The organism is Marispirochaeta aestuarii, from assembly GCF_002087085.1.
Lineage (GTDB): Bacteria > Spirochaetota > Spirochaetia > JC444 > Marispirochaetaceae > Marispirochaeta > Marispirochaeta aestuarii.
Window position 1 is genome coordinate 230,687 of sequence record NZ_MWQY01000002.1, and the last position, 57,671, is coordinate 288,357.

The window sequence follows — 57,671 nt, forward strand, 5'->3', positions numbered from 1 at the left end:
TCGAAAAGCAGGACTCGATAATCATAGCGCTGTCCGGATTCAACATTGGTGTCGACCCAGGTTCGTCCAAGGGCCAGGCGCAGACCATGGCTCAGAAGAGCATACGCCTGGGCCAGGTTCCGGTCCATCCTGAGCCTGCGCCAGACCACCTGGGGATCCATACTGTCCAGCTTCCGGGAAATCCAGCGGAAGTCGCTGCCCATCAGCTGCACCGCTTCATGAGCGTTCTCTGCAGCAGTCACCGGCTCCGGGGTCTGCAGCTCATAATCGCGGTCCCGGCGCCCCTTTCGATAGACCCTGAAAGCATGCACGGTGGGGGGAGTATCTCCCAATACCACCAGTATTCTGTCAGTGGCCGGGACCAGGTAGACCAAAGGAGCATCCTGCGCAAGGAGAACCGAAGCGCACAGAAGGAACAAGCCGGTGCAGACACGCACTTGTTTCATCGCACCCTCCTTACCCCCGGAATTCGACCGTCGGAGTCCTGCCGTTCATCCAGCTGTATCAGGTCACCCTCCTTGGGGCGGACCAGCTCGATTATCACGGGAGCAGCCCCCCACTGAAGTCCGGTACCGTTTTTCACCTCGAAATCGATCCGGTATTCCCGGCCGTACTCAAGCCCGGGAGCCGGAAAATTACGGATTCGTATGGGCAGCGACACCCCTCCCTCGGGGGTCGACTCCACCGCTATCCATTCGCTGCTTACCCACTGCTGCACCGGCCCGCCCAGCACGCGGAAGACACTGTAACGGTAGGCCTGAATCCCGGATTGACGGTCGGAGGCTTCCAGGCGGCAGGAGAGCTGGTCTGTACGGTATTGCTGAGAATTCGCCAGGAGCCTGACAGAATCCGGAGGACTCGAATCAAATATGATCGGGATCGAAGCAGCCACACTGCTCAGGCCTGCCCCGTTGGTCACGCGGACCACAGCGTACACCCGTCCCTGCAGGTTCAGACCGGTTCGGGTTATTGCATACTCCGTATCCAGCCCGGAATCGAAGACCAGGGGATCGCCTATCTGAATCATCCCGCTGGGGCCCATGGGCACCATGCCCCCTTCCGCGGCGGCGGCCTCGTCCTGCCCGGCATCTCCGGCCCCAGGGGGAGGCAGATCACCAAAACTGCCGCCGTGTCCTTTACCGAGATAGTAGGGGGGCTCGCTCACATCGATCTCGACCCAGTCCAGGATATCCGGGCGCCACTCATCTTCGTTTAAAGCCATGCTGCTGATCCCGTAGGCGTATTTGACGATGCCCGACTCTTCGTCAGAAACGCTGTTCCAGCCAATGGACAACTGTGATCCATCCGTGGAGTTCTGCTGGGGCGCGGTAATCACCATGGTAACCGGCGGCGGAGTCGAATCATTGAAACTGAACTCCAGCCCTTCGCTCACCGTGCTTTCGAGGCCGACGCTGTTCGCCGCTTTTATTGACAGGTAAAAGGTTTCTCCCTCAGCAAGGGGCAGGTTGGCAACCCGTCCGAAATCGAGGCCCATTTCGGTCCACGGAAACAGGTCATCCGCTGCCGGGGACCTGCCGAGAGCCATATAATGAGCGACTATCTCCGTTTCAGGCTCCTCTGCAAAGCTGTACTCGAAGCGGATGGAGTTGGGATACTCATCCACCGTTTCCTGCACCAGCTGGAGTATTGCCTGCCCCTCCGGCGGGGTAAGGTCTACCAGGACAGGATCGGAGGAGTGTACGTTCTGCAGCCCCACCCCGTTGGTCACCCGGACGCTTACCACGTACTCATGTCCATGCTGCAGATTGAGGTTCTTTATAAGTGCCGTCGTGCGTCCCCCGGCATCGGTCCAGGAAAGCACATCCGTCGGCACATCCGGCAGGGCGTCCCCTCCGCCGCCGAAATACCCCGGCTCTCCGGCCGGCTCCAGGGCGGAACCGAAACCAGGCAGATAGATCACGCCTTCACCGCCGTTATCCATAACTGAATCTTCATCCCCTTCAGGTGCAGAGACAGTGCCCACGGCATATTCGTACTTGCGAATGCCGGATTCGGGATCTATGGCGCTCCATTCGGCGTACAGCTCCTCCGGATTCGATGTGATCGATTCCGCCAGGGTCACCACCGGCCAGGAGGGGATGCTGTCGTCGCTGATGTCCAGAGAGCTGATAAAGGGCTCTGCGTCATCTTCGGGGTCGAAGAAATGCATCTCGATGTCCCCCCTCCGATGGGTACTCAGGCCCCCGGCCCCCCGCGCCCGCAGGTCGAACTGGTAGTCCCGCTGGATTCTGTACGCCTGGAAGATCACATCCGCGGTGCTTGTCTGCATACCCGTCGAACGCCAGGGTTCATCATAGCCGAAGGGGTGGATTTTTACCGCGTATTCCACAACCCCGACAGGATGCCCGGCTTCAAAATCCGTCCGGAAAAAGGCTGAGTACTGGTCTCCGCTGACAAGCTCACCGTCCATCAGCTCGATCTCCGGCAGCTCGAGATACGGAGCGATTTCGCCACGTCTGGATTCGAAATAATCGCTCACCGGCACACCATCCTGAAGTTCTCCGAAAGGCCTGGCCGTTTTTTCATCTCCGATTACACGGGGCCCCGGGGTTCTGCCTGCAAGGACAGCACCACCGTCCCGCATCTGCAGGATATCGCTGTTTCCATCCGACGGCATGGAACCCGTCCCGTAGACCGCCAGCTTGTCGTAGATCTCATAGAGCAGCGAGTAGAGATCTGCCTTGCGGTCAAAAACCGTATCCGAGATACCCGTTGCGGTCGCCCAGCTCTCACGAATAACAGTGCTGCTTTGATGAAAAGAGTCGATGGAGGAAGTAATCCGGTCCTCCGACATCTCGATGGTCAATTCCCAGCCCCGCTTCGGCAGGTACCACCACAGCTCCATGCCGGTATCGATAAAACCCCGAGGGGTGCCTATATTTGCTTCATCGATTGAATAATCCGCTTCCCCGCCCTGGGCCTCGATCAGCAGGTTGATCAGGGCTACGCGGCGAATATTCCACTCCCTGATTTCATTTGCACTCAAATTGGCGGCAGTCCAGCCCATCAACTCCCGGAGGACCTGCTCGGTGGGTGCACTTGTTATTCCCACAAAACTTCCGCTGCCGGCTATCTCGTCAGGAATCTCGGTATACTGCATCTCCTGCAGATTTTCGGTGGCCAGCTCGGCGTTTTCTAACTGGAAACGGATGTAGCGCTCAATGTAGTCAACCATGCTGTTGTGAATTTCACTGTAGCGCTCCATCAGAGCCGTAAAGGACTGCTCACTCTCAAAGAGAATCTCGTCAAGACGCTGCAGCTTTGAATCGAGCAGACCTGCCCGCTGGATAAAAGCGTCCTGGTACTCGGCAAAGCCCCCGCGCATACCCTCCATCTCCTGCTTCTGCTGCTCGAACTTTGCTTCATCGATATCAAATCCAACCTGTACAGTGCGGGTACCCGTGCCTACCGGCACAGTGGCGGTTTCCATCCCCTGGATCGGATTCCCTGTGGTGGAGAGGTCACGGATATTCGGCAGATCCTCCAGTACGATCTCTTCATACTCTTCGAGGCGGGCGAGGACCTCGTTCTGCAGCTCCTGAAGATCAGCCAGCTCCTCATTCAGATCCTGCCATATCTGTTCCAGCTCGGTCCGCAGATCGACAAAGGCCTGACCTTCATCTCCGAAGAGCATCTCCTGAATCTCCTGCAATTCATTCGGCAAGGCCCCGGGCCAGCTTTCCACCTCCGCGGCGGCAAAACTCCAGGCCAGTATATTTCCCACCCAGCCGGAGCGATCGACCAGCGCCAGTCCGGCGGCCTGACGTTGCTCCTCATTGAGCTGATACAGACTCATCATCGCTTCAGACAGGGCATCGACAAGCTCGGATTTGGCGCTTTCCATCTCTTCGGCCATATTGCGGGCGTCTTCTATCAGCTGATCGTAGGCGTCGTTGCGCCCCTTGCCCCCGTCGATATCATTACCGCGGATACTGACCCAGAGGCTGCCCTTGTACACGGTGACCCAGCACGCCTTGAAATGAACCCGCCCGACGGCATAAATGAGCACATCCGTACCCTGGCCGATAAGGGCACCCTCCACGCCGGCCTTGGCCGAGACAAGCCCCCAGAGCAGGGAGCCTCCGACCTCTACATCCGCCCAGGCACCCCAGGTATCAGGGTCAGGAACGACATAGAACCAGACCATCCCGCTGAACTGTACGTACCCGGAGACAAATTCAATATCCACGCCGGTCTTGACTGTAGTTTCCACCATGAATCCCGGCGGGCCGATAAAGAAACTGCCCGAAGCAATATCCGCCCCCAAAAGCGCGACGTTCACGCCGCCCATAATGCCCCAGGCATCATCATCGTAGGCGTAGAAGGCAAGATCCCCGTCAATGGTAAATATATCGAAGAGGTTCGCCTGGAGTACGTTATTGCCCTCCGCGTACCAGGGGTTCCAGCTGATCAGGAAGTAGGAGCGGCCGTGGAGCATCCCTTCCAGAGCGCTCACCTGGGCATCCAGACTGAAGTAGTTGGCAGTCAGGGTAATCAGGGCCTCTCCCTGCACCAGGGTCCGCTCGGCCACGTAGACCCCGGCTAAAAGCATGACGGCGAAGCCTCCGGGATCGCCGCCTCCGGCCGGCCGCATGTCGGCTATATCATCGTCCAGTTCCGGCCGGTTAAAGCCGGTCACCGCAAGGACTGTGCTGATGTCCTCATTGGTGGGATTTATGAACACCCCGCCGCCGACGCTATCCAGGAAGACCGAGGGGGCCACCATAATACCCAGGCCCTCGACCATTACAAACAGGCCCAGGGTCGGCTCACCGGCCCGCGGCTCGGGGGTCCCGTCGAGGGCGGTATCGGGAATTACCCCGATTTTACCCACCGCAGCGCCGGAAATTTGCTGCATGGTAATGCCGCCGGCAACCCGCAGATAGGTGCGGTCGTACTTTATGTCGGCGAACAACTCGCAGCCGGAGACCTCCATGCGGGCTTCCCGCAGCACGAAACTGACCTCATCTTCGATACTGTAAAAAAGAAACTGCTCGAACCCACCGCTCATAATCGAGGAGTCCCCGGAGCCAATGTTGATCGAGGCACCCAGAATCTCGAAATAGTTTTCCACCTTGATTACCGCCGGTTCATCGCCGATGGCCGGCTGGCGATTGGTTCCCTCGCCGGTGGTCTGGTCCTCGGTATAGCTGATCTCTCCGCTGCCCCAGTTCACTTCGTTCACCCGGACGGAGACAAAATCCATAATTTTCAGATCCGTGCCCTGTATATCCGGTGCGCCCATATCACCGTCCAGACCTATGCGCAGATTGACAAAGCTTATGCCGCCTTCGACGGCTTCAACCTTGAGTCGGAAGGATCCGCTGAACAGGAAGGCGAAGTTTCCATCGCCGTACTGCAGAGCCAGGTTATCGAGAGTAACTGCAACAGCGCCCAGATCGAGGCTTTTTCCGGAGACCAGGTTGATGGCCCCCTCCATGGAAGGCCAGACCACATCCCCGTCAAAGCTGATCTCCAGGCCCTTAGTCAGCGTAAGACCACCGGCAGCCCCGACAGTGATGGAACCGAAACTGATACGATTCCCTTCTCCGCTGAGCATAGTGAGATAAATATCCGCCCCCAGCACTACCTTGCTGTGGTCACGATTGAGGGTTCCCTGATTGATTATCAGGTCCAGACCAAGGTAGGTAAGATCCACCGTTGCAAAACCGAAGTCCCACTCCGTGGCATCATCTTCGCTTATCCCCTGTCCGCCGCCGCTCAGCTCGTCGATGGGGACCAGACCGCCCAGTACGTTTCCCGCAGTATCAAATCTCAGGGCGAAGGTGGTACTCATGCCCTCGGCATCGAAGGGGGCAGGAAGGTTCTTTATCTGGCCCCGAAGCTTGAAGGCCAGTTCATCGTCCTCCAGTTCAAGTCCGGCCTCGGTAATGGTGAGTATCCCGGGGATAAGATCGAAATCCTCCGAAACGGTAATTCCCCCCTCAAAACCACCGTCGGTATAAAAGGTGAGCCCTGAAAAGCTGACCAGCTCCTTCTCTTCGGTGTTCATCCCCTCCTTCTCGTTCCAGGCAATGCTGCCCGACAGGGCAAAGCCGTAACGACCAGCAGCTTGATCCTCGATAACCGCCAGCGCCCGGTTCTGATCCACATCGTGCAGCCTGAACCTGACCCCGAAGGCCTCGAAATTTTTCGAATTATTCTTGTCCCAGGAGGAACCTGCCAGCTCCAGCCCGTCCACGGTAATCGGCATCTCAGGGATAACGACGATCTCGGTATCCAGCCGGGGAATAAAGAGGGTGGAGCGGGCGATCAGTGGGCTGCCGTCTGTACCCCACTGCCAGGCGACCCGGCCAACCTTTATATAGCCTTGAGCAGCCTCGGCTATCATCTGGCCGGCACCCTCTTTTTCTACAAATCCGCCTGCAATCACCGGTACATTCGGTGCATTGTTCATGTACTGCACCACCAGGCCGCTTACATCAGCCTGGGGCAGGACCAGGTCATCCATGGAAAGAACTTTGAGAGAGGCGCTTCCGTTGAAGGTGTACTGCACCCCGCCGTTGATATTCTGTGCCTCTGCGGTACCGGAAAACTCGCTCAGCTCGGCGACGCCAGGGACCAGTGTCAATATATCCGGCGGGAAGGGCGGCTCCCCGGCAGACACCATGTAGATACTCTCGGTGCTGTACCCGTCGAAATTGATCAACTCCACCCGCACCGTGTGCAAACCAGGTTCGTCGGTGGGAAGTTCCGCTTCGATTTCTATAACCGTGCTGCCATTTACAGATGCCGCAAAGGCCGGCTGCCCGGTCCATCCCAGCGAATCGTCCACATAGACCTGCCCCAGCACCGATCCGGAACCAATTGCATCTATGGTAATACGCGAGTTGATGACCGACTCTCCACGAAAATAGGGTGATTCCGGCAACTCCAGAGAGAGATCCCGTACCTCCAGGCTGACAGGGGGCGCACCGCTGACAACCGCTGGAACATTCAGAGTCGCGCTGAGCGGATTCCCCCAGGCATCCTGACCGCTTACCACATATCGCAGGGTAAAGGAGCCCTCCGTACCGGAGCCCAGGGCCTTGGCTCGATCAAGAGCATCCATTTCGACTGTACGGTTCAGGGATTCGGTAAAACCGGAAGAGACCTGGAGGTCGATGTTTTCGGTGAAGCCGCGGTCCTCTCCCCACTCCGGATAGATGCGGTCCTCCCGAATCGATGTTATATCGCAGGTCCCCGTACCAAAGGCGCGTATGTCAATCTCGAGACTCTTGCTGGACTCACCGGCGCTGAAAACCAGTGAGGAGGGACTCGCCGACAGGCTTATCCGGCCGGCCGTGCCGTCATCCTCCGGTTCTTCCGGCGGTTCTTCGCCGCCGAGAATCAGAACGCCGTCGGACTGCCCGGTGGCCACTTCCGAAGCATAATTTACCACAATTGCTACAACCTCAAGATAATAAGTCTCTCCAGGCTCCAGCTGCGAATACAATCCGCCGGTATTCTCATCAATTTGCTCATCAGTGATTTCTACAATAAAAGGCAGCTCCGGAGGATTTGCATCAGGGATCTCCGGGTAATTGCCTCCGTATAGAGGGGTTGCAAGCCCTTCCTGATAGAGCCTGTAATTGTAGATCTTCAGTTCTTCGGTATATCCATCCCAAATCGACGGAGGCGCGAAAAAGACCCCCTCGTACAGAGTCGTGCTTTCTTGAGTATCGATATCCGACCCTGAATCCGATCCGTCAACAACTGTGATCTGGGCGAAAAGAACGGCGGGAAAGAGTAATAAAACAGAAAGGAATGCTCTCTTCATTAAATCGTCACTTCTAATCTGCGCTGGTTCGCTGAAACAAATTCAGCAGCAACTGCAGTGACAATAAAAAAGCATTCCTTCGGTGAGCCAGTGCGGTTCTTATAACCTGACTCTAATTATAAACCCGGCGTATCCTTCTGTAAAGTGCTTAATGAGAACATTATTCAATAGATATGCTTCTGTTTCTCCCCGTTCGTTTGGCCTCGTAGAGGGCGGCATCGGCACGCCGGAGCAGGGTCTCCTCCGTATCTTCTTCCCTGCAGACGGTGACACCGAGGCTCATGGTCACATTCTGTTCGATCTCGAAATCCGCTTCCTCTATAATATTCCTGATCCGTTCTGCAAAGCTTAGGGCATCCTCCAGACCGGTATGGGGACAGAGCAGGGCAAACTCCTCTCCCCCCCAGCGAAAGAGCTGGTCCGTATCCCGCAGGCTTTCATGGATGATATGGACAAACTTTTTCAGCACCACATCACCCCGGTAATGTCCGTAGGTATCGTTTATCTGTTTGAAATGATCGATATCGCAGAGAATAAAGGCCAGGGGCAGTCGATACCGCTGAGAACGATTCAACTCTTTTTTGTACTCCTCTTCAAATTTCAGCCTGTTGGCGGCACCGGTCAGGGGATCGGTGTTCGAAATCTTACGGATCTTCCGTTCCATTTCAACCCGCTCCTGAACATCCCGTCCGCTGGCATAGAAGAGCTTTTTTACCGGATCATAGAGTATCCGCCAGGAGACCCAGTTATATTCGCCGTCGGCTTTCCGTATCCTCAAATCCACCTGGGGCAGGATCTTTTCCCGTATCAGTTTTTCCTGGGTTTCAAAGAAACTGTCCGTGTCATCCTCATGGATCTGCTCCTGGATCAAACGTCCTTCCAGGTTTTCGGGATTAATGCCGAGAAGATTCTGCCAGGCGCTGTTCGCCTGTCTGATGACTCCGGACTCAGTTATGATGCAGAATAGATCGATATTTACATTGAAGAATATCTCCTTCTCGTTCTGAAGCTCCTTCTCCCGGGTCACGTCGTACTGTACTGCCGCAAAGTAGAGTATTCTGTCTTTGGCATCGCAGATGGGCGTAATAAACTGAAGGGCTGTATATTCGGAACCGTCCTTCCGTCGGTTAATTATCTCTTCCTTCCAGGAGACCTTTGCAAGCAGCCTGCTCCACAGCCGCTCGTAGTAGTCTCCGGACATCCTGCCGGATTTGAGGATGGAACTCTTTTTTCCCAGGGCCTCTTTTTCTGAATAACCGCTCACCTCGGTAAAGGCTTCATTTACATAGAGAATCACACCCTCGGGATCAGTCACATAAAGTGGAGAATCCAGCTGATGAACAATCTGCTTAAAAAAACTTTTCTTCATTTGTACCTCTAAGGATATCATACTCCAGGCAATCGGGAAATCTCAAATATTGATTCCCGGACCTGATTTCGAAGGCGCTGCCGGCCTCAGAATATCGATTTTTCCGTCTTTACCCCGCGCCGTTTTCACAGTAGCATAGCCGGATGAAGGATCAGATTGAACGCAAACGCCTTGCCATACTCCATGTCCTGATCGAAAACAAGCGTCCCGTTTCGAGCAAGGAGATCGCCGCCGAGCTGGCGGAACAGGGTTATACTATAACCGAGAGGACCGTACGTTTCCACCTGCAGGCCATGGACGATGAGGGCTTAACCCACTATATAGGAAAAAAAGGACGGGTTCTGACGGACCTGGGCAGGGAGGAGCTTTCCCGGGCTCGGGCTCATGAAAAGGTGGGCTTTCTTTCCTCCAGAATCTCCCAGATGACCTATTCCATGAACTTCGATTACCACAGCTGCACCGGGAAGGTGGTTGTCAACGTGAGTTACATCTCCCGGGATTACGCGGCAAGAAGCGCGGAACTCATGAGCAGGGTCTTTCAGGCAGGCTACGCCATGGGCACAAAGCTCTGCCTTTTCGACGAGGGAGAAGAACCGGGAGAACTCAGGATTCCCCGGGGCTACGTAGGCATAGGAACCATCTGCTCCATCAGCCTTAACGGCGTTCTCCTCAGGGAAGGGATTCCTGTCACCTCCCTCTTCGGAGGACTCCTGGAACTTCGCAATCATCGGCCCAGCCGTTTTGTGGAGATTATCAATTACGACGGAACAACCATCGATCCCCTGGAGATATTCATTAAGAGCGGCATGACAGATTACCTGGGTGCCACCTCATCAGGTACCGGTCTTATCGGCGCCAGTTTCCGGGAGATACCGGCGGAGGCCCGGGAAAAAACCCTGGAGATCGATGCCGCTCTGGATGCCCTGGGCATGAGGGGTTTCTACATGGTGGGACAACCGGGACAGACGCTGCTGGATATTCCCGTGGGCTACGGCAATGTAGGGGCGGTAATAATCGGCGGACTGAATCCCGTGGCAATCCTTGAAGAAAGCGGAATTCCCGTCCAGTCCAAGGCCCTGTCGTCCCTGGTGGATTATGACGTCCTTTTCGACTACCGGGAACTGCCTGAACGGATGAAGAAAACAGTAAAATTTTGACGGCAACGCGTTGCCATCATCTTGATGCACTCCACAATATTCTCTATACTTTTTTCAAGGTCCTGGTCTTTTTTTTCACACCTCATTTGCATAAGCAGAAGATCATGGGACCCAATCAAATTCTGAAGATATAATAAGGAGTCATGCATGGCAAATGCGTATATTCAGGATGTTCTGGCCCAGGTAAAGGCCAGGAACAGTCATGAGCCTGAATTCCTCCAGGCCGTCGAAGAGGTTCTGGAAACCCTTGAACCGGTTATCAACGAAATGCCCGAACTGCAGGAGAACGCTATTCTGGAACGAATGGTGGAACCGGAGCGGGTTATACTGTTCCGCATTCCCTGGGTAAACGATGCCGGCAAGGTCGTCGTAAACCGGGGCTATCGGGTCCAGTTCAACAGCGCCCTGGGACCCTACAAGGGGGGGATGCGTTTTCACCCCTCGGTAAACCTCTCCATTCTGAAATTCCTCGGCTTCGAACAGGTCCTGAAAAACTGCCTTACAACCCTTCCCATGGGAGGCGGCAAGGGGGGCTCCGATTTTGATCCCCACGGAAAGTCCGACGGCGAGGTAATGCGCTTCTGCCAGAGTCTGATGACCGAGCTCTATCGTCATATCGGTACCGCTACCGACGTTCCCGCCGGAGACATCGGCGTCGGTGCCAGGGAAATCGGCTTCATGTACGGCCAGTACAAGAGGATCGCCAACGAGTCTTCGGGAATCCTGACCGGAAAGGGCCTTTCCTACGGAGGATCCCTGATTCGCCCCGAGGCAACCGGTTACGGAGCGGTCTATTTCGCCGAGAACATGCTGGCCACCAGGGACGAAGATTTCCGAGGCAAGGTCTGTGCGGTATCCGGATCCGGAAACGTTGCCCAGTACTGTACAGAAAAACTGAATGAGCTGGGAGCCAGGGTCGTTACCCTCTCGGACTCCAACGGTTTTATCTATGACGCGGACGGTATCGATGCGGAAAAACTGGCCTACGTCATGGAACTCAAGAACGTGAAACGCGGAAGAATCAGCGAATACGTCAAAAAGTATCCCAAGGCGACCTATACCGCGGATCAGCGCCCCTGGAGCGTCAAGGTCGACTGCGCCTTCCCCTGTGCGACCCAGAACGAGATCTCCGGCAAGGAGGCCCAGACCCTGGTGAATAACGGCTGCCGTGTGGTTTCCGAAGGCGCCAACATGCCCTCCACCCCTGAAGCCATCGAGGTGTTCGTAAGCAACAAGGTGCTCTACGCCCCCGGAAAGGCCGCCAACGCCGGCGGTGTTGCCGTCTCGGGCCTGGAAATGACCCAGAACGCCATGCGCCTCAGCTGGTCACGGGAAGAGGTCGATGCACGGCTGAAGGAGATCATGAAGAACATTCACGACAACTCCTGGAACGCCGCAAAACAGTTCGGCAATGAAGGCAACTACGTAATGGGTGCCAACATCGCCGCCTTTCTGAAGGTGGCCAATGCCATGGTCGCCCACGGGGTTGTATAAGTATAATGACTGACTCTCTCACGACCCGCTCTTCGGAGCGGGTTTTTTGTTTCTTCCCTTGCGGGAAGCCCAGGGAATTCCCTACAATGGTTCCGGTATGTCCATAGATCATGCAAACCTCTCCACCGGCATCGGGGGACTGGACAAGATAATCCGGGGCCTCCTGCCGGGGGACAACATCGTTTTTCAGGTGCCCAGCATCGGCGACTATCTGCGTTTTGTCAGACCCTATGCCGAATTTGCCTCCGACCGGGACCAGAAGCTGGTATATTTTCGCTTTGCCTCCCACGCACCCCTGCTGGATGCCGGAGAATACCCGGGGATTCAGATCAATACCCCGGACCCGGCGGAGGGCTTCGAGCCCTTTATTTCCAGCATTCATTCCGCCATAAAGAAAAACGGACGAGGGGGCTATTATGTTTTCGATTCCCTCTCGGAGCTGACGGATAAGTGGTACTCCGACCGCATGCTGGGGAACTTTTTCATGCTTACCTGCCCCTACCTGCTGGACATGGAGGCCCTGGCCTATTTCGGAATTCTCCGCCAGGAACACTCCCACAACGCCCTGCATCCCATCCACAATACGGCCCAGGTTATCCTGGACGTCTACAACAGCGAGGGACAGCTCTACATTCACCCCTTGAAGGTACAGCAGCGCTACTCTTCAACCATGCATATGCTGCACCGTGAAGAAGAAGGGAACTACCTGCCGGTAACCAACAGCGCGCTGAACTCGCGGATACTCTCCTTTTCTCCCTTCCAGAGCGAGTCCGGCTCCTACGAAGACAAGGACATGTGGAACCGCAACTTCACCCAGGCCCATCAGGCCCTGCTCCATCCCACCCCGGATGCCCGCCGGCAGGAAGCTTTTCACACCGATCGTCTTCTAAAAATGGCGGTAACCCGGGATGAACGCTTTTTACCCCTGGCCCGGCAATACTTCTCCCTGAAGGACCTGCTTACCATCGGAAGAAGGATTATCGGCACCGGCCTTATCGGCGGAAAGTCCACGGGCATGCTCCTTGCCCGGGCCATGCTGCAGAAGAAAGACCCTGCCTTGAGCCGCTGCCTGGAGGTCCATGACTCATTCTACGTGGGATCCGATGTATTCTATACCTACATGGTGATCAACGGCTGCTGGTGGATACGGCACCAGCAGAAGGAGATCGACACCTTCCTTTCGGTGGCGGAATACGCCCGGAGGGTTATCCTGACCGGCCAGTTTCCCGAGGATATAATCCGCAAATTCTCGGACATGCTGGACTACTTCGGGCAGTCTCCCATCATTGTAAGATCCTCCAGCCTGCTGGAAGACAATTTCGGCAACGCCTTCTCGGGCAAATACGAAAGCATCTTCTGTCCGAACCAGGGCTCCCGGGAAAAACGGCTGGAAAACCTGCTCACCGCCATAAAGACAATCTATGCAAGTACTTTAAGCGAAAAGGCCCTGCAGTACCGGGCACACCTGGGAATTCTGGACAAGGATGAACAGATGCCCCTGCTTATCCAGCGGGTATCCGGGGACCTTCATAAAAACTTCTTTTTCCCCGCCGTGGCCGGAGTGGGATACTCCTATAATCCCTACGTCTGGGACAGGGAGATCGATCCTGAGTCCGGGGTCATCCGGATTGTCTACGGCATGGGTACCCGGGCCGTAGACCGTTCCGACGAGGACTACACCCGGGTGGTTGCCCTGAATGCGCCGGAAAAACGGCCGGAAACCGGAATGGATGAAATCCGACGCTATTCCCAGAGACGGGTTGACCTGCTGGACCTGGAGGCCAACCAGCTGGTGGCGGCGGAGTATCAGGATATGGAGGAAGCCGTCTCCCCCAACGAGAAGAGCCTTCTTACCAGTCTTGAACGGGAGACCCAATCCCGATATATCTCCTTTACCGGACTTTTCCGGAATACCCCCTTTATTAATGACATGCGGAAGATCCTCAAAACCCTGGAGGAGGCCTATACTTACCCTGTGGATGTGGAGTTTACCCTGAACTTTACCGCCCCCGGAGAATACCGCATCAATATTGTCCAGTGCCGTCCCTTCGAGGTCCGGCGCAACATCGAAGTGGACCTGGATTTTTCCCGGGCAGAGGCGGAGAAGGTACTTATGGCCTCTCCCTCCGGGACAGTAATCGGGCGCAACCGGGAGATCCGTCCCCAGCGAATCATTTATGTTTCCGGAGAAAAATACGGCCCCCTGACGGTATCCAAGAAACACTCCACCGCCCGGACAATCGGCAGGGTAATGAAGAACTCCGACCCCTCCATAAAAACCATTCTCATCGGCCCCGGCCGCTGGGGAACCACCACGGTCTTTCTGGGGATTCCGGTCTCCTTCTCCGAAATAAGCCGGGCAGCCTGCATATGCGAGGTCGTGGACATGGGGGAAAACCTGATTCCGGATGTCTCCCTGGGGACCCACTTCTTTAACGACCTTGTGGAGCTGGACATACTCTACCTTGCCCTGTATCCACGTAAGGAGGGAACCATCTTTCAGCCGGAACTCCTCCTTGAACGCCCGAATCAGCTGCTCTCCATTATCGATGACGAGGAGTCCAGGGATCTTGAGGATGTGGTACACGTGGTGGATACGGACCCCGAAAAGAGCCTTTTGGCGGCGGACCTTATAAATCAGCACTATCTGCTTTCCCTGGAATAGCTTTCAAAGCCCGGGAGAATGATCTATACTTTTTTCCATGAGCAAGCAGGAATCAAAAACACGCTGTATCGGTATCCTTACCTCCGGCGGGGACTGCCCGGGTCTTAATGCGGCCATCCGCGGAGTGGCCAAGGCTGCCATTAACCGCTACGGAATGAAGGTAATCGGGTTCCAGGACGGCTTCCGGGGCCTTGTGGAAAACCGAAGCATTATTCTTGACGACCGCAACGTCTCCGGGCTCCTGACCATGGGCGGAACGATTCTCGGCACCAGCCGGGACAAACCCCACAAGATGCCCATCGGGGGTAAAAAGCAGGATATGACCGCCGCGGCGGTGGAGAACATCAAGCGTCACCAGATTGACTGCCTCGTATGCCTGGGGGGCGGGGGCACCCAGAAGAACGCCTATCACCTCCACAAAAAGGGGGGAATTAATGTACTGACCCTGCCCAAGACCATCGACAACGATGTAGCCCGGACGGACACCACCTTCGGTTTCGATACCGCCATGTCCATTGCAACCGAAGCCATCGACCGCCTTCATACCACCGCAACCAGCCATCACCGCATCATTGTCTGCGAGATCATGGGTAACAACGCCGGCTGGCTGGCCCTGGGATCGGGAATCGCCGGCGGAGCGGACGTAATTCTTATTCCCGAAATTCCCTACAACCTGCATGCCGTAGCCGAGCACCTGATGGAACGCCGCCGCACGGGCAAGCGTTTCTCCATCATCGCCATTGCCGAAGGGGCCAAATCCGTGGAGGAAGCGCAGGCCATCGCTGAAGGAAAGACCAGGAAGACCTCTCCCAGACGAGAGGAGGTTAAATTCGACGAGCACGGTTTTGCCTATCATCCGGTAAAAGAGCCCAAGGCCTCCCAGCTGACCCGGCAGATCCAGGAACTGACGGGGATCGAGGCCCGGGTGACCTTTCTTGGTCACGTTCAGCGGGGCGGAATTCCATCCCCCACGGACAGGCTCTACAGCACCCTCCTGGGAACCAAGGCCGCGGAACTGCTGGCCCGGGGGGAATACAACGTTATGGTTGCCATAAAGGGAAGAAGCTGCCAGGCGGTTCCGCTGAAAAGTGTGGCGGGAAAAAAGAAGCTCGTGCCCCTGGACCACCCCTGGATCCAGAGCGCCATGCTCGTGGGCACCTGCCTTGGGGACCGCAGCATAATCGCGGAACCGCAGAGGGAAGAGGAAGAATAAAGAGGAATAAGAGTTGAGTTATCTGTGCGGATCCGCCAGTATCCGCAGCTCCCCCTCCCCCGGAGGCAGATCGATCAGATACCTGTCCACTACTTTCCCCTCCGCCTGACGGGTAAAGGCCAGAGGCCTCCCCGTCTCCGTCTCATCCACCCGTTTTATCCGGAAGTTTTGTCCGATTTCCACCACCAGGGTCAGCCTCTGGTTGTAAATTCCGGGATCCAGGGCCGAGGAATAGTCGACGGAAATCACCCGCCCTGCCCTGGCTGTTTCCAGGACCAGGGCATCCCGCTGCATAACATAGCGGGCCGCCTCGCCGAAGGGGGCGAACCAGATATCCTGCTCTTTAAGGCTGTCCAGAATCCGGCGGAAGACCTCCAGGCTGAGGGCCTCCCATCCCAGGGCGGAGGAATCGATGGTGCCGTCGTCAACGCCGTGGAAATTCGGTATCAGCCATCCTCCCCTGGAATAGACCTCTTCCAGAATGGGACGCAGCTCCGCCTCACCGTCGGAGGAGAGAATCCCCCTGGCCCCGATCCGGTAAATGTTCTCCGGGCTCCCCCCGTTGACTCCGCCGTAAAACCAGTCCTCCGGTCCCGCTTTGACTCCCCCGGCTCTGGCGGCGATGTACAGTTTTTCTGCCAGGGCAACCGCTTCCTCGGAACTGCGCCAGTAGGGCCAGCCGAGACTGACGGCGGGAACCCAGGGCAGCTCATCCATCAGTCTCTCCCGGGACCGGGACAGTTCCTCTGCCGCCTCTGCGGGATTTGCGGCAAGATCGATGTGGTGAACCGTGTGGCTCGCGACTTCGTGCCCCCGCCATGCCAGGTCCCGGGCCTGTTCCCAGCTGAATAGCCGCCGCAGGAAGGGGCCGTCCTGCCAGGCTCCCCGGTCCACAAAACCCGTTACAACGAAAAAGGTTCCCCGGATGCCCCGTTTATCCAGTTCCGGTGCCGCCACGGCATACTGGTCCAGGGTACCGTCGTCAAAGGTAAGGGAACAGGCGGCGGCATGATCCTTGTACCATCTTGCGGGATAGATTCGAAGAGGTGTCGGCTCCTCCTCTGCCCTGGTGCCGGCTCCGGAAATCCCGGCACAGGAGAACAGGAGGATGCAGCAGATCAGTGCAAGGATTCCTTTAAGGCAGGAAATAATCCTCCGGAGCCTGATCCAGGTCCCAGAATTTAATCTGATAATACTCATGGTCGTATTCCTCTATCATTTGAACAGCAAACAGCGAAGCGTCTGCCTGGGTAGCATGGGATTCCAGGGCCTGTCGCTGAATATCGGTGACCCCGGCCCGGGGAAAGGCTGCTGCATCGGGATAGAACTCTTTCTGCCGCGGGTCGACACTCACAAGATGGGCCAGCGGAAACGCAAGCTTTTCCTGCCGCAGTCTGGAGACTGCCTCCGCCACTACCAGTCCCACTGCTTCATGCTCAAAGTGCTCCCGGGCCGGGGAAGGTCCATCCGGCGATACCACAACAGCAGGTTCGAATCTGCGGATAAGCGTCTCGATCTGACTGACCAGGCTCTCCTCTCCCCCCCAGATCATCATTACCTCCCGGGGACTCATCTCCTGGCTGATACTGTTGTAGGGATGGTTCTTCAACCCCAGGCGCAGATACCAGTCGTTTCCGAGAAGGCCGAGAGCCCGCTGTACCTCCGCGAGCCGCAGGGTGGAAAGATCCCCCCGGGGTCCGGCGTATCCTTCCTGAAAAATCCCGGATTCCCCGTCGGTAAAGAGAACAAGGGCCGTATCAAGGTCCTTAAGGTCACAGTGGGCCATGAGGGCGCCAAAGTCGATGGACTCATCGTCCGGATGGGCATGGATAAAGAGTATATCCGCCCTTTCTCCCGGCTCCTTACCGGACAAGGAACTGAGGTCGTCAGTTTCCGGCAGCAGAGCGGCGGTTTCCACACCGGGCTGCGTCCCTGTTTCCCGGGGAACATGAAAATTGGCAAAAAATGCAGAAAGCCCGACGCTTATTCCAAGAACGAGAACGACAACTGCGGCAGCGGGCTTCCAGGGGAATCCCGGCCCCGACAGGACCTCCTGATGCTCTTCGAAAAAGCCCGTAAAGCTGATCTTCAGCTTTCCATAGCGGAGAAAGGAGCCCTGACTCAGTCTGCCTGAACGTCCTTCGACACCGGCAATCAGAATCCTCCTGCGGGAACTGACCCGGAGGCTTCCGCCTTCGGGGGCGAAGCAGAGTTCATCGGAGTACCGGGGACCTTTCCCCGGAACAGCGATAAAATGGCGCAGATCAATGTCGCTTTCATGGGAAAAACCGCAGCAGAATCTCTCGACAGGCAGATCGACTACATGCCAGACGCCATCGGGAGCATCCAGCCGTATACGAAGGTACCGACGCATTATGGCTGAGGATCTCGTTGTGAACAGTTTCGGCAGCTGCATATACGAAAAATGCCGGGACCTTACGACCCCGGCACTGTAACTATTCTTGGGAACAGTACAGAATTACATGCCGAAACTGGCAGCCATTCCGTTGGTTCGAAGGGCTATCCATTCGCCCTTCATGGGTTTGCCGTCTCCGATGTCAAAATAGACATAGTATCCGGGATACAGGTCACTGTAGATTCTCACCCGGCCGGTTAAACCGTTTACAACGATCCGCACAGGTACCTCGGTATCAAGGTTTTCCGCATTCAGCAGATAGGCGTATTTATTCAGATCGATGCTCTTGACCAGGTCCATTCTGGTATGGCTGACACTGTGATACACCTGAGCGCTTAAACCTTTGGGTATATTGTCAGAAACAGGATCCGCATCATAGTTCAGCCATAACAGATAGGATTTTCCGCTTCCCCAGGATTTGCGGGGATGAACAGAATCGGCAAAAACGTGTATGCCGAATCCACCGTGCAGGTCCTCTCCGCCTCCCTCGTAACGAACATTGAAAGCGTAAACCATCGGCCCGGCCTGGGGGATTCTGATGTTTGCCTTCGCCAGTGGTTCATCCTCATCCATCTGGTAAAGACGGTCCCCCAAAAGCTTCCAATCTCCCTGGGCAAACTGATGTTCCGGCATGGGAAAATCCAGACCGAACATCGGGATCAGCAGTCCCAGGATTGCGAAAAGGGTTATAACCTTCTTCATAATGCTTCACCTTCCTCTCTATGTATTGAAGTATATTAATCAGACTTCTTCTATGGTAGGTCACTCCCCGGATGTCGTCAAGTTTTTTTTCCGCAAGTTCTTTCCATAAGAGGCGGAGATTCCCGCACAACTTGCCTCGAGGTACTCCCCTCCACTACTTTATACGTATAGAGAAAGATACTACACGCAAGGAGCGCGCTGATGAAACAGACAATTTCCTGTGAGTGGAAGGGAGAGATGGCCTTTGAAAGCAGATTGGGAAATCACACGGTCCGTATGGACGCCGATGCCGAATCGGGAGGCAGCGACAGCGGGGTACGTCCCAAACCGCTTCTCCTGACAGCCCTGGCAGGCTGTTCCGGTATGGATGTGGCCGCCATGCTGTCGAAGATGAGACAGCCTTTAAGCTTCTTTAACATGCAAGTCGATGCTGAGACCAGTGAAGAACATCCCAAAACCTATACCCGTATTGAGCTGGTCTATCAATTCAAAAAATCCGACGGGCTGGACGAGAGCAAGGTGGAAAAGGCGGTAAAACTGTCCCAGGAAAAATACTGCGGTGTTTCGGCGATGCTGAAGGAAGCATCCGACCTGTCCTTCAGGATTGAGTACCTGGACTAAACCCGGGTAAAAAACGTACAGCCGTCCCCGATCAGGGGGACGGCTGCTTACGATACCGCTGAGCTTCTTTCAGGCGCCTGCCATCATGGCTTCCACATCGGCGGAAACCTCTCCAACGGGTTTTATGTCGAAGTTCTCCACCAGTACTTTGGCAACTCCGGGCGAAAGAAAGGCCGGGAGGGTCGGTCCGAGACGGATTCCCTTGACTCCGAGATGAAGCAGGGCCAGCAGAACCGCCACCGCCTTCTGTTCATACCAGGCCAGGTCGAAGGAGATGGGCAGCTTGTTGATATCGTCGAGGCCGAAGACCTCCTTCAGTTTCAGGGCTATTACGGCCAGGCTGTAGGAATCGTTGCACTGTCCGGCATCCAGCACCCGGGGAATACCGCCGATATCGCCAAGGTTCAGCTTGTTGTAGCGGTACTTGGCGCATCCGGCGGTCAGTATAACCGCGTCCTGGGGCAGGGCTTCAGCCACTTCGGTAAAGTAGCTCCGTTTCGGCTGACGGCCGTCACACCCAGCCATTACCACGAACCTCTTGATGGCGCCGCTCTTGACGGCTTCCACAACCTTATCCGCCAGGGCGATAACCTGCTTATGGGCAAAACCGCCGACGATTTCGCCTGTCTCGATCTCCGTGGGGGGATCACATTTCTTTGCAAGGGCTATGACCTCGCTGAAATCCTTCCGGGCTCTCCCTTCGGGTTCGGGCAGATGCTTTACTCCGGGGTACCCGGTTACACCGGTGGTAAAGATTCTATCCCTGTAGGCCTCCTTTACCGGTGTAATACAGTTGGTGGTCATGACGATGGGTCCGTTGAAGCTGGCGAACTCCTTGTCCTGCTTCCACCAGGAGCCTCCGTAGTTCCCCACAAAATGGGAATACTTCTTGAAGGCAGGATAATAGTTGGCCGGGAGCATTTCGGAATGGGTATAGACATCCACACCGGTGCCCTCGGTCTGCTTTAAAAGATCATCCATGTCCCTGAGGTCGTGTCCGGAGATAAGGATTCCAGGATTTTCCCCCACCCCGATGTTTACCTTTGTAATCTCCGGGGAACCGTAGGTTTCGGTGTTGGCCTTGTCCAGCAGGGCCATGGCGCTTACAGCGGTTTCTCCGGTCTTGAGGACGAGCTGGACCAGGTCATCGGCGCTCTTCTCTTCGAGACAGGCGTCCAGGGCTTCAAGTAAAAACCTGTAAATAGACGGATCCTCGAAGCCCAGACGTCCGGCGTGTTCGGTATAGGCGGCAATTCCCTTGCAGCCGTAGATGGTCAGCTCCTTGAGGGAGCGCACATCCTCGTTCTCCTCCGCGAGCACTCCCACCTGGGCGGCCTTGGCGGTCCACTGGTTTTCCGGAAGCGACCAGGTCGCTGCGTCTCCTTTAGAGGTCCCGCCGTTCTTTTTGACCAGCCGGTCCCGGAGGGAGAGGGTGTTTCTGATAGAACCCTTTAGTTTTTCATCGTCAAAGTTGGCATTGGTGATGGTTGAAAAAAGCCCCAGGACGACCTGCCAGCCGGCACTCCTTATGCTCTCTTCATCTCCGGCCTCCATGGCGACCGCGGAAAGCCCTTTCAGGCTGTAGATCAGAAGATCCTGAACACCCGCGGTGTGGTCCTCCTTGCCGCAGACCCCTTTTACCGTGCATCCGGTATTCTTTGCTGCTTCCTGACACTGAAAACAGAACATTCCCATAGCTTTCTCCTTAATCAAATAATCTCTTCCCGGGGGACTGCAATCCCCCGGTTTTCTAATTCCTTTGCCAGTATGCGCTTGATGCAGGAGAGTTTCTGTAATATATGTTACCGTATGGCTGAAATTCCCGAAAGAGCATATCAGGACCTGGCGGCGTCATCCCTGTTTACCGGCTTCAGCGTAAAGGAGATCCGCAGTCTCTGCCTGGATGCCCGCTGTATTTTTACCGCCTATCACAAGGACGCCCTGGTTGCCTTCCGCGGCGACAGCTACGAGCGGCTCCTTCTTCTTACCCGGGGCACCCTTATTGCGGAAATTATCGATGAGAAAGGAACCAGTCTGAAAATGGAGAACCTCGTGGGACCGACCCCCGTTGCCACGGCGGTCCTGTTCTCCAGCGAGGCGGTCCTGCCGGTGCAGCTCCGGGCGGAAACAGACGCCGAGGTCGTAACAGTCTCCCGCCAGGGGGTGCTGGATATCTGCCGTCGGGATGAGCGCTTTCTGCGTAACTACCTGAAGGATGCGGGGGACAAGATCAGTTTTCTCGCGGAAAAGATACGGCTGCTGCGTTTTACGACCATACGGCAGAAGATAGCAGGTTACTTCCTCGACCTCTCCAACCGGCAGGGATCGGACCATCTGCAGCTGCCCTACAGCCTGGAGAGCCTGGCGGACGTATTCGGAGTCACAAGGCCGGCCCTTTCACGCTGTCTGTCACAGATGGTGGACCAGAACATCCTTAGCCGGGACGGACGGGATTACAGTATCGTCTCCCCTAGAGACCTGAAGGAGCTGCTGGAGGAGTGATCAGTCGGATTTCTCTTCCCTCATACGGTATCCGATCCCCCTGACGGTCTCGATAAAGGCCCCGGACTCCTTCAGCTTTTTCCGGATATTCAGGATCTGAACATCCACGGAACGCTCGGTCACCGGATAATCATCACCCTTTATATTCGATATTATCTGGTTCCGGGAGTATACCCAGCCGGGATTTCCCGCCAGAAAGAGCAGAATCTGGTATTCCGTCAGGCTCAGGTCAACAACTTCTCCGCCCCGTTCCACAAGATGGCGCCGGGGATCGATGCTTATATCATGGATTGTAACTTTCCCGCCTGCTGCAGTCCCGGTATCACTGCCTGTGCGCCTGCGCAGGAGGGTCCGCACCCGGGCCACCAGCACCCTGGGACTGAAGGGTTTTGTCAGGTAGTCGTCGGCGCCGATTTCCAGGCCCAGAACGACATCGGAATCCTCATTCCTGGCCGTGACCATCAGAACAGGCAGGTCCCGTGTGGCCTCCTGCATACGCAGGTGCCTGCAAATATCGATACCGTTGGCTCCGGGAAGCATAAGATCCAGGATCAGCAGGTCGGGTATCCATCGTGCGACCTCTTTGATTACCTCGTTTCCCCGAAAAACACCATGAACCTGGAATCCTTCCTTTTCCAGATTAAACCGGATAAGTTCGAAAATCGGCTGTTCATCCTCGACAACAAGGATTTTAGCTTTTTCCATCCATTCCCCCCTGGCCCTTCAGGGATGGTACCACAGTTCCGGGGCCGGGAAAAGCTGCCAAAAACCCTGCCGGGGATTGATTTCTGCCTCAACGGGGCGTACACTGAAGATAGTAAAGACTATTGTTAAGAGAGGACTCCATGACAGAAACCGCTCAGAATTACAGAAAACGTATAGAGGCGCTCCCCGCTCATGACCGGAATGCCATAGATATAGCCGCAAAGCAGCTGGAAATGCTGCATGCCTCATTTTATACCGGAACAATGGACCTCGACCTGAAACGAATGACAAAGGATGATGTGCTGAAAACCATAGACAGCCTGGAATCCATGGATGTGGATGCGATGCGTTCTTCCTGGATGTTCGAGCCTCCCTTTGACAGCCAGGACCCCGAAGGATGGCTCAAGCAGGCTAAACTGATCAGGATTACCTACCTCGTTGAGCAGTTCGAGCTGGTCTCCCGTCTCAGGGACGACGATCCCGAAGCCTGGGACGAGATCAATGAACTCTACTTTGACGATTGACAGGGTATATCCCGGAAAAGCCTCTTTTTAAAAACCCATGAATGGCTCATACTGCCCTTGAGAATGAAAAACCCGATCATTCTGCTTTTCCCGCTTTTTCTACCGCTGTTTCTTCTGCCCTTGAAACTCCGGGCTGATGAACCGTCGTGGAAAGTCGGGCTGATCGGAGAATACGGTTTCGGCGAAAGCTCCTATGAGCTCCGGGTGGACGACGGGACCGAGTCGGTGCGGAGCCTCCTGGTTTTTCCCCTGGATACCCTCTACCTTGGACTGGAGGCGGAGCATGAGAATACATCCGGATCACGGCGGTATGCAGTAAAACTCCTTACCAACGTCGCAGCTCCGGGAGACAGAATGACCGATGAGGACTGGCTTGATTTACTCGATCCTGCTGAACCTGAATTCATCTTCACCGAGTCCAATCTGGATTACCGCTCCCTGGACCTGGCTCTTGAGGGGATCTGGGAAATCGGGGATTACCGGTTTTTCCGGCTCTTTTTCGGGGCCGGCTACCGTTTTCTGTGGATACATCAGCTGATTACCGATTATCAGGGATTTCGTCTGCATGATGACGATGAAAACGGCAGCATAGACAGGAAAGAGATAATCCCCTACACCGACAAAGATGCCATCGACTACAGCATTATTTACCACATAATCGATGCAGGGCTCCACGGAGAGACGGATCTCGGCAGACACTCCCGCGTCGCGATCTCCGCAGCCCCGTCCCTGGGAATGGCCTTCGACCGGGACGATCATCTTCTCAGGAGCAAGCTCTCCACAGGCCGGGGATTCGGCTACGGCTTCGTGCTCCGCGGGAATATTGAGTTCCGCAGGCCCGGGACGGGACGGACCGTTACTCCCTATCTGAGGATCTACGGCTCCTACAGGTGGTTCTTCTCTCCCGGGGTACAGCGGCAGTACTGGTACGACGATGCGGACAAACCCGAAGGAACGGAATACGACGGTCTGGTGCATGATATGGAGCTCATCGATCCCCGCATGGGAATCAGCGCGGGACTGCGTTTTTAAGCCTTCTGTTCAGGCATGATCCTGTTGCGCCCCGCCTCTTTGGCACGGTAGAGGTTATCGTCTGCAACCTGCACCAGCTGTGAGGTGCTCTCCCCGTTCTGCAGAGAGTTCAACCCGCCGCTGATGGTAACTTTTACACCCTGCTTACCCCAGGTATGGGACTCAATCTTTGAACGGATACGCTCGGCAATCACGAGCCCGCCCTCGAGGGACGTATTGGGGAGAATAAGAATAAACTCCTCCCCGCCGTAGCGGCCCGGTACATCCCCTTCGCGGATACCGGAACGAATAATCTCCGCCACATCCACCAGAACCGTGTCTCCAAAGGGATGGCCATGGGTGTCATTCAGCTCTTTAAAATAGTCAAGGTCCAGCATGGCCACGGTAAGGGGATTATCGTAACGCCTGGCATTGGCCGCTTCGTGCTGGAGCCGATCCATGCAGTGGGAATGGTTATACAGGCCAGTCAGCCCGTCGGTTATGGCAAGCTGCTGCAGCAGGGCATTCTGCTTGCCGAGTTCATCCATATAATGGATTATCAAACGCCGGTTACGAACCAGTTCAATATGGTTACGCACCCGCACCAGGAGCTCTTCCGCGTTGAAGGGTTTCTGGATGTAGTCAGCAGCTCCCAGCTTGAAACCCTTGATAACATCTTCGGTTTCTGTCCGGGCGGAGAGGAATATAACCGGGATGTCCTTCATTTCAACGGATTCCTTCATAAGCCTGCAGGCTTCAAATCCGTCCATTTCCGGCATCATGACATCCATCAGGACAAGATCCGGCTTGACCCTGGGAATCATCTCCAGAGCCTTTTTTCCATTGGAGGCGGGGGCAATCTTGAAACCTTCTTCCTTGAGGAGCTTGCCCAGGAACTGGATATTAGCCGGGACATCATCCACAATCATGATGGCCATCTCTTCCTGTTCCTGAATGGGCGTGAGGGTTTCAATCACAGTGATTCCTCTGATTCGTTATTGTCGACGTCCAGAATACGCGGAAAATCCGCCATTGCCTTCTCTATCCCCTCGATATCAACCGCGGAAGCTGCCAGATGCAGCCCTATACCCCAGCGGCGAAGATCCTCGGCACCGCGTTCTCCCGCAGTTGCGGCAACTCGCATCGCGAAATCCTCCAGATCTTCAGTATAATATGAATCGGTCAGATTTCGCCACTCCTCAAGGAATAGTTCACGAAATTCCGCGTAAACTCCAGGCTCAGCGTGCAATTCTGCGGAAAGAGCTTCTTTTTTATAGGATCCTGCCCCTTTATCGTCTACAACAGGGCTCTGCTGCAGATCCAGAGGCAGATAGCGTTTCAGCAGGTCCATAAACACCCTGTGCCGCAGGGGTTTAACCAGGACCTCCCGTATGCCGGCTTCCACGGCACGGGCCCGGGTTTCGGGAATAATGGATGCGGTGAGTCCGATAATGGGCACCTCGTCTCCCAGCACCTCCTTTAGATCCTCCGCGATTTTCATACCGCTTTTTCCCGTCAGCCCCAGAGAGACGATAAGCAAATCCGGTCTCTCTTCTCTGGCAAGATCGACTGCAGTACTGCTGTCGGTGGCACTGATGAGCCGAAGGTTCCTGGCCGCATCCAGGTACTTTTTCAGCAGCAGCAGATTATCCTCCACATCGTCAACCGCCAGGATCGTGGCATCCCTGAAGTACATATCCCGATGCTCTTCCCGGTACTGATCGTCCCCATCCGCGGCTTTTCCGTAAACCGGAACTTTCCGGAGTACAAGAGAGAACTCGCTCCCCGAACCTGTTTCACTCTTAAGAGAGATCCCCCCCCCCATTATCCGTGCAAGACGCTGGGAGATCGTGAGCCCCAGTCCGGTTCCTCCGTACTTGTTGGTATCCTGACTTCGGACCTGATGAAAGGCCTGGAAGATGGCCTCCTGCTCCTCCGCCGGAATTCCGGTGCCCGTATCCCTGACGGCGAACACGATGTCCGCAGTTTTCTTCCCGCTCTTCAGGAGGCGGGCATCCAGTTCCACCCTGCCTTTTTCGGTGAACTTTACGGAATTACCGACAAGATTAAACAGGATTTGACGGAGACGGATTCCGTCCAGGATAAGCCTGGGGGGAAAATCATCTTCAATGCTGAAACTGATGTCGAGCCCCTTCTTTTCGCTGCTGACGGAGAAGATATCCATAACCTCCCGCCCCAGTTCATGGATACTCACCGGGCCGGGATTGAGCTCCAGTTTTCCGGCATCGATCTTCGAAAGATCGAGGATGTCATTGATCAGGCCCAGCAACGCGGCACCGCTCTTTTGAATAATGGACAGATAGGAACGATGGTCCGGATCGCCGATCTCCCTGAGAAGGACCTCGGTAAAGCCGAGGATAGCGTTCATGGGGGTTCTGATTTCGTGACTCATGTTGGCGATAAAATGGCTTTTTGCCTGGTTCGCCTCCTCGGCCTGGTGCTTTGCATCCTTCAGACGAGCCTCGGCGAGCTTTCGCTGGGAGATATCCCTGATAATGATCTGCACAATCCCTGCCCGGGGATCCAGCAGGGAGGCGGATATCTCAGTGTCGATCTCCTCGCCCTGCTTGTTGAACAGTACCTGCTCCTTTCGCAGCTGAACCCCCTGCTGCAGCTTGCGGATCATCTGGTCGATGCTGCTCTTCCTGCGATAGAGAGCCAGGACATTGAGACTCTCCAGTTCCTCCTTCTGATACGCAAAGAGAGCCGCTGCGCTCTCGTTAACCTCCAGGATGTCTCCGGAGGCGTCGTGAATTACAATGGCGTCGTTGGAGTTCTGAAAAAGGGCCCGGTATTTTCGTTCACTGTTCTCGAGCCGGATATTCCGCTCCCGCTCTTCGGTAATGTCCTCGTAGAGACCCAGGACCGCGACAGCCTTTCCCGAAGCGTCGATAATCGGGATTTTGCTGGAACGTACATAATGGACAAGTCCCCCCGACCTGGGCATCGGTTCCTGGATATTCATCTTGGGGGTACGGGAACGAAGGATCTTCTCGTCATCCCGGTAGAAGAACTGGGCTACCTCCGCGGGAGAAAGCTGATCGTCAGTCTTTCCGATAATATCCTGCGGCGACTCATACCCGGTATCCTCGGCAAAGCGTTTGTTGCAGCCGAGATAGACCCCGGAGGAGTCTTTCCAGAAAACGCTCATGGGTATATTGTCCAAAATAAGGGAGAGCATCTGCCGGGACTGCTGCAGCTCCCGTGTCCGGGAATCGACCAGAGATTCCACCTCCGCCTCGCGGTTGATGCTGTTGAGTAGGTAAGAAAATGCCAGGAGGATAAAGATTATTCCAAAGGAAAGTACTATCTCCGGTAAATATAGACCGGCCCCGATAAGAATCCACCCGGCAGGCCCCTGATACCAGCTGTTCGCAGTTGCGGAAAGAACCTCGAATGCCACTGCAGTGAAGATTATTCCAAGAACCGTCAAAATAAAGACGGAACGATACCGTCCCCTCAGAACCCGGGTCAGGCGCCGTTCCCGCATATAATTGAGGGCCATAACAAAGCCGTACACAACAACTGCGACGGAAGACAGGAACAATACAATCGGGACCAGAGTTCTGACAATACCGCCCCTGTTGAAAATGCCTCCTTCGTTCAGCGAGCCCAGTAAAACGACCAGGACAGCACTGTTCAGCAGCATTCCCTGCTGACGCATACTGAAAAACAGGGGGCCGAGGAGAACCAGAAATATGGGCATATAAAGAAGAAAGGGATCAAGAAAATAACGGTGTAAGACACCGAAAGTCAGAACGGATACAAGAAAAAGAAGAAAGATAATCCGCTGGGTGACGGAATCAAGCTTTCCCGCAGACCGGGGATCAAAAAAAGAAAGCAGCCACGGGGTCATAACAAGGGCCGCACCAAAAATACTGATAAACCAGAGAATGAAATATCCGCCGGGATTGGCTCTGTTTCCAATTATGTAATATAAAACCATTTCCCCGGCTGACGCGGCAACCAGGGCAGCAACTGCAGATGCTGTTATTAATGGGAGAATATCCCTGCTTCTTCTGAGAGTGCTTCCATCGCCCAAAGACGGCCGCAACAGAAACCCGAAAACCCAGCTGGCTGCAGAGTAACCGATGGACATAATTACTGAAACCAGGAAAAAGGATATTGATGGAACACTGCGAGACCCTGCGGTATTGATTAAAAAAGGCAGAAATACCCCCAGGGTAATTCCCAGGTAACCATAGGTCCCGAACAGATATCCGGCAGCCAGGGCGACTCCTGCAGCGGGCCAATAGGTCGAAACCATGGCATCGCCGAGCTCGAAAAACCGGCCAATTACCATAAACAGGTAGTACGCAGCAGCTGTACCCAGGACCTGAAGCAGTTTTTTACCCTTCATACCTTACCATTTTAGATATATTTGAATCATTTTTCCAGCAGAAAACTCCGGAAATCCTCCACCCGGGTAAAGTATTTCCGACAGCGCCTCTGCATCTCTTTTCTGATGGATGAAACCTGATGACCCCAGCCGGCCCCCAGGGTATCTATACCCAGCTGGCTGGCCATCTCTATTCCGGGGGAAAGGTCATCGAGCACCGCTGCCTCCCCTGGAGCTATACCCAAACGCTTCAGAGCCTCCCGGGCGGGCCAGGGATGGGGTTTGCGTCGCTCAGGATCATCGTTCCAGCCGAAGACCAGATCCGGGACAAAGCCTTCCGCTCCGTGGGAGTAGTCCCGGAGAATATGCTCCTCCTCCGAATGGGACACCACGACCACCAGACCTCCGGCGTCGCGAAAACTTTTAAGAGTATCGACAATGCCGGGAAAGAAACCGGGGATACGGGTTGTGGTATAGCTCCGCCAGATGGAGAACTCTTCCTTCATCTCTTCGGGGCTGAAGTTCAGTTCCCCCGTGTAGTAGTGAAACACGCCGGGATGGAAATTCTTTTCGAACCATACATCCAGGGATTCCGGCTCCAGTCCGGGCCGCATCTGCCGAATGATCTCGCAATGGGCCGGATAATGGATGTGCCGGGTACTGTCGACGCAGGTATCATCATGGTCGACAAGAAGACAACGATACATAACAACTCCCCTGGGATACTGATTTCTTGCGTTTCCCGACGTTTACTGGTACATTATTACAGCATGCTTGTACGCAATAAAATTACAACGGAACATTTGGATTTCGCAATAGCCAACGGCGAGTTTCCCCGGGAAGTCCTGGAGGCCGCTCCTCTGGTGGCCTGTATTATGACCCAGAGCTGGTGTCCCCAGTGGGTGTTCATGCGCAGCTGGCTGAAACAGCTGGAAAAATCCACCGACACTACTGAAGGTCTCAATATTCACACCTTCGAAGCAGAATACGATAAAATGTCGAATCTTCCCGAATTCCGCACTTTCAAGGAACAGGTCTGGAATAACTGGGAAGTCCCGTACATCCGCTACTACTCCGGCGGCAATCTTATTCACGAATCAAATTTCGTCTCCGCCATGATGTTCCTGGATAATCTGAAAAATCAGTAAAGGGATGCTCCAAAAACGTGGTATTTTGGGGAGGTGCCCTGAAGCAGCTCAAACAGGCATTTCACCTCCGGGAATATAGAAAAAGCGCAGCATGCTCACAATATAGACGATATACAGGAATATCAGCACGAATCCCTTCCATCGGTGGAGGGTATGCCGGTGACGGGCAAGCAGAAGCATGGTAACGACCATAATGATCATGGATGGAAAGGCAAAGTAGATTACATTTGTCCCCACCTGTATGGTGTTCGCCGCCGCCGCGGCACCGACAATCCAGAGAATGTTCAGAATATCCGCCCCGATAATATCTCCGAAGGCAAGATCGCCGTGCCCCTTGCGGGCGGCGGTAATGCAGGTGGCGATCTCCGGCAGGGATGTACCGATGGCGATAATCGTCAAACCGATTATGACCTCCGGGACCTGGAAAAACCGGGCGATATTCAGGGATGAACTGACGAGAAACTCACTGGCGATAATGACCCCTGCAACGCCGATAAAAAAGAGGAGCAGCTGTTTACCCAGGGAACCGGGTTTTATGTGTTCTTCAATTTCCTCTTCCGGAGGCGGAGCAAGACCCGCATTCTTTTTGCTGCTGTGAACCATGACGATCAGATATCCCGCCAGGATTGCGAGAAGCATGAATCCCTCAAGGCGACTGATTATGCCGTTGACCGCCAGTCCGAAGGCAAAGAGGTCTATAACAACAAGGAAAAGACCCACCCGCTTGAGGACTCCCGGATTTATAGTGATGGCCTTCGGAGCGACAAGTATTGCCAGGGCCAGTGCCACACCGTCATCGACTATTACCGAACCGATGGCGTTGCCCAGGGCGATCTCCGGAAAACCCCGTATCGCCGACATAAGAGAAACCGTGAACTCCGGTGCGGTTGTAGCGAAGCCGACCAGAACAATACCGATTATCACCTTGTCGATCCGGGCCTTCACCGCGACACCGACGGCTCCATCCACCAGGAAATCCGCACTCTTCGCGAGGACATAAAAACTGGCAGACAATACGAGAAAGTTAAGCACCATGTTTTCAGCGGGTAAATGCATGAAACGCCTCTCATTTTCGATGGAAAAATCAGGATTGAGTGTAACCGTTGTGCCGTTTCCGTTGCAAGTGAAGAATACTCGCTGCCAGCTGCAGGGGGCTTTAAAATAATTTTCTGGCCTTCCCGGACTTTATCCGGCATAATGGGATTATGGCAAATGATATCGAAATAGCCCGGAGTTACACCCTCAGGCCCATCGAAGAGATTGCGGCGGGCATTGGAATCGGAAAAGAAGATTTACGGAATTACGGACCCTACATTGCAAAAATCAGACAGCCGGCCCTTTCGAGACTCCTGGAAAAACCCCAGCGGGGAAAACTGATTCTTGTCAGTGCCATAACCCCCACCCCGGCGGGGGAAGGAAAAACGACTACAAGCATAGCCCTTGCTCAGGGTCTGGCCAGAACAGGGAAAAACCCCATTGTAGCCCTCAGGGAACCGTCCCTGGGTCCGGTTTTTGGAATAAAAGGAGGCGCAACCGGGGGAGGCCACTCCCAGGTTCTTCCCATGGAGGACATCAACCTTCATTTTACCGGAGACCTCCACGCTGTAACCAGCGCCCATAATCTTATTGCCGCTGCCCTGGATAACCGCCTGCATTACCGCCAGGGACTTCGCGTCTCACCGAGGAACGTCCTGTGGCCCCGGGTAATGGACATGAACGACCGCGCCCTGCGCAGCATGGTCATCGGCCTGGGGGGCAGCAGCCACGGTGTACCCCGGGAGTGCGGATTCGATATAACCGCTGCCTCCGAGATAATGGCGATCCTGTGCCTCTCCACGGGCTATGAAGACCTCAAGAACAGAATCGCCCGTATTCTGCTGGCCTTTACCGAGGATGGTGATCCTGTCCGGGTGGCGGATCTGAAGGTCCAGGGTGCTGCAGCCGCTCTTTTACGGGAGGCCCTGCTGCCGAACCTGGTGCAGACCGGGGAAGGCGTTCCGGCCCTGATTCACGGCGGCCCCTTTGCCAACATAGCCCAGGGAGCCAATTCGGTAATGGCCACAAACCTGGCTCTGCGCTGCTCCGACTACACCGTCACGGAGGCCGGCTTCGGCTTCGACCTGGGAGCTGAGAAATTCTTCGATATCGTGGCTCCCTCCGGAGGATTTTCCCCGGATGCCGTTGTACTCGTGGCCACCGTTCGGGCCCTTAAGATGCACGGAGAAGTCCCGAAGAGTGAACTTGACAGGCCGGACCCGGCGGCTGTGGCGAAAGGGGGAGAGAATCTGGAGAAGCACCTGGAGAACATCGCCAAATTCCGGGTTCCCGCGATTGTTGCCATCAACCGCTTTCCAGGCGATACGGATGAGGAAATCGAGGCGGTCAGGAAAATCTGCGAATCAAAAAATGCTGCCTACGCGGTCTCAACGGGCTGGGCCGACGGCGGTAAAGGTGCGGTCGCACTGGCAGAGGAGGTCAGCAGGGTCTGCGAAACCGGAGAAAAGGGCAAGGCAGCCCGTCTGTATGACTGGAAGCTCCCGGTGGAAGAAAAGATCGCCATAGTCGCCCACGAGATATACGGTGCCGAGGCGGTTGACTATACCACGGAGGCAAAAAAGGACCTGCGGCGAATTCAGAAGCTCGGCTACGGAGAGCTTCCGGTGTGCATAGCAAAGACCCAGAGTTCCCTCTCGGACAATCCCAGACTCCTTGGACGACCCAAGGATTTCCTGGTTACCGTGAGACGTATTCTGATCTCCGCAGGGGCCGGATTCCTGGTTCCCCTTACAGGAGACATTCTCCGAATGCCGGGGCTGCCCCGTGTACCGGCGGCGGAAAATATTGATATCGACGCAGAGGGCAACATCAGCGGTCTTTTCTGAACAATCGTATCATATATTACTGCTCTTCCGGGATTATGTGAGTAATTTTATCATATAAGACAAAATCCAGCCCGGGAGGCAGTATGAAGAAAATTGCTTTCTTTGACACAAAACCCTATGACCGCCGCTACTTCGAGGCACAGCTTGACGGCAGGGAATTTGAAATCAGCTTCTTCGAGACCCGCCTGTCCCGGAAAACCGCGGACCTGGTGAAGGGCTTTGACGGGGTATGTGCCTTTGTCAACGATACCATCGATGACAAAGTTATTGAAATTCTGAAGCGGGAAAATATCGGTGTCGTGGCGATGCGCTGCGCCGGCTACAACAACGTGGACCTGAAAGCCGCCTATAAGAGCGTGCATGTTCTCCGGGTCCCGGCCTATTCCCCCTATGCTGTTGCGGAGCATGCAATGGCGCTCATTCTTACCCTCAATCGCAGGACCCATAAGTCCTACTTACGGACACGAGAGAGCAACTTTGCCCTGGCAGGTCTCGAAGGCTTCGATCTTAACAGGAAAACCGCCGGGGTAATCGGTACGGGTAAAATCGGCAGGGTCATGATCAGTATACTCAAGGGTTTCGGAATGAATATCCTGGCCTATGATCCCTATCCCGACCAGGATTTTGCCGGACGGGAAGGCTTTTCCTATGTGGATCCCGGCACCCTGTACTCCCGGTCCGACATACTATCCCTCCATTGTCCCCTTACCAGGGAAACCCATCATCTGATAAACGAGGAGGCCCTGGAGGCGATGAAACCCGGGGTCATGATTATCAACACCAGCCGGGGCGGTTTAATAGATACAAAAGCCCTGGTGGAAGGACTCAAGGGAGGAAAAATCGGTTACGCCGGCCTTGATGTATATGAAGAAGAGGGGGACTACTTTTTCGAAGACCTCTCGGGAGAAATTATCTCCGATGATATTCTGGCCCGGCTTCTGACCTTTCCCAACGTACTTATCACAGCTCACCAGGGCTTCTTTACCCGGGAAGCCCTGGCGAACATTGCGGAAACAAGCTTGGAAAACTTCCGTGCCTACTTTAACGGCGGTCCTCTGGAAAACGAAGTCTGCTACCGCTGCGACCGTCCGGAATGCCGCAAGGAAACCGCAGGACGCTGCTTCTAGCGGAAGAGTTTGTCGATTTCCTCCTCGTAGAGCTCGGCGATAACATGGCGTTTAACCTCCTGTTTTGCCGAGAGCTCTCTGCCGATTTCAAAACTTCGGGGGATAAGGGCAAAACGATAAATACGCTCAAAATGCTTGAAGCCGTTCTTTCCGCTGATAAGTTCCTGTATTTCGCTGTTGAAGAGTTCCCATACATCCGGCAGCTCCAGCATATCTTCGCGGGTAATATAGGGCACGTGGTTTGCTTTAATGTAATGCTCCACCTCTTTGGCATCGGGAACAATCAGAACCCCAAGGAACTTCCTGTCCTGCCCGACCACCATAGCCTGCTCAATGTATATGGACTCCCTCAGTTTGGCCTCGATAGGTCCGGGTTCGATGTTTTCACCGCCGAAAAGGACTATGGTGTCCTTGGCCCGGCCGCGGATATCGAACTCCCCATCCCTGGTCCAGACGCCGAGGTCCCCTGTGTTTAACCATCCCTCTTCATCGACAATCCGGCGGGTAAGGTCTTCCCGTTTGTAATACCCCTTCATATTCTGGGGTCCCCGGGCCAGAACCACTCCCCGGGTATTCGGCGGAACATCCCTGCCTTCGTCGTCCACGATACGTATTTCCGTCTCAGGAAACACATCCAGGGTCAGAGGCACAGGGCGAAAATAATTCCGGACTGCCACAACCGGACCGGTCTCCGTCAATCCGTAACCGTTTAAAAGGCAGACCCCGGCGGCCTGAAAAAAGGAATCCACCGCCGCGGGAAGAGATCCGCCCCCCGATACACCTGCCCTGAAACGTCCGCCCAGTTTCTTCTTGATGGCGGAGAAGACGAGGACGTTCCCCAGCTGTTTAAAGGGGAAAAGCAGGATCAGCGGTACCAGACTGATAAGCTTGTCCAGCAGTCTGTTGCGGTATTCAAAGCGGGGCATCCGTCCGAGAAACATGTTCCGCATGGTGGCATAGACGCCGCCGACCCAGACAAAGAAGTGAAAAAGGACTCTGCTTACCACTGGCTTGGATGCAACATTTCGATAGATGCCGGTTTTTACAGCCTCCCATATTCTGGGGACTGAACCCATCCACTGGGGCTGGACAGCCTGAAAATCCTGGAGCATGATCTTTCCAATGGGTTTTGAATAGGCAAGAGCGCTTACCGTTCCGATGGCGACATACTGTATAACCCGCTCAAAGGAGTGCCATACCGGAAGCACCGAAAGCCATATATCCCCGGGCTGTATGTCCACTATTTTCTTGACCCCTTTCACCTGGTGCAGGTAGGAACGGTTTGTCAGCATTACCCCCTTGGGTTCCCCGGTGGTGCCGGAGGTAAATATTATGGTTACCACATCATCGATATCACCCTTATCTATTTCCTGTTCAAGAAACTCAGGGTCCTTTTTTATTGCTTTGGCCCCCCGTTCCATTACATCTCCATAGGTATGGAGTTTAAGGCCCCGGGGGATCTTTTCCAGCTCCGAAGGATCGAACTCCTGATCCAGTACAACCATGATTTTCATGGACGGCAGTTCGTGAACAACGCTCAGTACCTTTTCCGCCATTTCCCTGTTTTCCACAAAGACAAGGCGGCACTCCGCGTAATTCAGAATAAACGCGATCTCCTGAGGCATGGAATCGCGTCCCCGGGGCACATCCATGGCGCCGAGACTGATGCTTGCCAGATCAGCCACAAGCCACTCTTTTCTGTTGTCCGCGATCAAACCCAGATGATCACTGCGGCGAACACCCAGATCGTGCAGGCCGGAGGCGAATACGGATACCTCCCGATACAACTCAGAAAAGCTGACGGGAACAAAAGCCCCTCTGGAGTTCTTGGAATACTGGGCGGCATGGTCGGGATAATCCCGTACAATAGATCGAAAAAGTTGAGGTATAGTTGCAGTCATGGCTTAAATATACAATGACAATGTCCGGGACACAAGCAAATATTCGGCCGGTGGCCGACAAAAATAGAAGGGGATATTTATTCCCGGCTCCTGAACGGAAAAATAGGTTTATGGATATATTGCCTAGAGCTGATTCATCGTCTATTCTTTTATAAGAGGGCGATAGTAAAGGCTTTTACTATGGCTTCGAATTCACGCGGAACGTTGGAAGAACAGGTAAAGGAGCACACATGCAGATCCGCACAACAGGAAACAGCAAATATCTATTTCGAATACTGATCCCGGTATTCATTGTTCTACTGCTAATGGGAAGCTGCTCGACAATTGAAGGTGTCCTGAATCTGACCAGGCCCACTGCCGAGTTTGAAAAAGTGGAAATTACAGGACTGAGTTTTGACCGGGCAGACCTGCTCTTTTATGTTACCGTCCGCAACCCGAACTCCATCGGTTTAAAGCTTGCCGGTCTGGAGTACGATCTCGCAATGGAAAACCAATCACTGATCCGGGGTAATCTGGACAAAGGGGTGGATCTGAGGGCCGGTGAGTCGGCCCTTCTGGAAGTACCTGTTTCCCTGGGCTATGCAAATATCTTCAATACCGTACAGACGGCCCGGGAGAAGGATGAGCTTGACTACAAGGTTGATCTGGGTTTTACCTTCACCATTCCCGGCTACAGCAGCCTGAAGGTACCCCTCTCTTTTACCGGGACCGTCCCGGTACCGAAGCTTCCTTCCCTGAACCTGGCATCCCTGCAGGTGAGAAACGTCAGTCTTACACGAATCGATCTTGAGCTGCAGCTCGAGGTATTCAATCCAAACAAATTCACCATCGATCTGAATAATTTCAACTATGATCTGACCGTAGCCGGCCGGCCATGGGTCCGGGGAAGCAAGGTTCGACCCTTGAGTTTTCGCGGAAAAAGTACGAGTACCGCGGCGATTCCCCTCTCCCTCAACATTGTGGAAGTAGGCCGCTCGGTTGTGGATCTGCTGTCGGGGAACCGCAGGCTGGATTATCAGCTCAGGGGCGACACCCGGATTGATACCGGGCTGCCTTTACTGCAGGACTATCTTTTCAGTTTTTCAAAAGACGGACAGGCGGAGGTTTTCCGCTGAAAACTAGTAATCCCTTCGGGAATATCGTCCTCCCCTTCGTTCAGACCGGGAGGACTTTCCGCTTACAAGCCTGACGATGAGAAGAAAAACAATCAGTCCCGCGGCTGCCCAGAGGAGGGTCCACAGAACGGGGGTTCCAAAAAGATACCCGGCCATACGGGTGGCATCGGAAATATGACCTGAAGGATTAATCAGATCTCCCCGGATATCAAATAGAACATAAAAAATTCCCAGCATCCCGAAGAGTTTCAGTACAAGATCGTTCAGAATTCCCGGAAGAAGAAACCCGATTAAAAAGAGCGCGATACCAAAGATAACCGCGTACACCATTGTAAGTCCCACGGAGGCAAAAACAAGGGAGAGAATAACGAGTCCAACCCCCAGCAGCATGGTCACAAGCTTGTCAAAACGGAAAACTGTGGAAGTCAAAAGAAGGAGAAAACCGAGAACCATGGCTCCGGCATAACCTGCGATAACAGTCAATCCTTCCGCTCCTCCGCTCACAGCTATGGTGAACCCGGATTCCAGTCCCGCACTGACGGAGTCTATTCTGCCGCCACTGATCACCACGGACAGGGCTCTCCCGCTGTCATACAGAAGGTCTGCAATAATCCTTATCGGGAGCAAAGCAGGAAACTCCCAGAACAGCCAGATTGCGCCGGTTAAAAGAATCAGCAACAGAAAATGAATCAAAGTAAAGCCGCTTCGCCTCATAGGTTCCCTCACTCATCTGCTTTAATGATTTTTTTGTTATCGGATATGTACTGCATTCCCTGAAACACCACCCTGGATGACTCACCGTGTATTTTGCAGAATGCTGACGATGGTATCTTTAATCGAGAGAAAAACATCTACAAGCTCAGGATCAAACTGTTTGCCCGCCTTGGTCTTTATATATAAAAATGCCGACTCTTCATCCCAGGGATCCTTGTAGGTGCGGGGAGAAACCAGGGCATCAAAAACATCTGCTATGGCCACAATTCTGCCGGAGAGGGGAATCTCCTTACCGGTTTTTCCCGGTCCCGGTTTGAGGGTGTCGGAAAATATATTCTCGACATGGCCGGGATACCCGTTCCCGTCCCAGCGTTCATGGTGGGAGAGGGTTACCTCAAACGCGACCCTGTCCCATACGGAACTGCGCCTGGAAAAGAGACGGGCGCCGTAAATGGTATGCCAGACCATTGTCTCCTTGTCATCCTCGGAAAACTCATCTCCCTTTGAAAGAAGCTCGGAATCGAGTCCGACCTTGCCGATATCGTGCAGCAGAGCTGCCAGCCGCAGGGCCTCCTTACCTCTGTTACGCTGAACCAGGGGCGTACCCATCCGGGCGCCGAAGGCGTCAAACAGAGCGGCGGAGTACTCCCCCACTCTCTGGGCGTGCAGACGCGATTCGTGGGGATCCCGCAGCTGGGATATCTCCACAAGACGCAGGATCATCTCTTTTGCAAACTCGGCCTTCTCGAGGGCCATTGCAGCGTGCTGGGCAAAGTAGGAAATAAAAAGCCTGTCCTGCTGAGAAAAGGGCACAGGGTTTCCTGTTTTATCCAGGGCATTGATCAGCTGAATAACCCCCAGGATTTTCCCTTCAGTATCTTTCAGAGGAACCGCAAGGATGGACCGGGTACGATAGTTGCTTTTCCTGTCAAACTCCGGATTGAACTCAAAAGAGACATCCCCCGGAATGGAATACACATCATCGATCAACAGGGACTGACCTGTCTCGGCAACGAACCCGGCAATGGATTTTGTGTTGGCCGGGATACTGCGCGTCGTATACAGGTACTTGTTGTTTTCCCGTTCCCCCCGGTGGAAGAGGGTATCGTTTTCTATAAAGGCAAAATAGAGTTGATTATCCCTGAGCTGGTACAGAGTCCCGGCATCGGCTCTGACAAAAGTTCTTGCTTCATGAAGAATGTTTTCCAGGATAATATCAACATCTTTGAGGGAATGCAGTCTTTCAATAACCTTAAGCAAAGCTCCGGCGTCACGTACAGCAGGCATATGCATAAGTATACCCGTCTTTGGAAAAAACTCAAACACAGTTTCTATTTTTTCCGATAAAGGATATGCCGATTATACTCAGAGATTCCGGCCGGACATCTCAATCCTCGCAAGATAGTCCTTGAGTCGCTTAAGCTCCGATTCGATTTCCTGCAGACAGGCCGGAGCATTCTGCATCGTACCGGCTTTTGCTTCAGCCTCCAGGAGCTTAGCCGCGGCGCCGACACTTTCAGCCCGGAGATTATAGGCCGCCCCTTTTACAGCATGGCTTTCCCGATGGACGACCAGATCGTCCATCGAACTGACTCCCTGACGTATCCGCGCGATACGATCCTCCGCGTCGATAATAAAACCGGAAATGAGATCCCGGACGAAGCTTTTATTGTTGTTGAAATCAGAAAGGAGTCGTGAGAGATCTATGATTTCCCGGTGCGACGGCTCATTTCCATCCTCCCGGAAAAAATCCTCTGAAGCAGAATCTCCGCCGGAACTGCTCCAGCGCGCCGCCATATCGATCAGTTCATTCCGGCGGAAGGGTTTTACCAGTATATCGTTCATACCGGCCTCCATATATGCAGCGAAGTCCCTGGAATAGGCATTGGCCGTAAGGGCGATTACCGGAACAGAAATACCGGAGGAACGGATCCTTCTGACAACCTCGCATCCGTCCATATCCGGCATTGAAATATCCATAAAAACACAATCGTATTCCCTGGTAAGAAGCAGATCCAGTGCTTCGGCCCCACCCCGGGCACATGCCACCCGGCAGCCTGCTTCAGCTAAATGGTGCTGTGCAATCGTGAGATTGCTTGGATAGTCATCCACGACCAGGATTCGGCAGTCAGGGGGAGGCAGCATACGGACAAGGGAATCCGGTCTCACCAGGGGATCGAAGATCCCGTCAGACTCGACACAACGCATCGGAACCTGTACATCAAAAACTGTCCCTTCCCCGTATACGCTGGAGACCCCGATGGTCCCGCCCATTTTATCAATAATCAGCTTGGAAATAGCTGTGCCCAGGCCAAAGCCCCGGGCACTCCGGGTGCGCCCCGCCTCCACCTGATAAAATTTGTCGAAAAGCCGTTTCAGATCGGCCTCTTTAATCCCGATGCCGGTGTCGGAGACGGTAAAATGCAGAAATACGATCTCCTCTGATTCATATTCACCGTCGGCGATCAGCGAAACCCTGCCCCGGGAGGTGAACTTGATACCGTTATCCAGAAGATTAATCAGTACCTGACGAAGTCTCAGTCCATCACCCAGAACCTGACGGGGCAGACCCGGACTGAGTTCCACAGAAAATCCTATGCCGCGGGCCTCCGCCTTGGGACGCAGGATCTCCTCAATTGACCGCAGAAGCTCGGGCACATCAAAGGGTTCCTCAATAAGGTCGAGTTTACCCGCCTCTATCTTGGATATATCGAGGAGCTGATCGATGAGTTCTGAAAGCCGTTGTGACTCTTCGACTATCAGTTCCGCGTACTGACGGGATCCTGCATCCTGCCCCAGAGAGCCGGAAAGGGCCTCTCCGAATCCCATTATCGCATTCAAGGGGGTTCGCATCTCATGGCTGACATTGGCGAGAAAATCACTCTTCGCCCTGTTTGCTGTTTCTGCCCTCTCCGTTGCAGCATCGAGTTCAGCGGTTCGTTGAGCTACAAGGTCCTCGACCCTGGAGGTATAGTTTTCCAGCTCCGTTCTGGCCCGCATGGTCCTGAGAGCAAGGGAGGTAAAAATAGAGAGGTTGAAAATAAACAACCCCACCCCCTGAAGCCACATGAAGGGAGCTGCATACAGTCTGTTTCCGGAATCCGTCACCTTCAGTATGGCATAAACCATGTCATGCAGCCCGAAAAGAACGGCAATTACGATTCCGGCGAATATAAAGCGGGCGTCAGGATTACCGGTGAGCATGGCTTTGACGGTAATATGAAAGATATAAATCAGAACCGGAACCAGGGGAATGAGGGTTATGCTGAAAACGTCGTAGGCTTCGGACTCATTTCCCGGAATAACAAGAATTATGGCGCTGAGAACCAGACTGTTGAGAAGAATCAGATACCGCAGCCACTTTCGTTCGTATATGGAAAAGTATTCCATAAAGGAGACGGCACAAAAGCCGATCGCCAGGGGAAGCGCGGCCTTTGATATGACAAAACTGAGCAGGGGGGGAAGAAAAAACGGTTCATAGGCCATTCGATAGAAGTAAAAGGCAAAGAACAGATTGGCCGCTCCTATGTAGAGATGAAAAATCTCGTTACGGCGCACCCGGAAATAGATAAGCGTATAGTAGACCATGAAGATACAGAAAAAGGTATAAAGCTGGGCGTTAAAAAAATTAATACGCCGGGGGTTTATGAAATTGGAGAGTCCGTTCTTGCGGGCAATCTGGACATCATGAACAAAGGCTTCCTGTTCCTGAATATCGAAATCCACAAAAACTTCGTTCACTCCGTTAAAATTGATCCTGTCCCGGGGCAGATCTATTAACGCAATCCTCCTCTGTTTTACGCTTCCGGTGGAAATCGGGCTGTCCTGCTCATCGAGGAGAGAACCATTCAGAAAAACCCGCAAAGAACCCAACACCTCCGTTTTCAGCAGAAATCCGCCGACGTTTCGGAACTGCGGGTTCACTGTGAACAGCGCGCGCTGCCGTATCTGTTTCGGCATACTTCCCTGGGGAAAATGCAGTATATCCCCGGGCTCGAGGAGTTGTCGGTGCTCACTGCCGTTATTCCAGATGATCTCCCATTGATACGCGACAGAACTCGGATCTTCTATTTTGTGAATATGTTTAGCCGCCGGATCTTCTCCCGAGAGGGGAAAAAGAAAGAGTACAAGAGCAGAGACAAACCAGACCCGCCAGACCGAAACGGAAGAACGATAATTCGCCATTTAAATCCTGTTATTGCTGATATCCGGCTAAAATCCTATCCCAGAATTTGAAAGGGGTCAAACATCTTGATACACTGGGATCGAAAAATGGAGACACGCATGCTGATTGAGGAGTTGAAAAAGAATCCCGCGCCCGGGCTCGGAAGCGCCGCCTTCGGAGTGATCCACCAGGGACATCAGGACGACAGGGATTCCCTCTCTGCCCTTATGACAGCCCTGGATGCCGGGGTACGTCATATAGACACCGCCGCCGCCTATGGTTCCGGGCACAGCGAAACAGTTATCGGCAGGCTTATCCGCCGTCGTCCGTCAGTACGGGACGGACTTGTTCTGGCAAGCAAGGGCGGTATCAAGGGCAGCAAAAAAAACTTTTTAAAAGAGATAGACAACAGTCGCCGTCGGCTGGGATGCGAGGTGGTCGACATATATTACATCCACTGGCCCATGGAAGGGGTTGATCCCAGGCCCTCCCTGGAGGCGCTGGCTGAAGCCAGGGAGAAAAGGATCATCCGGTACGCAGGGGTCTCGAACTTCAGCCCCCGACAGCTGCGGTCGGCCCATGCATTCATTCCCCTTGATGCCTGCCAGTTCCCGTACAACCTGATCTGGAGGAACCCTGAAACCGGACTCATCCCCCTCTGCGGAGAGCTTGGTATTGCCCGCGTCGCCTACGCCGCTCTTGCCCAGGGTTTTCTTACGGGCAAATATCCGCCGGGGAGCCGGTTTCCCCACGGCGATCACCGGGAGAGAACAGCATTCTTTGCAGAAGAAAATGCCCGGGCTCTGGGGGAGGGACTCAAAAAACTCAAGGGCCTGTGTGATGCCTATAATACGGCACTCCCGGTCGCGGCATTGCAGTGGATTGTCAGCAGGGAGCACATCGAAAGCGGTTTAGTCGGCGCCCGTACTGCCAGCCAGGCGAAGGAGAATTTTATTCTGCCTGCAGCCGATCCAGCACTGCTTCGGGAAATTGACAATGAGGGTAAAGAGATTGCTGCCTGCTTTGGGAATGCAGATACCTTTTTTACCTTTCCCTGATCAGGGTCTATTCCTTGTCGGCGTACTTCTCGGCGATGGTCTGGATGGAAGGCAATACCTCGAAGAAAATATCCACAAGCTCGGGATCGAACTTGGTTCCCCTCATGCTGCGCATCTCACTGAGAACGTCATCCTCCGACCAGGCCTCTTTATATACCCTTTTGGACCGAAGGGCGTCATAGACATCGGCAATTGCCACAATACGGCCGAAGAGGGGGATTTCCGTGCCTTTTCTGCCGACGACCTTTTTTCTTCGTCCTAATGGTTTATTGGTCATGATATCCACATATCCCGGATACCCGGAACCGTCCCAGTTTTCATGATGGGTGAGGACGATTTCCCTTGCGATATCATCCAGTTCCGAGTGATTATCCACAAAGAGTTTTGCCCCGCTCAGGGTATGGGTCTTCATGATTTCGTACTCTTCATCGTTGAAGCGGGCGGGTTTTTTCAGAATGAGATCACTGATCGCGACTTTACCCACATCGTGGAGCATGGCAGCCATACGCAGGTTATCCCGGTTCCGCTGTATCTCGTCCTCCGAGACACCATGATTCAGGGCCCACTTCTCATAGATTTCCACCGAAAATCCGGCGACCCGGTTAACATGGGGTCCGGTCTCCTTGGGGTCCCGCAGCTCCGCCATACTGATCATGCGCAGCAGAATGGCCCTGGTCATCTGGGCCCTCTGCAGCGCCACCGTAACATTGGCTGCGAAATGGGTAACCAGGATCTCGTCCTCCCGGGTAAAGGGACAAATAACCCCGTCACATCCGATCTTGTTTATGAACTGGATAACCCCCAGTAAATCGTTATTGTTCGTTTTCAAAGGGATAGTGAGCATGGAACAGGAACGGTACCCCGAAAGCTGGTCGTACTTTTTGTTATACCCATAGGGTGCCCCTTCGGGGAGCTCATAGACATCGCTGATATTCAGCAGTTCTCCGGTGGCAGCGACATACCCGGATATGGATTTTTTGTCGATGGGAACCTCAAAAAACTTGTAAATAAGCTTGTTCCCCTTGGGCAGTTTGCGCTGCAGGCTGGCATTCTGTGCATAGGATATGGCAAGCTTATCCGCCTTCTTTATATAAATAGAGCCGGCATCGGCCTGCACAACCCGACGGGCTTCCGTGAGGATCCGCTCCAGGAGGATATCGACATCCTTGATCTTGTTCAGTTCGGAATCAAGGGTTATTACATCCAATAGTTTTTCTGCATCAGCGCGGTAATCCCCGCTCATCAAATTCTCACCCCAGGTCTGGTATAATAATTAAAGGTCATTACCTTAAAATATAAACTGACGGTCCAGGAATGCAAACAGAGCCGTCCCGATTCTTTAAAAGATTTATTGCGTCACGCACTGAGTTTCTGGAATGCCGGCTCATCCGCTGACAGGGATTCATCTTCAACCAGGTATCCGGTTTCGATACACATCTGAAAAAGCTCGCGGCTGATCCGGTCCTCATGGATACGTTCATCTTCACCGTTCAGTTTTGTTACAATAAGCAGGATCTCGTCTTCATGTTCTTCAGAAACCTGCACGTAGGTGACTGCCGGATTGTCTCCCTTAACACGATAGGTCTTCATATCTATCCTCCCGATTTTCCATTTCCTCTTGTATCTTGTGTCTCCTCCATATTTTCGACACTTTGCTTCGCGGCCTTTACGTAATGTGGTATCAGCCGGAAAACCGGGTATGGAAGAAGATTATCCGGCGGAAGGGACTTCCGGTCCATCCTGAACCGGCAGGTAGTCGAGATTGACCCTGCTCATTGATTCAAACATTTTATCCTTTACATACTCACCCCGGGAGGCAAGAAGCTCCAGGGCTTTTCTGGCTTCCAGACGTTTCGAGGTCTGCCCGTAGGGGCAGCTTGTCGCATAGGTGGAGAAACCCATGAGTTCCGCGAACTCTACAATCTCCCGCTCCTTTATATAGCACAGGGGACGGATTACCCGCTGGGGATACCTGTCGTATTTCATGACCGGCATCATGGTGGAGATTTCGCCTTTATAGGCCATATTCATAAGCAGGGTCTCCAGGACGTCGTCCTGATGATGCCCCAGGGCTATAACGCCGAAATCATGGGCCTCGGCGTAGCGCAGCAGTTCCATCCTCCGCTGGGTGGAACACCAGTAGCAGTTCAGGCTTCGTCCCGGTTTCAAGCGTCCCCTTATGGGTACATCCAGAATTTCGTAATCAACACCCCAGGAATCAATGATCTCCTCCATTCGTTCATCCGCCGAACAGCCGCTGAAATCGCTCCGGATATGAAGGGCTTTTATATAAAACGGTGTTTTCCAGGATTTCTGCAGTCTGGTCAAAAGATAGAGCATGCTGAGACTGTCCTTTCCTCCCGAGAGGGCAACGAGGAGACGATCGTTTTCCTTCAGCATTGGAAAGTTAAGAAAGGCACGGGCGAGCTTTTTTGACAGTCTGGCTGCAGTCTGCCTGGCTTCCCGATCAAGAGGCTTCAGAATCATGCCGGGAGGGTAACAAAAATTAGCAGAAATGTCAGCTATACCGGGATTGACATATTCCCGTTCGTCATCACAGACTGGGGAGGATGAAGCATATCGAAATAGAAGACCCGAAGCTGCTTGCCCACCTGGAACAGCTTCCTGAAGACGGTCTGGACATATTCATTCTGGACGAAGAACGGGACAATGCGGTGCGTGGAGCCGTTCTGAACGCCACCGCCCTCGTCAACGCAATGCGGAGTGCCCATGAACTGGGAATTCTGGAATCCCTTATCCTGGGCCAGGCCTATATAGGCTCTCTGCTCATGACCCGAAGCCTTAAGGGTACAGGACGGCTGAATCTGGAGATTGGCTGTGCAGGGCCCGTGGCGGGACTTTCCGTGGAAGCCACAGCTGCGGGGGATGTCCGGGGATACCTGAAGCAGGTACCGATCCCGGTGGAAGCGCCTCTGGAGAGCTTCGACACCTCCCCTTTCTTTGGTCCGGGGATTCTCACGGTACAGCGTTTTGCTGACAACAGCGACGTGCCTTTTACCGGAAATACGGATCTCTATTACGGAAACATCGGAGAGGATATTGCCCGTTATTACCTGGTCTCCGAACAGACACGGACATCCGTCTCGGTGAGCATGAAGTTTGACAGAGAGGGGAGAATTATCGGGGCGGGCGGTCTGTTTATCGAGGCCCTGCCCGGTGCTTCGGACAGTTTTCTTGAAGACATTCAGAAAAGAATATCCTCCATGGATTCAATCGGGGAGACAATCGCCGGGGGAACCGCAAATCTTGAAATTCTCGAATCAATCTTTACGGGATGCCGCATGGAAAAAATGGAACACCGCAGTGTCCGTTTCCACTGTCCCTGCTCCCGGGAACGCTTTAAAGGTTTTATCCGGTCCATGAAACTGGAAGACCTGAATGATATTGCCCGGAAGGGCCCGTTTCCCCTGGTAACCCAGTGCCACAACTGTAACAGCACATACACGTTTTCCCGGGATGAGATTCGGGAACTGCTGGACTCGAGGAACGGCAGCGGGCGGAAGGAATACTAATCGACGTATATCATCCTGCGGGTCATTCCACCGTCGACAACGAAATTCTGGCCGGTAATGAAACCCGCCTGGTCAGAAGCAAGATACGCCACCAGGGAGGCAACGTCCCGGGGAACCCCGACCCGTCCCGCCGGATGCTGACGGTTGTCCTCCAGCGAAAGGGACTCACCCGCGGAGTTTATCCACCCCGGACTGATGGAATTGACCCGGACCTCCGGTCCGAGGCTGACGGCCAGGGCGTGGGTTAGGGAGGCAAGTCCGCCCTTGCTGGCGGAGTAGGCTTCGGTGCCCGGCTCCGACATGAAGGCCCTGGTTGAACAGATATTGACGATAGATCCCCGGGAAGCCCGGAGCATGGGGATACACTGACGGCTCATCAGAAAGGGACCTGTCAAATTGACCGCGAGAACCCGGTTCCAGTCTTCTATACTCAGGTCCGCCGGGGGGGATGGCTTCCTGACGGCAGCATTATTCACCAGCAGGGACACACCCCCAAAAGCGGATTTGCAGCGGGAAACCGCCAGTTCAACCTCTGTCTCTGACGCGACATCCGCAGCAATAAAATCGACCCGGCCGGAACCAAAGCGCTCCGACAGGGTCTTCTGTGCCTTCTCTCCCCCGTCGGGGTCGATGTCCACAAGCAGAACCCGATAATTATTGGCTTCAAGAAGTACGCGGGCGATCTCAAAGCCGATCCCCCGTGCTGCTCCGCTGATTAGGGCTGTTCTTTCCATGGGCCGCGACCTCCCGGAATATTACATTGCCGCTCCGATCATCTTTTCAGGCAGCCAGGTAATTATACCAGGGAAAATAGTACAAAGCAAAAGGGTAAACATGATGATCATAACAAAGGGGATTACACCCTTGATAATGTGAGCCATGGTCACTCCCGTCTCAGGCGGAGCCGTTCCCTTCATGACAAAAATCGACATAGCCATGGGGGGAGTCTGAAAAGCCATCTGCAGGTTTATACAGATCATCATCCCCGCCCAGAGGGGGTTGAAGCCCAGCTCCACAAGGATTGGAGAAAAGATGGGTACAATGATAAAGACGATACCGATCCACTCGATAAACAGTCCCAGCAGAAAGACTATCAGCATGATCACGAAGAAGGACGCCCAGCGGCCGCCGGGAACAGCCATGATCATGTCCGCCACAACGTCTCCGGCTCCGGCATTCATGAAGATCCCGACAAAGGCATAACAGAGGGCCGCTATCATGACGACGAAAGCGGATACCCGCAGTGTTTCCAGAGAGGCATGTTTAATCAACTGCCAGCTGAATTTGCGGTAGACTATGGCAAGGATAAGCGCAGCCGTACATCCCATCGCCGCAGCCTCAGTGGGAGGAGCTATTCCGGAGAATATGGTACCCAGTACCGCCATAATGAGCAGGACCGGAGGAAGCAGGGCCTTCATGAGACGGACCATCTTCTTCATGGAGAAGGGGGTAATCTGGTCTTCGGGAATTGCAGGGCCCAGAGCCGGATTCAGCTGACAACGGATCATGACATAGAGAATGTAGAGCCCGGAAAGGATCAGTCCGGGAAAGACAGCGCCCATGAACATCTGGCCGATGGATAATCCCGCCTGGGGACCGTATACAACCAGCATGATGCTCGGCGGTATAAGAATACCCAGGGTCCCCGCCGCCACAATTGATCCCGAGGCAAGAGAACGGTCATACCCGCGCTCGATCATCGGCCCCAGGGCGATCAGGGTAAGTATTGTAACGGATGCGGCGATTACCCCGAGACAGGCAGCCAGGACCGTCCCGAAGACTATGGTGACTATAAGCAGTCCGCCCCTGACCCTGCCCAGAGCCTCATACAGGCTTGTATACAGGTCCCTGGTTATTCCCGAATGCTGGAGCACCACTCCCATAAAGGTAAAGAGAGGTACCGCCAGATAAGGATAATTCAGGGAAAGATCGTAGAACCTGCTGTAGAGAATGTGAAATGTCGTCGTCGGGCCGAAAACAACAAGACCGACAAAGAACGACACGCTTCCAATTACGAAGGCGATGGGATACCCGGTTAAGACCAGAGCGAATACACCGCCGAGCATTAAAAATGCGACTATTTCCGCGCTTAATTCAATCAATTGATTCACCTCGTATAAGCATGTATACATCCCGAACAAGGTTTGCCAGTCCCTGGAGCAGCATTAAAAAAAGTCCCAGGGCAAAAACTGTTCGATACGGTCCTGCCGGGGGGTACCAGAAGCTGTTGAACATTATCTCATTGATTTTCCAGGCTTTGATTGCCCACCGGGTTGCAAGAACCAGCATGACAGTCATCAGGGGAAAAAAGAAAAGCAGCGAACAGATTACATTAATCAAAGCCCGCCCGCGATCAGAAAACTGGGAGTAGATCAGGTCCACCCGGGTGTGGGCATCATGCAGGTAATCAAAGGACGCGCCCAGCAGATACACGACACCACCGGCCATACAGAGCGAATCATAGGCCCAGATAGTCGGGGCATTGAAGAAGTGCCGTGATATTGTTTCGTAGGTACCGATAAGAACGAGCAGAAAGGCGAACCATTTGCCAACGGCTCCCGCTTTCTCACTTACAAGGTCCACGAATCTCAGCAGTTTGCGAATAACGGACATTGTATCCTCCATTCATAAGAAATTCTCCCCGGGTTATTCCCGGGGAGTAGAGAGTCGCGCTTCCTTATTTATTTGATGGAAGCGTATGCCTCGCCAAAATCTTTCATGGAGGTATAGATCTCTTTGAAGATGGGAGGCTCGTTCTGGGATTTCTCTTCATAGAAAGCTGCAGCTTCAGCTACCAGAGCATCCGCGACTTCGGTGGGAAGCTTGTAGACCTCGTTCCCGGCTTCCTTGAACTTCTCGACTGCCTTGATGGATTCGTTTACCAGATACTCGTGCTGAGCCTGGGTCCAGTAGGCGACCTCGGCCCGTACAATACGCTGAAGGTCCGCGGGCAGTTCGTTAAAAGCGTCCTTGTTTACAAAAAACACCTGGGGATCGCTGGGAGCACGGGAAGGAGAAAGAATTACATACTTCGCAACCTCGTTGAAGTGCATCTCCCAGTTGGACGCCAGAGTGGAATATTCCATGGCATCGATGGTTCCCCGCTGCATTGCCTCATACAGATCACCTCCGGGAATAATTACCGTTGCAGCACCCATACGCTTCAGGATTTCTCCGCCGTCGCCCATGCAACGGGCCTTAAGACCTTTCAGGTCATCCACACTTTCAATCTTGACCTTGGAATGGAAGAATACCTCTTCCGGCAGGGGAGAAAGGGCCCCGGGAAAGGTCATTACGTTGTAGCTTTCCATCATCTTGTTCATAAGGTCCGCACCCCCGGCAAAATCAAACCAGGTACGCAGAGCCTCACCTGGAAGGGCCCCGGGTCGGGAACTTATGAGACCGGCTGCGGACCATTTGTCCAGGTTGTACATCGGACAGGTGTAGGCCATCTGCAACACACCTTCGTGAACCGCATCAAGTTCCTTGTAGGCCGGCACAATCGAACCGCCGACAAAGGGTTTGACTTCCAGACGTCCGCCGGATGCCTCGGTTATTGCCTTACAGCACATGTCATGATAAAGTTGAGACGGGTCTGTAGCAGGACCATGACCGGAAGATTTCCAAACAATCTTCTCAACCGTCTTTGCCGGTGCGTCGCCGGCATCGGCGGTTTTTGTCTGCTGGCAGGATAGCAGGGCGATTCCTGCAATGAGTACAACCAGCAACAGGGGAATTCTTTTTCGCTGAAACATCTGTAACCTCCTAGGTTTACCAATTATTTTAAGGCCTGTTTTCTTAAGCCTCGTAACCTGTTTATAGTTCCTACTCCACATAAAGACTCGAACCTGTCCGGTTGTGAAAATAGCGGCAGTTCGACGCGCGGAGTATATCCATGGCCTTTTCACCGGTGCAGTGAGAAACCCCCAGTACCTTGAAGGAATCATCCGCCAGATAGCTGATGGATTTCTCCAGGCTCTCCCTGGAGGCCTCCACCAGGTGGGTTCCGCCGAGTACCGCGTAGACCGGACGATTGAGAAGGCTTCTTACGGTGTCGATCATATTTTTCATACCCGGATGGGAACAGCCGAGAAGAATGATGATCCCCCGGGGAGAATCCACTGCAACCAGGACTTCATCGCTGAACTGGTCCGGGTCGAATCCATCGCTTTTCCGTAAGACAAAACGGGGACTTATGACTTCATCCATATGCCTTCGATCAAAGCCCGTTATAACCCAGACCCCCTCCACAATTTCCGTGATCGGTGAATCGACAAAAGCGTAGGAAACACCGGAATCCCGGAGGAAGGCCTCGTTAAAATTGTTTCCGATAAACTCGTAAGATCCGTTGTAAAAGGCATATTTCTCATCAAAAAAACCCTGTCCCAGGGTAAGTTCAAACCCGGAATGGACCTGAAGAAGAGAACGCAGCCCTCCACTGTGATCATAGTGACCGTGGCTGAGTACAACATGATCTATCGCAGTCATATCGAGACGCAGCTGACCGGCATTATGAATAAAATTTGCCGACTGCCCTGAGTCGAAAAGTATTGAATGATTATCTTTCTCAATAAAAAAGCTGAGACCGTGCTCATTTTTTAACGCACGATGCTCTCCCTGGCTGTTCTCCACCAGGGTTGTAATACGAACAGGCATAACTCCTCCTGCCTTAGTCCTTTTTTTCAGAGGACATTGATTTTCGAATATCATCTAGAGCGTTGTTCAGATGCAGCGTCATGGCCTGTTCCGCCTTCTGCGGGTTTCGGGAAACGATTGCCTCAACAACTTCCTTATGTTCAGCTACGGTTTTTTCGATACGTCCCGGGGTATGCAGGCTGGATATCCATCCTTCAGACAGGGAGTCGGTCATTGCCTTCATGAGGAAGTAGAGGGTCCTGTTCTTGGTTGCCTTTGCCAGGAGACGATGGAACTCCTCGTCACACTTGATGATACCGGCGGTATTGTTGCTTCCGGAAAGCTGTTTGAACTTGTCACAGACCGTCGTCAATGATTCAATATCCTGCTCATCCGCCTTTTCCGCAGCGTAGGCCGCTGCTTTCGGATCGATCATCAATCTGACCTCAAAATGTTCAACGATGGATTGGGCATTATTCCTGAGCCAGCCGGAAAACGCGGAAAAGGGATCTTCCACGGAATCGGTAATAAAGATTCCCCGCCCATGTTCCACCCTTACCTTTCCCACGGCCTCCAGGATACGAATCGCTTCGCGAATGGAAGAACGGCTCACATTGAGTTTGGCGGTAAGCTGGTTTTCGGAGTAGAATTTGTCCCCCGGATTAAAACCATCCTTGACGATCATCTCTTTTATTGCGTCGATAACCTGTTCGGAAAGCCGGATCTTCGTTATAGGTTCCATGGAGCTCCTCCGCTCATCTACTCTTATACTCATCAGACAAGTTGATTCTATCCCAGCTTTTCCGGCAGGTCAAGGGAAAGTTTTGAAAAAGGGTGGTGTTCCGAAACGTGGGGATAAAAACCGGTTTATCAGGCAGCTGTAACAAGTTAGCTGAAAACGCCACTCTAATCCGGTATTTTTTCCAGATACATCGTGTGACATCGCTAATATGAATACCTGTCCCCACGATTCGGGACAGTACATTTCTACACTGCAACAATTAGCCGGGACTTGATATGCCGCGGAATCTCCCCTATTCTTGATCGCAGCACAAAATACGGGAGTAACGGGTGAAAATATTGATACTCGGCGGGGCAGGATACATCGGCAGCCATGTTGCCAGGGAGTTTCTTGATAACGGGGCGGAGGTTACGGTATTCGACAACCTCTCCTCGGGACTGCGGGAGAACCTCTTCCCGGAAGCCTCTTTTATCCACGGATCAATACTTGATTACAATGCTCTTCGTCTGGCAATGGCCGGAGGCTTTGACGCCCTGGTTCATCTGGCGGCATTCAAGGCTGCCGGAGAATCCATGTCGGCTCCGGAGAAATACTCGGTAAACAATATTTCCGGGACCATCAATATTCTCAATGCCGCCGTGGAGACCGGTATCAGGCGCTTCATTTTCTCCTCATCCGCTGCTGTTTATGGCGAGCCCGAGTATCTCCCCATTGACGAAAAGCACCCCCTGAATCCGGAGAACTACTACGGTTTTACCAAGCTGGAGATTGAACGCATGCTCACCTGGTACGAGCGGCTCAGGGGAATAAAGTTTGCCTCCCTGCGCTACTTCAATGCCGCCGGATACGACGCCTTCGGGCGCATTCCCGGTCTTGAGCAGAACCCGGCGAATCTGCTGCCCGTCATAATGGAGGTCGCTGCGGGTGTCAGGTCCTCCCTGTCGATTTTCGGCAACGACTACGACACAGCCGACGGAACCGGAATCCGGGACTACGTGCACGTCAGCGACCTGGCACGGGCTCACTATCTTGCCTGCGACTATCTCGAGGCGGAAAACTCATCCATTACCGTAAATCTCGGCAGCGAAAGCGGCTTGAGCGTCATGGACATTCTTGAGGCAGCCCGCAGGATCACCGGAAAGGTGATCCCGGCAGAAATATGCCCGCGACGGCCGGGGGATCCGGCCAAACTGGTCGCATCCTCCCGGCTCGCCCGGGAACGTCTGGGGTGGGAGGCACGGCACAGCGATGCTGAAAACCTCGTCACCACATCCTGGCGGGTATACGCTCCGGAGCCTGTTTAAGTCCGCTCAGGGACGTACTATGTACTCCCAGGGGTTCAGGAGCAGGCGTACGTACTGGGAACGCTTGTAGATCTTCGGGTCCTTGTTATGTCTGGCATCCAGGCTTCCCCGGAAGTCCTTGATTGACTCGTAGCCTTTGGACCGCATCCAGCGTTTCAGTTCATCGTTGATTTCACCGATCAGGTCCACAGAGTGACGGTATATACCGCTTACAATCTGTACCGCATCCGCACCGGCAAGTATCTGTTTTTTCACTGTATCAGCCTTTTCGATTCCCCCGGAGGCGCAGATGGAGGCTCCGATCTCTCCGGAAAGCAGTCCTGCAAAGCGGAGGGGAAGCTGGTACTCATTTCCGGTACTCAGATTATAGCGGTAATCGTTCTTGAGGTTCGCCGGATCAATGTCGGGCTGGAAAAAGCGGTTGAAAAGTACGACACCCTCAACACCGGCGGCGTCCATCCGCTTGATGATATTCAGGGGATTGGTGTAATAGGGACTGAGTTTAACCGATACGGGAACCGAAACAGCCTTGACTACAGCCTGTACGATCTTGACCTGTTCATCCTCGATCTGTGAAGCCGTCAGCTCCGGATCGGTGGGGAGGGAATAAAAATTGAGTTCCAGGGCATCAGCGCCGGCCTCCTCCAGCTTTTTGGCCCAGGGGACCCAGGTAGACTGTGTAACAGCGTTGAGACTCGCGATAACCGGAATATTCAGGGCCTCCTTTGCCTTCTTGACCCACACCAGGTGTTCATCCACACCGGAATACTCGAGGTCGGGAAAGATATCGGTCATTTCGGCATGCCAGTCATCGTACTGGACCATGTCCTCATCATGGCGATAGTGCTGCAGCTGGATCTGTTCTTCAAAAAGGGACGAGATCACCACTGCACCTGCTCCCGCTTTTTCCGCTTTCTTTATCGAGTCGATGTCGCTGGTCAAGCGTGAAGCACCGACGATAACCGGGGACTTAAGTTCAAGACCACAATAGCGTGTTTCGATCATCTTTTCTCTCCTTATTCTCTATCTTTCCGATATACTTAAAGGTCTTTATGCTTAGACGAATAGTCAAGTTCTAATAAAAAAAACCCGTTCCTCCCCGGAACGGGTTCAGAGAGCGCCGCAGACGGGAGCTACAGTTTTTTATGACAGAACCACCAGTCATAGCCTTCGTAGCGGGAGAGTCTTTTCGCAGCTTCTTCGGTACTTCCGGGAGGGGGAATGATTACCCGGTCTCCAATCAATTCATTATCGGGCCAGCCCGCGGGTACGGCGACTCCCTTGGAGTCCGAGATCTGCAGGGCCTTTACGGCACGAACGACTTCATCAATATTCCGGCCAATCTCCTGAGGATAATAGAGGACAAGCCGCACTTTTCCTTCAGGATCGCCGACAAAGACAGCCCGAACGGTATTTGTCCCCTTTCCGGGGTGAAGCATTCCCATTTTACCGGCAATCGAATCATTGGCAGCTACAACAGGATAGGTAATCTCCACGCCGAGTTCCTCTTTTATCCATTCAACCCATTTGATATGGCTGAATACCTGGTCAACGGACATACCGATCAGTTTGACTCCCAGCTCATCAAACTGCTCAATGCGCTTCTGGAAAGCGACAAATTCGGTTGTACAGACCGGGGTAAAATCAGCGGGATGACTGAAGAGAACAAACCAGCTCCCTTTAAAGTCCCCGGGAATGTTCATCCGTCCATGGGTGGTGTTTACCTGTAATTCCGGAAAGTCATCCCCCAGCAAAGGCATCGTTAGTGCATGTTCTTCCATAGAGTTGCTCCTTATCGCATTTTTGTTTGGAATCGCTTAATAGTAATAGTTACTATTATAAGTGTCAATTAGGCCAGCCTAATTTTACTCTATTTTGTTCAGTTGCAAGATAGTCTCCGGGCGGCTACAATAAGGACATCTCCCACCTTCAGTGAAGGGATACATCAACAAGGAAGGGATTATGGAAAAAGGAATGGCCCATATAATCTCCGGTTTGGGTGATCTTGAGGAACGCATCCGGGATTTACGAGAAATAATCCTCGCCAACCTGGTGATGCTATCGGAAATTCCCGCCCCCACCTTCAGTGAAGCGGCCCGGATGGAGTTCCTGGTCAACCGTTTTACCGAGCTTCAGCTTCTTAACTGTTCCACCGACGAGGTCGGAAACGGCCTGGGCATCATACCCGGAGAGACGGGGGACCGGAACATTCTGATCGTGGGACACATGGACACGGTTTTCGACGCCAAGGTTGATCACACAATAACCGTGGAACCCCATCGGATCATAGGTCCAGGAGTCGGGGACAACGGACTGGGACTGGCGGTTATTGCAACGCTTCCCCTGGTTCTCCAGCATCTGAACATAAAACCAAAGAGCAATATAATCCTGATGGGCAGCGCCCAGTCCCTGGGTATGGGCAATATCCGGGGCCTGAGGTTTTTCCTCGACCATACGGATCTTCCCATAAATGCCGGAATCTGTGTGGAGGGGGTCAAACTCGGGAGGATCTCCTATTCTTCCATAGGTATGATGCGCTGCGGTATCAGCTTTTCCGTACCCGAGCAGTACGACTGGACCCGCTTTGGCGCGGTGGGCGCCATAGTAACCATAAACGATGCCATAAACCGTATCCTGGAAATCCCCCTGCCCAAGCGTCCGAAGACCAACATCGTTCTTGGATCGATCAGCGGGGGTACCGGCTTCAACACCATAGCGACCCAGGCTTCCCTCAAGTTCGAGATACGTTCCGAGTCCGGACGAATGGTCAAGAATATCGGCCAGAAGACCGAGTACATTGCCCACGAGGTCGCGAGTCACTCCGGGGCTGATGTCGATTTTCGCATCTATGCCCAGCGGCGGCCCGGGGGAATCCCGTTTTCCCATCCCCTGGCACGAACCACCCGGGAAATAATGAAGGCCCTGGATATCCCCCAGCGCATTACCCCCTCCACCTCGGAACTCTCGGCTTTTATCGACAAAAAGATTCCGGCGGTAACCCTTGGACTCACCAACGGCGAGAACCTCAACCAGATGAACGAGACGATCGATATAGAACCGATATTCAAGGGAGTGGCGCAGCTTCTGGGGCTTATTCTCGCCATTGACGGAGGACACTGTGACGAATCTAAATGAATGGCTTAATAATAACACTTACCATCACTCACAGTTCTGGGACTTGAAGCAGCTGGTCAAGGAAAAGGAGAAACAGGGAATAAGCGTCTCCCTGTGCATTCCGACCCTCAACGAGGAGAAGACCATCGGCAAGGAGATCGTGGTTTTCAAATCGGAACTGGTAAACCGCTATCCCCTGCTGGATGAGATTGCGGTGATCGATTCCGGCAGCGACGACAAGACCCTGGAGGTCGCCGCATCCTTCGGTGCGGATACCTATCTGAGCTCCGAGATTCTGCCCGACCTTGAACCCAAACGTGGCAAGGGAGAGAACCTGTGGAAGGCAATATACCAGCTGAAGGGAGACATAATCGTCTACATCGACGCGGATATCAAAAATATCCATCCCCGTTTTGTTTACGGGCTTGTGGCTCCCCTGATCTATCGGCCGGAGGTAAAATACGTCAAGGCTTTCTACGACCGGCCACTGGCCTTCAGTCAGGGAGTCAGACCCTCCGGAGGCGGACGGGTCACGGAAATACTGGTGCGTCCTCTTTTCAGCCTCTTTCTGCCGGAACTGAGTGCCATAATTCAGCCCCTGAGCGGGGAATACGCCGTCCGCAGGTCCGTGCTGGAGGAGATCCCCTTCCCCATCGGTTACGGAGTGGAAACCAGCCATCTGATAGACGTCCACCAGATCTACGGCATGAGCGCCTTTGCGCAGACCGACCTTGACCAGCGGGTCCATCGCAACCAGCAGACCAGGTCCCTGGGACGAATGTCCTTCGGCATCCTGCAGACCTTCCTTTCCCGATTGCAGAAGCTCGAGATTATCGGACAACTTCCGCCCCTGGAAACCGTTCTGCGTCAGTTTCAGGTCCATGACGAACGTTTCGAGGCCGTGGAGCATCTTATCGTGGAGGAAGAACGGCCGCCCATGCTTGACATCCCGGCGTACCAGGAAAAAAAGAAGGCTCTGCAGAAATCCGCAAAAAAAGGAACCCGAAAAAAACGAAGCGGAGAAGAAAAACAGACAGCGGGATAATGAATCCTCAACCCTCTGCTCCGGGCAGCCGAAGATTAATCTGTACAGCTGAAGCCATTAAGATACAGGGGTAAGAATACCGGATGGACGATAGCATGAACTCAGACGAAATCTACTCACGGTTATCCGCTGTCCGGGAGCAGTACATGAGCTGCTTTGATCAGACCTGGTTTCGTATTCTTGCAGAAGAATGCCCCATGGAACGGGGTCTTCAGGGAGAAATCCGGCTATTTCTTGATTCTCCCCGGGACGAGCTGGAAAAAAAGGACCTGCTGTACGGGGTTTCAAATCTGGAACACTTTGTCCGCATAATAGAAGCCTATCTTCTGCCCAATATCAAGGAGCTCCTCGGGGTCTCCGGGCTGCGTCCGGACCGACGGCTGAAGAACAGGGACCAGTATGTACATCATCGTCTGCTTGCCGAGGTCCTGCCGTATAACGTTTCGGTGCTGAAAAGCCGGGTGGGAGAGCTGAAAAAGGCTGCCGGAACCTGTACCCCTCCGGTTCTTCCCGAACTGCCGGAGTATCGCAGCGCCTGATTCCTCTTCGACCACTTGCGGGCTCCGGTAACGGAAGTTATACTCCTATCTGCATGAACCTTCTTCAACTCACAGAAAAACTTGCAGCAGAAGTGGAAACACTGAAGTT

Annotated in this window: 46 protein-coding genes (2 of these 46 running past the window's edge); 19 read left to right on the forward strand and 27 right to left on the reverse strand. The window is 53.8% G+C overall.

Annotated features, from left to right (window positions below; genetic code table 11):
- The 3 genes from B4O97_RS02590 to B4O97_RS02600 form a co-directional block, all read right to left on the reverse strand.
- Positions 1–446, reverse strand: partial view of a fibronectin type III domain-containing protein gene (locus B4O97_RS02590; RefSeq protein WP_083048027.1) — the beginning only. Its footprint begins 1,534 nt before the window's first position; the window shows 446 of its 1,980 coding nt (coding positions 1–446); it begins with the start codon at positions 444–446; its stop codon lies off the left edge, out of view.
- A complete protein-coding gene (locus tag B4O97_RS02595) occupies positions 443–7,801 on the reverse strand; it encodes a coiled-coil domain-containing protein (RefSeq protein WP_083048029.1) in 7,359 nt (2,452 codons plus the stop codon). The genes B4O97_RS02590 and B4O97_RS02595 overlap by 4 nt, the downstream gene beginning before the upstream one ends.
- A 160-nt stretch (positions 7,802–7,961) precedes the next feature.
- Positions 7,962–9,170, reverse strand: a complete 1,209-nt coding sequence (locus B4O97_RS02600; RefSeq protein ID WP_158084113.1) for a sensor domain-containing diguanylate cyclase — start codon at positions 9,168–9,170, stop codon at positions 7,962–7,964.
- 143 nt (positions 9,171–9,313) lie between these two features.
- Between B4O97_RS02600 and B4O97_RS02605 the strand changes: the two genes are divergently transcribed.
- From B4O97_RS02605 to B4O97_RS02620, 4 genes are all read left to right on the forward strand, one after another.
- Positions 9,314–10,327 (forward strand): DUF128 domain-containing protein, encoded by a 1,014-nt coding sequence (locus B4O97_RS02605; RefSeq protein ID WP_083048033.1) that lies wholly within the window; start codon positions 9,314–9,316, stop codon positions 10,325–10,327.
- Positions 10,328–10,474: 147 nt separating this feature from the next.
- Positions 10,475–11,821 carry an NADP-specific glutamate dehydrogenase gene (gene gdhA, locus B4O97_RS02610; RefSeq protein WP_083048035.1) on the forward strand — a complete coding sequence of 449 codons (1,347 nt, stop codon included), beginning with the start codon at positions 10,475–10,477 and terminating at the stop codon, positions 11,819–11,821.
- Between the two features lie 46 nt (positions 11,822–11,867).
- Complete coding sequence (locus B4O97_RS02615; protein WP_198947002.1) at positions 11,868–14,486, forward strand: PEP/pyruvate-binding domain-containing protein; 2,619 nt, start codon at positions 11,868–11,870, stop codon at positions 14,484–14,486.
- Between the two features lie 37 nt (positions 14,487–14,523).
- Positions 14,524–15,699 carry a 6-phosphofructokinase gene (locus B4O97_RS02620; RefSeq protein ID WP_083048037.1) on the forward strand — a complete coding sequence of 392 codons (1,176 nt, stop codon included), beginning with the start codon at positions 14,524–14,526 and terminating at the stop codon, positions 15,697–15,699.
- An 18-nt stretch (positions 15,700–15,717) separates the two neighbouring features.
- Here B4O97_RS02620 and B4O97_RS02625 read toward each other — a convergent pair whose 3' ends face one another.
- The 3 genes from B4O97_RS02625 to B4O97_RS02635 form a co-directional block, all read right to left on the reverse strand.
- Entirely contained in the window at positions 15,718–16,899 is a 1,182-nt protein-coding gene (locus B4O97_RS02625) for a polysaccharide deacetylase family protein (RefSeq protein WP_083048039.1), read from the reverse strand.
- Positions 16,835–18,073, reverse strand: coding sequence for a PIG-L deacetylase family protein (locus tag B4O97_RS02630; protein WP_158084114.1), 1,239 nt, complete (start codon positions 18,071–18,073; stop codon positions 16,835–16,837). The genes B4O97_RS02625 and B4O97_RS02630 overlap by 65 nt, the downstream gene beginning before the upstream one ends.
- Before the next feature lie 105 nt (positions 18,074–18,178).
- On the reverse strand, positions 18,179–18,817 hold the full coding sequence (locus B4O97_RS02635; protein ID WP_083048043.1) for a hypothetical protein: 639 nt from the start codon (positions 18,815–18,817) through the stop codon (positions 18,179–18,181).
- A gap of 201 nt (positions 18,818–19,018) precedes the next feature.
- On the opposite strand from B4O97_RS02635, the gene B4O97_RS02640 reads away from it, so the two are divergent.
- Positions 19,019–19,438, forward strand: a complete 420-nt coding sequence (locus tag B4O97_RS02640) for an OsmC family protein (RefSeq protein WP_083048045.1) — start codon at positions 19,019–19,021, stop codon at positions 19,436–19,438.
- Positions 19,439–19,507: 69 nt separating this feature from the next.
- On the opposite strand, the gene hcp is transcribed toward B4O97_RS02640, so the two are convergent.
- On the reverse strand, positions 19,508–21,127 hold the full coding sequence (gene hcp / locus B4O97_RS02645; RefSeq protein ID WP_083048189.1) for a hydroxylamine reductase: 1,620 nt from the start codon (positions 21,125–21,127) through the stop codon (positions 19,508–19,510).
- Between the two features lie 120 nt (positions 21,128–21,247).
- Between hcp and B4O97_RS02650 the strand changes: the two genes are divergently transcribed.
- Complete coding sequence (locus B4O97_RS02650; protein WP_158084115.1) at positions 21,248–21,940, forward strand: Crp/Fnr family transcriptional regulator; 693 nt, start codon at positions 21,248–21,250, stop codon at positions 21,938–21,940.
- On the opposite strand, the gene B4O97_RS02655 is transcribed toward B4O97_RS02650, so the two are convergent.
- Positions 21,941–22,645 carry a response regulator gene (locus tag B4O97_RS02655; protein WP_083048048.1) on the reverse strand — a complete coding sequence of 235 codons (705 nt, stop codon included), beginning with the start codon at positions 22,643–22,645 and terminating at the stop codon, positions 21,941–21,943.
- 140 nt (positions 22,646–22,785) lie between these two features.
- On the opposite strand from B4O97_RS02655, the gene B4O97_RS02660 reads away from it, so the two are divergent.
- Together B4O97_RS02660 and B4O97_RS02665 are read left to right on the forward strand one after the other, a co-directional pair.
- Positions 22,786–23,169 carry a hypothetical protein gene (locus tag B4O97_RS02660; protein ID WP_083048050.1) on the forward strand — a complete coding sequence of 128 codons (384 nt, stop codon included), beginning with the start codon at positions 22,786–22,788 and terminating at the stop codon, positions 23,167–23,169.
- Between the two features lie 63 nt (positions 23,170–23,232).
- Complete coding sequence (locus B4O97_RS02665; protein ID WP_083048052.1) at positions 23,233–24,201, forward strand: hypothetical protein; 969 nt, start codon at positions 23,233–23,235, stop codon at positions 24,199–24,201.
- Here the strand turns inward: B4O97_RS02665 and B4O97_RS02670 are convergent.
- The 3 genes from B4O97_RS02670 to B4O97_RS02680 are packed head-to-tail and all read right to left on the reverse strand — an operon-like array spanning position 24,198 to position 29,247.
- The gene (locus tag B4O97_RS02670; protein WP_083048054.1) at positions 24,198–25,157 is read right to left on the reverse strand and encodes a diguanylate cyclase; all 960 of its coding nucleotides are present in this window, start codon (positions 25,155–25,157) and stop codon (positions 24,198–24,200) included. The genes B4O97_RS02665 and B4O97_RS02670 overlap by 4 nt on opposite strands.
- Complete coding sequence (locus B4O97_RS02675) at positions 25,154–28,561, reverse strand: PAS domain S-box protein (protein WP_083048056.1); 3,408 nt, start codon at positions 28,559–28,561, stop codon at positions 25,154–25,156. Before B4O97_RS02675 ends, B4O97_RS02670 begins: the two co-directional genes overlap by 4 nt.
- Positions 28,562–28,587: 26 nt before the next feature.
- The gene (locus B4O97_RS02680; RefSeq protein WP_083048058.1) at positions 28,588–29,247 is read right to left on the reverse strand and encodes an HAD family hydrolase; all 660 of its coding nucleotides are present in this window, start codon (positions 29,245–29,247) and stop codon (positions 28,588–28,590) included.
- A 96-nt stretch (positions 29,248–29,343) separates the two neighbouring features.
- On the opposite strand from B4O97_RS02680, the gene B4O97_RS02685 reads away from it, so the two are divergent.
- A complete protein-coding gene (locus B4O97_RS02685) occupies positions 29,344–29,688 on the forward strand; it encodes a hypothetical protein (RefSeq protein ID WP_143305491.1) in 345 nt (114 codons plus the stop codon).
- A 48-nt stretch (positions 29,689–29,736) separates the two neighbouring features.
- Here the strand turns inward: B4O97_RS02685 and B4O97_RS02690 are convergent, their stop codons facing one another.
- Positions 29,737–30,744, reverse strand: coding sequence for a calcium/sodium antiporter (locus B4O97_RS02690; RefSeq protein ID WP_198947003.1), 1,008 nt, complete (start codon positions 30,742–30,744; stop codon positions 29,737–29,739).
- 149 nt (positions 30,745–30,893) lie between these two features.
- Here B4O97_RS02690 and B4O97_RS02695 point away from each other — a divergent pair, with 149 nt between their 5' ends.
- Together B4O97_RS02695 and B4O97_RS02700 are read left to right on the forward strand one after the other, a co-directional pair.
- A complete protein-coding gene (locus tag B4O97_RS02695; RefSeq protein ID WP_083048062.1) occupies positions 30,894–32,570 on the forward strand; it encodes a formate--tetrahydrofolate ligase in 1,677 nt (558 codons plus the stop codon).
- 83 nt (positions 32,571–32,653) lie between these two features.
- Positions 32,654–33,697, forward strand: a complete 1,044-nt coding sequence (locus tag B4O97_RS02700) for a 2-hydroxyacid dehydrogenase (RefSeq protein WP_083048064.1) — start codon at positions 32,654–32,656, stop codon at positions 33,695–33,697.
- On the opposite strand, the gene B4O97_RS02705 is transcribed toward B4O97_RS02700, so the two are convergent.
- Entirely contained in the window at positions 33,694–35,598 is a 1,905-nt protein-coding gene (locus B4O97_RS02705; protein ID WP_083048066.1) for an AMP-dependent synthetase/ligase, read from the reverse strand. The two genes, B4O97_RS02700 and B4O97_RS02705, sit on opposite strands and share 4 nt — an antisense overlap.
- Positions 35,599–35,828: 230 nt before the next feature.
- On the opposite strand from B4O97_RS02705, the gene B4O97_RS02710 reads away from it, so the two are divergent.
- On the forward strand, positions 35,829–36,713 hold the full coding sequence (locus tag B4O97_RS02710) for an LEA type 2 family protein (protein ID WP_083048068.1): 885 nt from the start codon (positions 35,829–35,831) through the stop codon (positions 36,711–36,713).
- Between the two features lie 3 nt (positions 36,714–36,716).
- On the opposite strand, the gene B4O97_RS02715 is transcribed toward B4O97_RS02710, so the two are convergent.
- From B4O97_RS02715 to B4O97_RS02725, 3 genes are all read right to left on the reverse strand, one after another.
- On the reverse strand, positions 36,717–37,427 hold the full coding sequence (locus B4O97_RS02715; RefSeq protein WP_083048070.1) for a M50 family metallopeptidase: 711 nt from the start codon (positions 37,425–37,427) through the stop codon (positions 36,717–36,719).
- Between the two features lie 81 nt (positions 37,428–37,508).
- On the reverse strand, positions 37,509–38,714 hold the full coding sequence (locus B4O97_RS02720; RefSeq protein ID WP_158084116.1) for an HD family phosphohydrolase: 1,206 nt from the start codon (positions 38,712–38,714) through the stop codon (positions 37,509–37,511).
- A gap of 78 nt (positions 38,715–38,792) precedes the next feature.
- On the reverse strand, positions 38,793–41,612 hold the full coding sequence (locus B4O97_RS02725; protein ID WP_083048074.1) for a response regulator: 2,820 nt from the start codon (positions 41,610–41,612) through the stop codon (positions 38,793–38,795).
- Positions 41,613–41,699: 87 nt separating this feature from the next.
- Between B4O97_RS02725 and B4O97_RS02730 the strand changes: the two genes are divergently transcribed.
- Complete coding sequence (locus tag B4O97_RS02730; RefSeq protein ID WP_083048076.1) at positions 41,700–42,650, forward strand: aldo/keto reductase; 951 nt, start codon at positions 41,700–41,702, stop codon at positions 42,648–42,650.
- Positions 42,651–42,657: 7 nt separating this feature from the next.
- On the opposite strand, the gene B4O97_RS02735 is transcribed toward B4O97_RS02730, so the two are convergent.
- The 3 genes from B4O97_RS02735 to B4O97_RS02745 form a co-directional block, all read right to left on the reverse strand.
- A complete protein-coding gene (locus B4O97_RS02735; protein WP_083048078.1) occupies positions 42,658–43,893 on the reverse strand; it encodes a GAF and HD-GYP domain-containing protein in 1,236 nt (411 codons plus the stop codon).
- Between the two features lie 113 nt (positions 43,894–44,006).
- Positions 44,007–44,240, reverse strand: coding sequence for a hypothetical protein (locus tag B4O97_RS02740; protein WP_083048080.1), 234 nt, complete (start codon positions 44,238–44,240; stop codon positions 44,007–44,009).
- Between the two features lie 120 nt (positions 44,241–44,360).
- Entirely contained in the window at positions 44,361–45,137 is a 777-nt protein-coding gene (locus B4O97_RS02745) for an ATP-binding protein (protein WP_083048082.1), read from the reverse strand.
- Positions 45,138–45,220: 83 nt separating this feature from the next.
- On the opposite strand from B4O97_RS02745, the gene B4O97_RS02750 reads away from it, so the two are divergent.
- A complete protein-coding gene (locus tag B4O97_RS02750; RefSeq protein ID WP_083048084.1) occupies positions 45,221–46,183 on the forward strand; it encodes an Hsp33 family molecular chaperone HslO in 963 nt (320 codons plus the stop codon).
- On the opposite strand, the gene B4O97_RS19200 is transcribed toward B4O97_RS02750, so the two are convergent.
- From B4O97_RS19200 to B4O97_RS02775, 6 genes are all read right to left on the reverse strand, one after another.
- Positions 46,180–46,917, reverse strand: a complete 738-nt coding sequence (locus B4O97_RS19200) for an SDR family oxidoreductase (protein WP_096348831.1) — start codon at positions 46,915–46,917, stop codon at positions 46,180–46,182. The genes B4O97_RS02750 and B4O97_RS19200 overlap by 4 nt on opposite strands.
- Before the next feature lie 21 nt (positions 46,918–46,938).
- On the reverse strand, positions 46,939–48,285 hold the full coding sequence (locus B4O97_RS19205; protein ID WP_096348832.1) for a TRAP transporter large permease: 1,347 nt from the start codon (positions 48,283–48,285) through the stop codon (positions 46,939–46,941).
- A complete protein-coding gene (locus B4O97_RS02760; RefSeq protein ID WP_083048086.1) occupies positions 48,278–48,796 on the reverse strand; it encodes a TRAP transporter small permease subunit in 519 nt (172 codons plus the stop codon). Before B4O97_RS02760 ends, B4O97_RS19205 begins: the two co-directional genes overlap by 8 nt.
- Before the next feature lie 68 nt (positions 48,797–48,864).
- Positions 48,865–49,938 (reverse strand): TRAP transporter substrate-binding protein DctP, encoded by a 1,074-nt coding sequence (gene dctP / locus B4O97_RS02765; RefSeq protein ID WP_083048088.1) that lies wholly within the window; start codon positions 49,936–49,938, stop codon positions 48,865–48,867.
- Positions 49,939–50,008: 70 nt separating this feature from the next.
- Positions 50,009–50,839 (reverse strand): MBL fold metallo-hydrolase, encoded by an 831-nt coding sequence (locus B4O97_RS02770; RefSeq protein WP_158084117.1) that lies wholly within the window; start codon positions 50,837–50,839, stop codon positions 50,009–50,011.
- Positions 50,840–50,852: 13 nt separating this feature from the next.
- Positions 50,853–51,560, reverse strand: coding sequence for a FadR/GntR family transcriptional regulator (locus B4O97_RS02775; RefSeq protein WP_158084118.1), 708 nt, complete (start codon positions 51,558–51,560; stop codon positions 50,853–50,855).
- A gap of 329 nt (positions 51,561–51,889) precedes the next feature.
- Here B4O97_RS02775 and galE point away from each other — a divergent pair, with 329 nt between their 5' ends.
- The gene (gene galE / locus B4O97_RS02780; protein ID WP_083048094.1) at positions 51,890–52,864 is read left to right on the forward strand and encodes a UDP-glucose 4-epimerase GalE; all 975 of its coding nucleotides are present in this window, start codon (positions 51,890–51,892) and stop codon (positions 52,862–52,864) included.
- Between the two features lie 6 nt (positions 52,865–52,870).
- On the opposite strand, the gene B4O97_RS02785 is transcribed toward galE, so the two are convergent.
- Complete coding sequence (locus tag B4O97_RS02785) at positions 52,871–53,869, reverse strand: dihydroorotate dehydrogenase-like protein (protein ID WP_083048096.1); 999 nt, start codon at positions 53,867–53,869, stop codon at positions 52,871–52,873.
- Positions 53,870–53,997: 128 nt separating this feature from the next.
- Positions 53,998–54,645, reverse strand: a complete 648-nt coding sequence (locus tag B4O97_RS02790; protein ID WP_083048098.1) for a peroxiredoxin — start codon at positions 54,643–54,645, stop codon at positions 53,998–54,000.
- A 181-nt stretch (positions 54,646–54,826) separates the two neighbouring features.
- On the opposite strand from B4O97_RS02790, the gene B4O97_RS02795 reads away from it, so the two are divergent.
- The 4 genes from B4O97_RS02795 to B4O97_RS02810 form a co-directional block, all read left to right on the forward strand.
- Entirely contained in the window at positions 54,827–55,999 is a 1,173-nt protein-coding gene (locus B4O97_RS02795; protein ID WP_083048099.1) for a M20/M25/M40 family metallo-hydrolase, read from the forward strand.
- On the forward strand, positions 55,983–57,023 hold the full coding sequence (locus tag B4O97_RS02800; protein WP_233142882.1) for a glucosyl-3-phosphoglycerate synthase: 1,041 nt from the start codon (positions 55,983–55,985) through the stop codon (positions 57,021–57,023). The genes B4O97_RS02795 and B4O97_RS02800 overlap by 17 nt, the downstream gene beginning before the upstream one ends.
- Positions 57,024–57,118: 95 nt before the next feature.
- The gene (locus tag B4O97_RS02805; protein ID WP_083048103.1) at positions 57,119–57,562 is read left to right on the forward strand and encodes a hypothetical protein; all 444 of its coding nucleotides are present in this window, start codon (positions 57,119–57,121) and stop codon (positions 57,560–57,562) included.
- Between the two features lie 92 nt (positions 57,563–57,654).
- Positions 57,655–57,671, forward strand: the 5' end (the start) of a protein-coding gene (locus tag B4O97_RS02810) for a uracil-DNA glycosylase family protein (protein WP_233142883.1). It continues 673 nt past the right edge of the window; only the first 17 of its 690 coding nucleotides appear in the window; the start codon lies at positions 57,655–57,657; the stop codon falls past the right edge of the window.

Excerpts from the sequence above, each read along its gene's own strand:
- B4O97_RS02760 (WP_083048086.1), bottom strand. The coding sequence starts at position 48,796 with ATGTCCGTTATTCGCAAACTGCTGAGATTCGTGGACCTTGTAAGTGAG.
- B4O97_RS02660 (WP_083048050.1), top strand. The coding sequence starts at position 22,786 with ATGACAGAAACCGCTCAGAATTACAGAAAACGTATAGAGGCGCTCCCC.
- B4O97_RS02605 (WP_083048033.1), top strand. The coding sequence starts at position 9,314 with ATGAAGGATCAGATTGAACGCAAACGCCTTGCCATACTCCATGTCCTG.
- B4O97_RS02705 (WP_083048066.1), bottom strand. The coding sequence starts at position 35,598 with ATGACTGCAACTATACCTCAACTTTTTCGATCTATTGTACGGGATTAT.
- B4O97_RS02655 (WP_083048048.1), bottom strand. The coding sequence starts at position 22,645 with ATGGAAAAAGCTAAAATCCTTGTTGTCGAGGATGAACAGCCGATTTTC.
- B4O97_RS02775 (WP_158084118.1), bottom strand. The coding sequence starts at position 51,560 with ATGGAACCTATAACGAAGATCCGGCTTTCCGAACAGGTTATCGACGCA.
- B4O97_RS02620 (WP_083048037.1), top strand. The coding sequence starts at position 14,524 with ATGAGCAAGCAGGAATCAAAAACACGCTGTATCGGTATCCTTACCTCC.
- B4O97_RS02650 (WP_158084115.1), top strand. The coding sequence starts at position 21,248 with ATGGCTGAAATTCCCGAAAGAGCATATCAGGACCTGGCGGCGTCATCC.
- B4O97_RS02795 (WP_083048099.1), top strand. The coding sequence starts at position 54,827 with ATGGAAAAAGGAATGGCCCATATAATCTCCGGTTTGGGTGATCTTGAG.
- B4O97_RS02735 (WP_083048078.1), bottom strand. The coding sequence starts at position 43,893 with ATGAGCGGGGATTACCGCGCTGATGCAGAAAAACTATTGGATGTAATA.
- B4O97_RS02695 (WP_083048062.1), top strand. The coding sequence starts at position 30,894 with ATGGCAAATGATATCGAAATAGCCCGGAGTTACACCCTCAGGCCCATC.
- B4O97_RS02730 (WP_083048076.1), top strand. The coding sequence starts at position 41,700 with ATGGAGACACGCATGCTGATTGAGGAGTTGAAAAAGAATCCCGCGCCC.
- gdhA (WP_083048035.1), top strand. The coding sequence starts at position 10,475 with ATGGCAAATGCGTATATTCAGGATGTTCTGGCCCAGGTAAAGGCCAGG.
- B4O97_RS19200 (WP_096348831.1), bottom strand. The coding sequence starts at position 46,917 with ATGGAAAGAACAGCCCTAATCAGCGGAGCAGCACGGGGGATCGGCTTT.
- B4O97_RS02690 (WP_198947003.1), bottom strand. The coding sequence starts at position 30,744 with ATGCATTTACCCGCTGAAAACATGGTGCTTAACTTTCTCGTATTGTCT.
- B4O97_RS02700 (WP_083048064.1), top strand. The coding sequence starts at position 32,654 with ATGAAGAAAATTGCTTTCTTTGACACAAAACCCTATGACCGCCGCTAC.
- dctP (WP_083048088.1), bottom strand. The coding sequence starts at position 49,938 with ATGTTTCAGCGAAAAAGAATTCCCCTGTTGCTGGTTGTACTCATTGCA.
- B4O97_RS02745 (WP_083048082.1), bottom strand. The coding sequence starts at position 45,137 with ATGATTCTGAAGCCTCTTGATCGGGAAGCCAGGCAGACTGCAGCCAGA.
- B4O97_RS02600 (WP_158084113.1), bottom strand. The coding sequence starts at position 9,170 with ATGAAGAAAAGTTTTTTTAAGCAGATTGTTCATCAGCTGGATTCTCCA.
- B4O97_RS02595 (WP_083048029.1), bottom strand. The coding sequence starts at position 7,801 with ATGAAGAGAGCATTCCTTTCTGTTTTATTACTCTTTCCCGCCGTTCTT.
- B4O97_RS02720 (WP_158084116.1), bottom strand. The coding sequence starts at position 38,714 with ATGCCTGCTGTACGTGACGCCGGAGCTTTGCTTAAGGTTATTGAAAGA.
- B4O97_RS02665 (WP_083048052.1), top strand. The coding sequence starts at position 23,233 with ATGAAAAACCCGATCATTCTGCTTTTCCCGCTTTTTCTACCGCTGTTT.
- B4O97_RS02725 (WP_083048074.1), bottom strand. The coding sequence starts at position 41,612 with ATGGCGAATTATCGTTCTTCCGTTTCGGTCTGGCGGGTCTGGTTTGTC.
- B4O97_RS02625 (WP_083048039.1), bottom strand. The coding sequence starts at position 16,899 with ATGAGTATTATCAGATTAAATTCTGGGACCTGGATCAGGCTCCGGAGG.
- B4O97_RS02715 (WP_083048070.1), bottom strand. The coding sequence starts at position 37,427 with ATGAGGCGAAGCGGCTTTACTTTGATTCATTTTCTGTTGCTGATTCTT.
- B4O97_RS02680 (WP_083048058.1), bottom strand. The coding sequence starts at position 29,247 with ATGTATCGTTGTCTTCTTGTCGACCATGATGATACCTGCGTCGACAGT.
- B4O97_RS02630 (WP_158084114.1), bottom strand. The coding sequence starts at position 18,073 with ATGCGTCGGTACCTTCGTATACGGCTGGATGCTCCCGATGGCGTCTGG.
- hcp (WP_083048189.1), bottom strand. The coding sequence starts at position 21,127 with ATGTTCTGTTTTCAGTGTCAGGAAGCAGCAAAGAATACCGGATGCACG.
- B4O97_RS02750 (WP_083048084.1), top strand. The coding sequence starts at position 45,221 with ATGAAGCATATCGAAATAGAAGACCCGAAGCTGCTTGCCCACCTGGAA.
- B4O97_RS02770 (WP_158084117.1), bottom strand. The coding sequence starts at position 50,839 with ATGCCTGTTCGTATTACAACCCTGGTGGAGAACAGCCAGGGAGAGCAT.
- B4O97_RS02710 (WP_083048068.1), top strand. The coding sequence starts at position 35,829 with ATGCAGATCCGCACAACAGGAAACAGCAAATATCTATTTCGAATACTG.
- B4O97_RS02740 (WP_083048080.1), bottom strand. The coding sequence starts at position 44,240 with ATGAAGACCTATCGTGTTAAGGGAGACAATCCGGCAGTCACCTACGTG.
- B4O97_RS02805 (WP_083048103.1), top strand. The coding sequence starts at position 57,119 with ATGAACTCAGACGAAATCTACTCACGGTTATCCGCTGTCCGGGAGCAG.
- B4O97_RS02790 (WP_083048098.1), bottom strand. The coding sequence starts at position 54,645 with ATGGAAGAACATGCACTAACGATGCCTTTGCTGGGGGATGACTTTCCG.
- B4O97_RS02785 (WP_083048096.1), bottom strand. The coding sequence starts at position 53,869 with ATGATCGAAACACGCTATTGTGGTCTTGAACTTAAGTCCCCGGTTATC.
- B4O97_RS02675 (WP_083048056.1), bottom strand. The coding sequence starts at position 28,561 with ATGAAGGGTAAAAAACTGCTTCAGGTCCTGGGTACAGCTGCTGCGTAC.
- B4O97_RS02635 (WP_083048043.1), bottom strand. The coding sequence starts at position 18,817 with ATGAAGAAGGTTATAACCCTTTTCGCAATCCTGGGACTGCTGATCCCG.
- B4O97_RS02640 (WP_083048045.1), top strand. The coding sequence starts at position 19,019 with ATGAAACAGACAATTTCCTGTGAGTGGAAGGGAGAGATGGCCTTTGAA.